This is a genomic window from Caballeronia novacaledonica, assembly GCF_900258035.1.
Taxonomy (GTDB): domain Bacteria; phylum Pseudomonadota; class Gammaproteobacteria; order Burkholderiales; family Burkholderiaceae; genus Caballeronia; species Caballeronia novacaledonica.
This window is the reverse complement of sequence record NZ_OGTP01000018.1, coordinates 1-57,671: the sequence shown is the minus strand read 5'-3', so window position 1 is coordinate 57,671 and position 57,671 is coordinate 1. Positions and strand designations below refer to the sequence as shown.

At 63.3% G+C, this 57,671-nt stretch carries 50 protein-coding genes and 1 tRNA gene (1 of these 51 running past the window's edge); 17 read left to right on the top strand and 34 right to left on the bottom strand.

From position 1 onward, the window contains the following. Positions 1-167 carry the end of an MFS transporter gene (locus NOV72_RS22650; protein ID WP_106856803.1) on the top strand. It extends 1,231 nt beyond the left edge of the window, so only the last 167 of its 1,398 coding nucleotides appear in the window; the start codon falls outside the window, past its left edge; the stop codon is at positions 165-167. 930 nt (positions 168-1,097) lie between these two features. Here NOV72_RS22650 and NOV72_RS22645 read toward each other — a convergent pair. The 4 genes from NOV72_RS22645 to NOV72_RS22630 form a co-directional block, all read right to left on the bottom strand. Then, on the bottom strand, positions 1,098-4,091 hold the full coding sequence (locus tag NOV72_RS22645; RefSeq protein WP_106856802.1) for a ribonucleoside-diphosphate reductase subunit alpha: 2,994 nt from the start codon (positions 4,089-4,091) through the stop codon (positions 1,098-1,100). A gap of 573 nt (positions 4,092-4,664) precedes the next feature. Further along, a complete protein-coding gene (ampD, locus tag NOV72_RS22640; RefSeq protein WP_106856801.1) occupies positions 4,665-5,267 on the bottom strand; it encodes a 1,6-anhydro-N-acetylmuramyl-L-alanine amidase AmpD in 603 nt (200 codons plus the stop codon). Beyond that, positions 5,264-5,596 (bottom strand): PP0621 family protein, encoded by a 333-nt coding sequence (locus NOV72_RS22635; RefSeq protein WP_106856800.1) that lies wholly within the window; start codon positions 5,594-5,596, stop codon positions 5,264-5,266. The genes ampD and NOV72_RS22635 overlap by 4 nt, the downstream gene beginning before the upstream one ends. Positions 5,597-5,623: 27 nt before the next feature. Beyond that, a complete protein-coding gene (locus NOV72_RS22630; protein WP_106856799.1) occupies positions 5,624-6,532 on the bottom strand; it encodes a cytochrome C assembly family protein in 909 nt (302 codons plus the stop codon). Positions 6,533-6,642: 110 nt separating this feature from the next. On the opposite strand from NOV72_RS22630, the gene ffh reads away from it, so the two are divergent. Next, on the top strand, positions 6,643-8,010 hold the full coding sequence (ffh, locus tag NOV72_RS22625; protein WP_106856878.1) for a signal recognition particle protein: 1,368 nt from the start codon (positions 6,643-6,645) through the stop codon (positions 8,008-8,010). Positions 8,011-8,135: 125 nt separating this feature from the next. Further along, the gene (locus NOV72_RS22620; RefSeq protein WP_106856798.1) at positions 8,136-8,687 is read left to right on the top strand and encodes a hypoxanthine-guanine phosphoribosyltransferase; all 552 of its coding nucleotides are present in this window, start codon (positions 8,136-8,138) and stop codon (positions 8,685-8,687) included. 41 nt (positions 8,688-8,728) lie between these two features. Here the strand turns inward: NOV72_RS22620 and NOV72_RS22615 are convergent, their stop codons facing one another. Then, positions 8,729-9,328: a MarC family protein gene (locus tag NOV72_RS22615; protein ID WP_106856797.1), complete on the bottom strand. Its 600-nt coding sequence runs from the start codon at positions 9,326-9,328 to the stop codon at positions 8,729-8,731. Further along, positions 9,328-11,064, bottom strand: coding sequence for a proline--tRNA ligase (locus NOV72_RS22610; protein WP_106856796.1), 1,737 nt, complete (start codon positions 11,062-11,064; stop codon positions 9,328-9,330). Before NOV72_RS22610 ends, NOV72_RS22615 begins: the two co-directional genes overlap by 1 nt. Before the next feature lie 247 nt (positions 11,065-11,311). Here NOV72_RS22610 and NOV72_RS22605 point away from each other — a divergent pair, with 247 nt between their 5' ends. Both NOV72_RS22605 and NOV72_RS22600 read left to right on the top strand, forming a co-directional pair. After that, a complete protein-coding gene (locus tag NOV72_RS22605) occupies positions 11,312-11,962 on the top strand; it encodes an RNA pyrophosphohydrolase (RefSeq protein WP_106856795.1) in 651 nt (216 codons plus the stop codon). 144 nt (positions 11,963-12,106) lie between these two features. After that, positions 12,107-12,670 (top strand): CNP1-like family protein, encoded by a 564-nt coding sequence (locus tag NOV72_RS22600; protein ID WP_106856794.1) that lies wholly within the window; start codon positions 12,107-12,109, stop codon positions 12,668-12,670. Between the two features lie 53 nt (positions 12,671-12,723). On the opposite strand, the gene proB is transcribed toward NOV72_RS22600, so the two are convergent. From proB to rplU, 4 genes are all read right to left on the bottom strand, one after another. After that, the gene (gene proB / locus NOV72_RS22595) at positions 12,724-13,842 is read right to left on the bottom strand and encodes a glutamate 5-kinase (RefSeq protein ID WP_106856793.1); all 1,119 of its coding nucleotides are present in this window, start codon (positions 13,840-13,842) and stop codon (positions 12,724-12,726) included. A 26-nt stretch (positions 13,843-13,868) separates the two neighbouring features. Next, a complete protein-coding gene (cgtA, locus tag NOV72_RS22590; protein WP_106856792.1) occupies positions 13,869-14,954 on the bottom strand; it encodes an Obg family GTPase CgtA in 1,086 nt (361 codons plus the stop codon). A gap of 145 nt (positions 14,955-15,099) precedes the next feature. After that, positions 15,100-15,360, bottom strand: a complete 261-nt coding sequence (gene rpmA / locus NOV72_RS22585) for a 50S ribosomal protein L27 (RefSeq protein WP_106856791.1) — start codon at positions 15,358-15,360, stop codon at positions 15,100-15,102. A gap of 25 nt (positions 15,361-15,385) precedes the next feature. Next, positions 15,386-15,697, bottom strand: coding sequence for a 50S ribosomal protein L21 (rplU, locus tag NOV72_RS22580; protein ID WP_106856790.1), 312 nt, complete (start codon positions 15,695-15,697; stop codon positions 15,386-15,388). Between the two features lie 235 nt (positions 15,698-15,932). Here rplU and NOV72_RS22575 point away from each other — a divergent pair, with 235 nt between their 5' ends. The 9 genes from NOV72_RS22575 (at position 15,933) to yacG (ending at position 23,700) form a co-directional block, all read left to right on the top strand. Further along, the gene (locus NOV72_RS22575; protein ID WP_106856789.1) at positions 15,933-16,925 is read left to right on the top strand and encodes a polyprenyl synthetase family protein; all 993 of its coding nucleotides are present in this window, start codon (positions 15,933-15,935) and stop codon (positions 16,923-16,925) included. 40 nt (positions 16,926-16,965) lie between these two features. Continuing rightward, positions 16,966-17,042: transfer RNA gene (locus tag NOV72_RS22570), tRNA-Pro, on the top strand. A gap of 145 nt (positions 17,043-17,187) precedes the next feature. Next, positions 17,188-18,477, top strand: coding sequence for an HlyC/CorC family transporter (locus NOV72_RS22565; protein ID WP_106856788.1), 1,290 nt, complete (start codon positions 17,188-17,190; stop codon positions 18,475-18,477). Between the two features lie 74 nt (positions 18,478-18,551). After that, positions 18,552-19,745, top strand: a complete 1,194-nt coding sequence (locus NOV72_RS22560; RefSeq protein WP_106856787.1) for a GspE/PulE family protein — start codon at positions 18,552-18,554, stop codon at positions 19,743-19,745. Next, entirely contained in the window at positions 19,742-20,947 is a 1,206-nt protein-coding gene (locus tag NOV72_RS22555; protein ID WP_425428753.1) for a type II secretion system F family protein, read from the top strand. Before NOV72_RS22560 ends, NOV72_RS22555 begins: the two co-directional genes overlap by 4 nt. A 31-nt stretch (positions 20,948-20,978) precedes the next feature. After that, on the top strand, positions 20,979-21,890 hold the full coding sequence (locus NOV72_RS22550) for a prepilin peptidase (protein WP_106856786.1): 912 nt from the start codon (positions 20,979-20,981) through the stop codon (positions 21,888-21,890). 16 nt (positions 21,891-21,906) lie between these two features. After that, positions 21,907-22,512, top strand: coding sequence for a dephospho-CoA kinase (gene coaE, locus NOV72_RS22545; RefSeq protein WP_106856785.1), 606 nt, complete (start codon positions 21,907-21,909; stop codon positions 22,510-22,512). 170 nt (positions 22,513-22,682) lie between these two features. Further along, positions 22,683-23,438, top strand: coding sequence for a cell division protein ZapD (gene zapD, locus NOV72_RS22540; protein WP_106856784.1), 756 nt, complete (start codon positions 22,683-22,685; stop codon positions 23,436-23,438). 70 nt (positions 23,439-23,508) lie between these two features. Beyond that, the gene (gene yacG, locus NOV72_RS22535) at positions 23,509-23,700 is read left to right on the top strand and encodes a DNA gyrase inhibitor YacG (protein ID WP_106856783.1); all 192 of its coding nucleotides are present in this window, start codon (positions 23,509-23,511) and stop codon (positions 23,698-23,700) included. Between the two features lie 13 nt (positions 23,701-23,713). Here the strand turns inward: yacG and NOV72_RS22530 are convergent, their stop codons facing one another. The 4 genes from NOV72_RS22530 to secA all read right to left on the bottom strand — a co-directional run bounded on the left by NOV72_RS22530 (position 23,714) and on the right by secA (position 29,210). Next, positions 23,714-24,145, bottom strand: a complete 432-nt coding sequence (locus NOV72_RS22530) for an NUDIX domain-containing protein (protein ID WP_106856782.1) — start codon at positions 24,143-24,145, stop codon at positions 23,714-23,716. Beyond that, positions 24,142-25,005 carry an ATP-binding protein gene (locus NOV72_RS22525; protein ID WP_106856781.1) on the bottom strand — a complete coding sequence of 288 codons (864 nt, stop codon included), beginning with the start codon at positions 25,003-25,005 and terminating at the stop codon, positions 24,142-24,144. Before NOV72_RS22525 ends, NOV72_RS22530 begins: the two co-directional genes overlap by 4 nt. Positions 25,006-25,007: 2 nt before the next feature. Then, positions 25,008-26,237 carry a bifunctional glutamate N-acetyltransferase/amino-acid acetyltransferase ArgJ gene (argJ, locus tag NOV72_RS22520; protein ID WP_106856780.1) on the bottom strand — a complete coding sequence of 410 codons (1,230 nt, stop codon included), beginning with the start codon at positions 26,235-26,237 and terminating at the stop codon, positions 25,008-25,010. 159 nt (positions 26,238-26,396) lie between these two features. After that, positions 26,397-29,210 (bottom strand): preprotein translocase subunit SecA, encoded by a 2,814-nt coding sequence (gene secA, locus NOV72_RS22515; RefSeq protein WP_106856779.1) that lies wholly within the window; start codon positions 29,208-29,210, stop codon positions 26,397-26,399. A 287-nt stretch (positions 29,211-29,497) separates the two neighbouring features. Between secA and NOV72_RS22510 the strand changes: the two genes are divergently transcribed. Further along, on the top strand, positions 29,498-29,983 hold the full coding sequence (locus NOV72_RS22510) for a DciA family protein (RefSeq protein ID WP_106856778.1): 486 nt from the start codon (positions 29,498-29,500) through the stop codon (positions 29,981-29,983). A 50-nt stretch (positions 29,984-30,033) separates the two neighbouring features. Here NOV72_RS22510 and lpxC read toward each other — a convergent pair whose 3' ends face one another. The 18 genes from lpxC to coq7 all read right to left on the bottom strand — a co-directional run bounded on the left by lpxC (position 30,034) and on the right by coq7 (position 50,487). Next, positions 30,034-30,951, bottom strand: a complete 918-nt coding sequence (gene lpxC / locus NOV72_RS22505; protein ID WP_106856777.1) for a UDP-3-O-acyl-N-acetylglucosamine deacetylase — start codon at positions 30,949-30,951, stop codon at positions 30,034-30,036. 263 nt (positions 30,952-31,214) lie between these two features. Then, positions 31,215-31,718: a peroxiredoxin gene (locus tag NOV72_RS22500; protein ID WP_106856776.1), complete on the bottom strand. Its 504-nt coding sequence runs from the start codon at positions 31,716-31,718 to the stop codon at positions 31,215-31,217. Positions 31,719-32,001: 283 nt separating this feature from the next. Further along, positions 32,002-33,210 carry a cell division protein FtsZ gene (gene ftsZ / locus NOV72_RS22495; protein ID WP_106856775.1) on the bottom strand — a complete coding sequence of 403 codons (1,209 nt, stop codon included), beginning with the start codon at positions 33,208-33,210 and terminating at the stop codon, positions 32,002-32,004. A gap of 110 nt (positions 33,211-33,320) precedes the next feature. Then, the gene (ftsA, locus tag NOV72_RS22490) at positions 33,321-34,553 is read right to left on the bottom strand and encodes a cell division protein FtsA (RefSeq protein ID WP_008342980.1); all 1,233 of its coding nucleotides are present in this window, start codon (positions 34,551-34,553) and stop codon (positions 33,321-33,323) included. Positions 34,554-34,579: 26 nt separating this feature from the next. After that, complete coding sequence (locus NOV72_RS22485; protein WP_106856774.1) at positions 34,580-35,332, bottom strand: cell division protein FtsQ/DivIB; 753 nt, start codon at positions 35,330-35,332, stop codon at positions 34,580-34,582. 34 nt (positions 35,333-35,366) lie between these two features. Then, entirely contained in the window at positions 35,367-36,308 is a 942-nt protein-coding gene (locus NOV72_RS22480; RefSeq protein WP_106856876.1) for a D-alanine--D-alanine ligase, read from the bottom strand. Between the two features lie 28 nt (positions 36,309-36,336). Next, the gene (murC, locus tag NOV72_RS22475) at positions 36,337-37,740 is read right to left on the bottom strand and encodes a UDP-N-acetylmuramate--L-alanine ligase (protein WP_106856773.1); all 1,404 of its coding nucleotides are present in this window, start codon (positions 37,738-37,740) and stop codon (positions 36,337-36,339) included. Next, positions 37,741-38,859, bottom strand: coding sequence for an undecaprenyldiphospho-muramoylpentapeptide beta-N-acetylglucosaminyltransferase (gene murG / locus NOV72_RS22470; protein WP_106856772.1), 1,119 nt, complete (start codon positions 38,857-38,859; stop codon positions 37,741-37,743). It lies immediately after the preceding gene. Then, positions 38,856-40,082, bottom strand: coding sequence for a putative lipid II flippase FtsW (gene ftsW / locus NOV72_RS22465; protein ID WP_425428757.1), 1,227 nt, complete (start codon positions 40,080-40,082; stop codon positions 38,856-38,858). Before ftsW ends, murG begins: the two co-directional genes overlap by 4 nt. 47 nt (positions 40,083-40,129) lie before the next feature. Continuing rightward, positions 40,130-41,641, bottom strand: coding sequence for a UDP-N-acetylmuramoyl-L-alanine--D-glutamate ligase (gene murD / locus NOV72_RS22460; protein WP_106856770.1), 1,512 nt, complete (start codon positions 41,639-41,641; stop codon positions 40,130-40,132). Between the two features lie 45 nt (positions 41,642-41,686). Then, positions 41,687-42,856 (bottom strand): phospho-N-acetylmuramoyl-pentapeptide-transferase, encoded by a 1,170-nt coding sequence (mraY, locus tag NOV72_RS22455; RefSeq protein ID WP_106856769.1) that lies wholly within the window; start codon positions 42,854-42,856, stop codon positions 41,687-41,689. Positions 42,857-42,879: 23 nt separating this feature from the next. Further along, positions 42,880-44,310, bottom strand: a complete 1,431-nt coding sequence (locus NOV72_RS22450; protein ID WP_106856768.1) for a UDP-N-acetylmuramoyl-tripeptide--D-alanyl-D-alanine ligase — start codon at positions 44,308-44,310, stop codon at positions 42,880-42,882. Next, positions 44,307-45,851 (bottom strand): UDP-N-acetylmuramoyl-L-alanyl-D-glutamate--2,6-diaminopimelate ligase, encoded by a 1,545-nt coding sequence (locus NOV72_RS22445; RefSeq protein WP_106856767.1) that lies wholly within the window; start codon positions 45,849-45,851, stop codon positions 44,307-44,309. Before NOV72_RS22445 ends, NOV72_RS22450 begins: the two co-directional genes overlap by 4 nt. Continuing rightward, a complete protein-coding gene (locus tag NOV72_RS22440; protein WP_106856766.1) occupies positions 45,848-47,704 on the bottom strand; it encodes a peptidoglycan D,D-transpeptidase FtsI family protein in 1,857 nt (618 codons plus the stop codon). The genes NOV72_RS22445 and NOV72_RS22440 overlap by 4 nt, the downstream gene beginning before the upstream one ends. Continuing rightward, the gene (gene ftsL / locus NOV72_RS22435; RefSeq protein ID WP_106856765.1) at positions 47,701-48,045 is read right to left on the bottom strand and encodes a cell division protein FtsL; all 345 of its coding nucleotides are present in this window, start codon (positions 48,043-48,045) and stop codon (positions 47,701-47,703) included. Before ftsL ends, NOV72_RS22440 begins: the two co-directional genes overlap by 4 nt. After that, positions 48,042-48,995: a 16S rRNA (cytosine(1402)-N(4))-methyltransferase RsmH gene (gene rsmH / locus NOV72_RS22430; protein ID WP_106856875.1), complete on the bottom strand. Its 954-nt coding sequence runs from the start codon at positions 48,993-48,995 to the stop codon at positions 48,042-48,044. Before rsmH ends, ftsL begins: the two co-directional genes overlap by 4 nt. Positions 48,996-49,011: 16 nt before the next feature. Continuing rightward, the gene (gene mraZ, locus NOV72_RS22425; RefSeq protein WP_035510172.1) at positions 49,012-49,440 is read right to left on the bottom strand and encodes a division/cell wall cluster transcriptional repressor MraZ; all 429 of its coding nucleotides are present in this window, start codon (positions 49,438-49,440) and stop codon (positions 49,012-49,014) included. Positions 49,441-49,830: 390 nt separating this feature from the next. Next, positions 49,831-50,487 (bottom strand): 2-polyprenyl-3-methyl-6-methoxy-1,4-benzoquinone monooxygenase, encoded by a 657-nt coding sequence (gene coq7 / locus NOV72_RS22420; protein ID WP_106856764.1) that lies wholly within the window; start codon positions 50,485-50,487, stop codon positions 49,831-49,833. Positions 50,488-50,932: 445 nt separating this feature from the next. Between coq7 and NOV72_RS22415 the strand changes: the two genes are divergently transcribed. Beyond that, positions 50,933-52,117: a porin gene (locus tag NOV72_RS22415; RefSeq protein ID WP_106856763.1), complete on the top strand. Its 1,185-nt coding sequence runs from the start codon at positions 50,933-50,935 to the stop codon at positions 52,115-52,117. A gap of 142 nt (positions 52,118-52,259) precedes the next feature. Here the strand turns inward: NOV72_RS22415 and NOV72_RS22410 are convergent, their stop codons facing one another. Further along, positions 52,260-53,933, bottom strand: a complete 1,674-nt coding sequence (locus NOV72_RS22410) for a long-chain fatty acid--CoA ligase (protein ID WP_106856762.1) — start codon at positions 53,931-53,933, stop codon at positions 52,260-52,262. A gap of 119 nt (positions 53,934-54,052) precedes the next feature. Further along, positions 54,053-56,143, bottom strand: a complete 2,091-nt coding sequence (locus tag NOV72_RS22405) for a molybdopterin-containing oxidoreductase family protein (RefSeq protein WP_106856761.1) — start codon at positions 56,141-56,143, stop codon at positions 54,053-54,055. Between the two features lie 161 nt (positions 56,144-56,304). Between NOV72_RS22405 and NOV72_RS22400 the strand changes: the two genes are divergently transcribed. Beyond that, on the top strand, positions 56,305-57,495 hold the full coding sequence (locus NOV72_RS22400; protein ID WP_106856760.1) for a M20 aminoacylase family protein: 1,191 nt from the start codon (positions 56,305-56,307) through the stop codon (positions 57,493-57,495). Positions 57,496-57,671 lie beyond the last annotated feature (176 nt).

The following is a 57,671-nucleotide window of genomic DNA, read 5'->3' as shown; positions in this document are numbered from 1 at the left end:
TCACGCTCGAACTCTCGCAATATCTGAACGGTCATGCGAGCGTGCAATGGTCGGACTTCTGGCCTGCGTTTGTCGTCGTCGGGATGTTCTCTTTTCTTTCGATGCCGATTACCGCGCGGCTCGCGCACGATGCGGGGACGGAGATTTCGCGTGGCACGCGGGGGTGAGGTTGGGTTCCTCTGCTTGCTGCTGCCGTTATCTTGCCGTTTGTTCAGTAGCCGCCTCCCCGGCGGAGGGGGCCGCGGCGCAGGCGATTGGCTGAATGGCCCCCGGAGTTTTGATGCCTTCGCCGGATCCCGTTTTCGCGTCGGTCTATTAGCGTTGCCCCTGTGCGGGGCGGCAGTCACTTTCTTTGCTGCTGCAAAGAAAGTAACCAAAGAAAGCAGCTTCTCCCATCCAAAGTGCCTCACACCGGCCGCGGCACAGGCGATTGGCCGAATGGCCCGGCAATAGCGAGTGCCCTCGCAAGCAGAACACGGCTTGGCTCGCGCACGGTCTGTCACCTCTCGCCGCACAACAAACTGGTCCAGCACGAAATGGCTCCAGCCCGCTTCGCGGCCGACGGGTCAATCGGGTCTGCGCGTGCCTCTTTACTGACACCGCCATCTCGAAGCACTGCATAGGTACAACGTGGGTTTCCCTCGCATACTCGGCGGCAGCGCGTAGCGCTGTGCCGGAACTTTTTCGTGCTGAACCAGCGGCTTAAAATCTCTCGGGCGGCAGACCGTGCGCGATCCAAGCCCGGTGATTGTGATGAGGGCACTCTTTAGGCGAGTGCCACTTCGAAGGAGAAAATTGGCCAAGTTGCGTGTGACCGCGGGCCTCAAAAGCTGCTTTCTTTGGTTACTTTCTTTGCAGCAGCAAAGAAAGTGACTGCCGCCCCGCACAGGGGCAACGCTAATAAACCAATAACAAAACGGGATCCGGCGAAAGCATCAAAACTCCGAGCGTCATTCAGCCAATTGCCTGTGCCACAGCCGGCGTGAGCCACTTAGGATGGGCAAAGCTGCTTACTTTCTTTGCAGCAGCAAAGAAAAACGGACCGGCCCCGCCTCCCCCGCGAAGGGGAAAACCGGAACCGGTCCGCCGCGACCGACTTACTGGCAAGCCTCGCATTCGTCGAAGCCCGGATCGCCCGGACGCATCATGCAGACAGGGCCATCGGCTTCCGGAGCCGCCTCGACGGCCGCCGCATTGAAGCCCCCGGCGTTGGAAGAAGCGCCTCCACTCACGCCGCCACCGAAGCCGCCAGCCGCGCCCGATCCGCCTTCACCGGAAGAAGGCACCGCGTTCAACGCGCCGTGCGCGACCGTCGACTTCTCGACGTGCGTCGCCGCCATCGTGCGGAGATAGTACGTGGTCTTGAGGCCGCGAATCCACGCGAGTTTGTAGACCTCGTCGAGCTTCTTGCCCGACGCGCCCGCCATGTAGATGTTCAGCGACTGCGCCTGATCGATCCACTTCTGACGGCGCGATGCCGCTTCCACCAGCCACTTCGGATCGACTTCGAACGCCGTCGCGTAGATCGCGCGGAGATCGGCCGGAATGCGGTCGATGCGCGAAAGCGTGCCGTCGAAATACTTCAGATCCGACACCATCACCTCGTCCCACAGGCCGCGCGCCTTCAGATCGCGCACGAGATAGTCGTTCACGACCGTGAATTCGCCCGACAGATTCGACTTCACGTACAGGTTCTGGAACGTCGGCTCGATACACGCCGACACGCCGATGATGTTCGAGATCGTTGCGGTCGGCGCAATCGCCACGCAGTTCGAGTTGCGCATGCCGTGCGTCGAGATGCGCGAGCGCAGCGTGTCCCAATCCATCGATTCCGACGAATCCACTTCCACGTAGCCGCCGCGCGCGTCCGCCAGCAGCTTCAGCGAATCCTGCGGAAGAATGCCGCGATCCCACAGCGAGCCGCGATACGTCGCGTAACGGCCGCGCTCTTCCGCGAGTTCCGTCGACGCGTAGTACGCGTAGTAGCACACGGCTTCCATCGAACGATCCGCGAACTCGACCGCCTCGCCCGACGCATACGGCGTGCGCAGCAAATGCAGGCAGTCCTGGAAGCCCATGATGCCCATGCCGACCGGGCGATGCTTCAGGTTCGAGTTACGCGCCTTCGGCACCGCGTAATAATTGATGTCGATGACGTTGTCGAGCATGCGCATCGCGACGCTGATGGTGCGCTTCAGCTTCGCGTGATCCAGCGCGTAGCTGCCGTCGGCCTGCTTCACCATGTGCGCGACGAGGTTCACGGAGCCGAGGTTGCAGACGGCGATTTCCGTCTCGCTCGTGTTCAGCGTGATTTCCGTGCACAGGTTCGACGAATGCACGACGCCGACGTGCTGCTGCGGCGAGCGCACGTTGCACGGATCCTTGAACGTGATCCACGGATGCCCCGTTTCGAAGAGCATGCCGAGCATCTTGCGCCACAGTTGCGCGGCCGGCAGCTTCTTGAACAGCTTGATCTCGCCGCGCGCGGCTTTCTCTTCGTAAGCGACGTAGGCCTTCTCGAAGTCCGCGCCGAACAGATCGTGCAGGTCCGGACAGGTCGAGGGCGAGAACAGCGTCCAGTCGCCGCCTTCGACGACGCGCTTCATGAACAGATCGGGAATCCAGTTCGCCGTGTTCATGTCGTGCGTGCGGCGACGGTCATCGCCCGTGTTCTTGCGCAGCTCGAGGAATTCCTCGATGTCGAGGTGCCACGACTCCAGGTACGCGCACACCGCGCCCTTGCGCTTGCCGCCCTGATTCACCGCGACGGCCGTGTCGTTCACGACTTTGAGGAACGGCACGACGCCCTGCGACTTGCCGTTCGTGCCCTTGATATGCGAGCCGAGCGCGCGCACGCGCGTCCAGTCGTTGCCGAGGCCGCCCGCGAACTTCGAGAGCAGCGCGTTTTCCTTCAGCGCCTCGTAGATGCCGTCGAGATCGTCGGCGACGGTCGTCAGATAGCACGACGACAACTGCGAGCGATGCGTGCCCGAGTTGAAGAGCGTCGGCGTGGACGACATGAAGTCGAACGACGACAGCACGTTGTAGAACTCGATCGCACGCGCTTCGCGGTCGATTTCGTTGAGCGACAGGCCCATCGCGACACGCATGAAGAATGCCTGCGGCAGTTCGATGCGCGTGCCGTCGACGTGCAGGAAGTAGCGGTCATAAAGCGTCTGCAGGCCGAGGTAGCCGAATTGCAGATCGCGGTTCGCGTCGAGCGCGGCGCCGAGGCGCTTCAGATCGAATTGCTGGAGTTTGTCGTCGAGCAGGCCGGCTTCGACGCCGCGCTTGATGAACAGCGGGAAGTATTCGGCGTAACGCTCGCCCATTTCGGCCTGCGTCACTTCGTCTTCGAGAATTTCGCGGCGGATCGTGTGCAGCAGGATGCGCGCCGTGACCTGGCTGTACGCCGGGTCCTTTTCGATCATCGTGCGCGCGGCGAGGATGGCCGAGTCGTAGACCTGCGACATCGGCACGCCGTCGTACAGGTTCTTCACCGTTTCCGCGACGATCGGCTCGGCCGACACCGCGTCACCGAGATTCGCGCAAGCCGAGACGATCAGCGCCTTCAGCGCTTCCATATCGAGCGGACGCGTGACGCCGTTGTCCGTCACGTTGATCGCGCCTTCGTGCGACTGTGCGTTCGGCGCATCCGCGCGCTCCTGCGAACGCTGCTGCGTGCGCTTCTCGCGATACAGCACGTACGCGCGCGCGACGTTGTGCTCGCCGCCGCGCATCAACGCGAGCTCGACCTGATCCTGAATGTCTTCGATATGGAACGTGCCGCCATGCGGACGGCTGCGCACGAGCGCGCGCACCACGGCTTGCGTCAGTTGCTCGACGAGTTCGCGCACGCGCGCCGAAGCCGCGCCCTGGCCGCCGTTGACGGCGATGAACGCCTTCGTCACCGCGATCGCGATTTTCGTCGGCTCGAACGACACCACGCTTCCGTTGCGACGGATGACCTTGTAGTCGGCAAACGTCGTGTTCGGCGCGAGCGCTTGTGCTGCGCCCGTGGCCTGCGCACCGGCCATAGGCTGTGCGGATGCGCCTTCGAATGAAGTCGTGGCGTTGTCGGTGGTTTGCATGTGCAAAACTCCTGGTGTTCGAATGGTGCGGATGATCCGCGGATTTATCACTTATGCCGCGTGCGTCACGAGATCGTCATGAAGGTCACGCGGTGTTTTGGCGGTAATGCCAGGCTGTGAGTACAGCAGGCTGAAAACACGAATCGCGGCGCTTACGGCCCGCATTGTTCCTGGCGTCTCATGCGGTGCCCGCGTTGGCGCGCGGTGTCGGTCGACGCAATTCGCGCTTGCTTGCATGCCTTCTTCACGGTGCTGCTCGCTGGCGCCCGATGCGCCCGGCGCTCCTCTCCTCGCAAAGAGAAACCGCCTCGCGCATCGCCCCGGGCCAGCCAAACTTCTCTACGCCGGAAAGCTGGCGGCGCCGGCTCGTGGGAGCGGGCGCCGCTTCAACAACACAAGATATAGTGCAAAGTACGTCTTTCGGCACCAAGTATAGTGGACATCCGCGCAGTCTCAAAAAGGTTTATTTGCCTCGGGTCCGGCGTTGCGGGGTTGACTTTTGCTACCGCAAAGCACGGCAAGGCCTCGCGCGCGGCACTGCTGCGCCGCAACGAGAAAGACCTTACGCGGCGCTCAGATGTTGGACTGAAACGGAAAGAAAGAAGGCGGCAGCGCGCTCTCATGACGCAGGCGCGGCCAGTCGAAGCGCGGGCCGGGATCCGTCTTGCGGCCGGGCGCGATGTCGGAATGTCCGGCCAACGCGTCGATCGGATAGCGCTTCACGACGATGCGCACGAGCGCGGCGAGCGCGTCGTATTGCGCGTCTTCGAACGGCATGCGATCGCTGCCTTCGAGTTCGATGCCGATCGAAAAATCATTGCAGCGCTCGCGTCCGCAGAACGCGGAAACGCCCGCGTGCCACGCGCGTTCGTCGCAGGAGACGAACTGTTGGATCGCGCCGTCGCGACGAATCACGAAGTGCGACGACACGCGCATGCCGCGCAGGTGATCGAAGTACGGATGCGCTTCGTGATCGAGCTTGTTGAGGAAGAAATCGGCGATCGAGTTCGTCGTGAAATCGTCCGGCGGCAGGCTGATGTTGTGCACGACGATGAGCGTCGGCACCGCATTGCCGGGACGCGCCTCGAAGTTCGGCGACGGCAGCCGCGTCGCGCTCGTCAGCCAGCCTTGTGCGTCGATGTGCGGATCGCCTTTCCTGACGACGTGCATGTTCATCGCGCGTCGCGGCCAGTCGGACGGCTCGCGTAATGGCGCGCGTGATCGGCGCAGCAAAAGCGCTCGCCCGAGACGACGATCGACTCGCTGCGCGGCGTGTGCACGCCGCATTGCGCGCACCGGATAAGCGGATCGGCGAGTTGCGGCGTTTCGTTGGCCGCGCCGTTGCCGTTGCCATAACGCGCGCGATGCGCGCCGTTCGCGCCGCCCGCGGTCGCGCCGCCGGCCTGCGCTTCGCCCTGTTGCGCGCGCTCGTTCGCGCGGCGCAGCTTCTTCAGGAGCCACTGGCACACGAAGAAGAGGACGATCAGAAAGAAGAAATTTCGCATCGATTCAATGCCGGTAAATTCAGACGCTCAGACGACCGCGCGATGCAACAGCACTTCGAACACGAAGCGGCTGCCGACATACGCGAGCAGCAGCGCGGCGAACGAGGCCAGCACCCACCGCAATGCGGCGCGTCCGCGCCAGCCCGAGATGCGGCGCGCGGTGAGCAGCGCGCCGAACATCACCCAGGAGACGAAGGCGAACACGGTCTTGTGATCGAAGCGCAGTGCGCGATCGACCAGTTGTTCGTTGAACGCGATGCCCGAGACGAGCGTCAGCGTGAGCAGCACGAAGCCGGCCGCGATCAGGCGGAACAGCAGCTTTTCGAGCGTGAGCAGCGGCGGCAGCGTGTCGAGCCAGCTCGTCAGCCAGCCGTTGCCCGTATGACGCGTCGCCATGCCGCGCATGCGCTGCAGGCGGCGTTCGAGCATCAGCATGAGCACGGCGTGCAGCGCGGCGATCGCGAAGAGTCCGTACGCGACGTTCGCGATCAGGAAGTGCAGCTTGAACATCGGCGCGGCGGAATACGACAGCACGCGCACGCCGCCGAAGACGAGCGGCAGCAGCGACGCGATGCACGCGAGCGGCAGCACGAGCAGCCGCAGGCCGTCGAGCGGAAAGAAGAAACTCTCGATCCAGTAGATGCCCGCACCGAGCCAGAACATCGCGGAGAGCGCGAACGCGAAGCCGAAGACCATTGCGTTCTGGGGGAAGATCGTGGTGTGCAGCAGAAGGCCGTGCACGAGCAGCGCTACTAATAATAGAGCGCGACCCGGTCCGCCCATGCCCGGCGACATTTTCGGCGCCGCCGCCGGAGCCATGCCCGACGGCACACCAGCCAGCGCCGGCTCCACGGCCGTGTGGCGATGCGCGCGCCAGCCCGCCACGGCGAGTCCGCCGTAGAGAAGCGCAGTGAGGGCATACAGTACAATATCCATGTTCGAAGTTTACACTAGGCCCTTGAATCGCGACGTTTTCCCCCTTGCGGCAACGCGGGGCGCCGAATCGTTTTGCGCTGAAAAAGGGCCGCATTCTCTACCTTTTCCCCATGCTCGATAACCTCACTCAACGGATGGCGCGCGTCGTCAAGACGCTGCGCGGCGAGGCCCGGCTCACCGAGGCCAACACGCAAGAGATGCTCCGCGAAGTGCGGCTCGCGCTGCTCGAGGCGGACGTGGCGCTGCCCGTCGTGCGCGAGTTCATCGCGAAGGTGAAGGAAAAGGCGCTCGGCGAAGAAGTCGTGTCGAGCCTCTCGCCGGGTCAGGCGCTCGTCGGTGTCGTGCAGAAGGAATTGACGGCCGTGATCGGCGGCGATTACGAAGGCAAAGCCGCCGAACTGAATCTCGCCGTCGCGCCGCCCGCCGTCATCCTGATGGCCGGTTTGCAGGGCGCGGGCAAGACCACGACCACGGGTAAGCTCGCCAAGCTGCTGCGCGAGAAGAGCAAGAAGAAGGTGCTCACCGTTTCCGTCGACGTGTATCGCCCCGCCGCCATCCGTCAGTTGCAGACCGTCACCGAGCAGGTCGGCGCGGACTTCTTCCCGTCGGAACCGGATCAGAAGCCCGCCGACATCGCGCGCGCGGCAATCGACTGGGCGAAGCGCCATTACCACGACGTCGTGATCGTCGATACGGCGGGCCGCCTCGGTATCGACGAAGCGATGATGAACGAGATCAGCGAGCTGCACGCGCTGCTCAAGCCCGCTGAAACGCTCTTCGTCGTCGACGCCATGCTCGGCCAGGACGCGGTCAACACCGCGAAGGCGTTCAACGACGCGCTGCCGCTCACCGGCGTCGTGCTCACCAAGCTCGACGGCGATTCGCGCGGCGGCGCGGCGCTCTCCGTGCGGCACGTCACCGGCAAGCCGATCAAGTTCGTCGGCGTCGCGGAAAAGCTCGACGGGCTCGAAGTCTTCCATCCGGATCGCATGGCGAACCGGATTCTCGGCATGGGCGACATTCTCGCGCTCGTCGAGGAAGCGCAGCGCGGCGTCGACCAGCAAGCCGCGCAGAAGCTCGCCGACAAGGTCAAGAAAGGCGGCGACTTCGACCTGAACGACTTCAAGGCGCAACTGTCGCAGATGAAGAAGATGGGCGGCCTCTCGTCGCTCATGGACAAACTGCCCGCGCAGTTCCAGCAAGCCGCGCAAGGCGCGGACATGAACAACGCGGAAAAGCAGATGCGCCGCATGGAAGGCATCATCAATTCCATGACGCTTCAGGAGCGCGCGAAGCCCGAGCTCATCAAGGCCGCGCGCAAGCGCCGCATTGCCGCGGGCGCGGGCGTGCACGTTCAGGAAGTGAACCGCATGCTCAATCAGTACGAGCAGATGCGCGGCATGATGAAGAAGCTGAAGGGCGGCAATCTGCAGAAGATGATGCGCGGCATGAAGGGCATGATGCCCGGCATGCGCTGAAGCGCAGTTTTGACGAACCCGTGTTCTCTTCGGGCGTCCGACTCGAAAGAAGCGCGGGTTTATCATATGGCGCACGCCGCCGTTTTTTTCCACACTAAGAAGTCTGCCTCTCCCCCGCTTTCCCTATGAATCGCGAAGAAGCCCTCCATATTTTCAGCCACTCCGAAGAGATCGTGACGGCTGACGAAGTCAACGCGTCGATCGGCAAGATGGCCGCGGCCATCAAGACGGTGACGCAAGACGACTTCCCGCTCGTGCTTTCGGTCATGGGGGGCGCGGCCGTGTTCACCGGCATGCTGCTGCCGCATCTCGACTTCCCGCTCGAGTTCGATTACATCCACCTGACGCGCTATCGCAACGCCATCAAGGGCGGCAGCGAGATGCAATGGCGCGTGGCGCCGGCGGAATCGGTGAAGGATCGCGTGGTGCTCGTGCTCGACGACATCCTCGACGAAGGCGAAACCATGGCCGCGATCCGCGACCGCATCATGGCGATGGGCGCGAAGACGTTCCTGTCCGCGGTCCTGTGCGAAAAGATCATCCCGAAGGCGAAGCCGCTGCGTCCGGACTTTTGTGGATTCGAAGTGCCGGATCGTTACGTCTTCGGATGCGGGATGGATGCGAAGGGTTACTGGCGGAATTTGCCGACAATTCGCGCATTGACGGAAGGCGCGTGATCGACGCCTGTCAAAAGAAAAAGCGGCCGAGGCCGCTTTTTTCATAGCTGATGCACGAAAGTGCGTATTCCCGTCAGAATCATCTCGACGGAAATGGCAACGAGCACGAGCCCCATCAACCGCTCGAACGCCGTGACCGCCCGCTCGCCGAGCCACTGCTGAATCTTCTCCGCGAGGATCAGCACGATCGCGCAGACGATCATCGTGACCGAAAGCGCGCCGATCCATTCGAGCATCTTGCCGGGCGCCTGCGAGGTCAGCAGCATGACCGTCGCGAGCGCGGACGGTCCCGCCAGCGCCGGAATCGCGAGCGGCACGATCAGCGGTTCGCCGCCGCGCGAATCGCCGCCCATCGGGCCGTCGGGATGCGGAAAGATCATCCGCAGCGCGATGAGAAACAGCACGATCCCGCCACCGATGCGCAGCGACAAATCCGTGAGGTTCATCGCGCGCAGAAAGCGGTCGCCCGCCAGCATGAAAATCAGCAGGATGACGAACGCGATCGCGACTTCCCGCAGGATCACGACGCGGCGCCGCTCCTTGGCGACGCCGCGCAGCGCGTTGATGAAGATCGGAATGTTGCCGAGCGGATCGGTGATGAGCAGCAGAAGGATCGTCGCCGACAGGAAGTTGTATTGCATTACTTCCCGAGCGCGGCCCGCACTTTGCCCGCGACGACGTTCGCCGCTTCATCGACCGGCAGCAGCGTGGCTTCGGTATCGCGGCGGCCCTGATATTCGAGCTTGCCTTCCTTCAGCCCGCGATCGCCGATCACGATGCGATGCGGCACGCCGATCAGTTCCCAGTCCGCGAACATCACGCCCGGACGTTCGCCGCGATCGTCGAGGATCACGTCGACGCCCGCTTCCTGAAGCGTCGCGTAGAGCTTGTCGGCCTGCTCGCGCACGGCGTCGCTGCGGTCGTAGCCCATCGGGCAGATCACGACTTCGAACGGTGCGATGGCTTCAGGCCAGATGATGCCCTTGTCGTCGAAATTCTGTTCGATCGCGGCGCCCAGCACGCGCGTCACGCCGATGCCGTAGCAGCCCATCTGCATCGGCGCGGGCTTGCCGTTTTCGTCAAGGAACGTCGCGCCCATCGAATCGGAGTACTTCGTGCCGAGCTGGAACACGTGGCCCACTTCGATGCCGCGGCAGATTTCGAGCGTGCCCTTGCCGTCCGGCGACGGATCGCCCGCGACCACGTTGCGGATGTCCGCCACTTCCGGCTCGGGCAGATCGCGGCCCCAGTTCACGCCGGTCGTGTGGTAATCGACCTCGTTCGTGCCGACGACGAAGTCGCTCATGTTCGCGACCGTGCGATCCGCGATCACGCGCACCGGCTTCTTCGTGCCGATAGGGCCGAGATAGCCCGGCGGCGTGCCGAACCATTCGACGATCTCGGCTTCCGTCGCGAAGCGATAGCCCGCAAGGCCAAGCAGCTTGCCCGTCTTGATGTCGTTGAGCGAATGATCGCCGCGCAGCATCAGGAGCCAGATGGTCGGCTCGGCGCCTTCGTTGTCGGTTGCGAGAATGATCGACTTGATGGTCTTTTCGAGCGGAATGTTCAGAAGCTGCGCGACCGCTTCGCACTTGGCGGCGCCGGGCGTCGGCGTCTTCTTCAGCTCTTCCGTGGGCGCGGCGCGTTGCGCGACGAGCGGCAGCGCATCCGCGGCTTCGACGTTCGCCGCGAAGTCCGAGGTCGGGCAATAGGCGATGTCGTCCTCGCCCGTGTCCGCGATCACGTGGAATTCGTGCGAACCGCTGCCGCCGATCGAACCGTTGTCCGCCGCCACCGCGCGGAACTCCAGCCCGATGCGCGTGAAGATGCGCACGTAGGCTTCGTACATCTTGCGATACGACTCGGCGAGACCGTCGAGGTCTTTATCGAAGGAATAGGCGTCCTTCATGATGAACTCGCGGCCGCGCATCACGCCGAAGCGCGGGCGGATCTCGTCGCGGAACTTGGTTTGAATCTGATAGAAGTTCACCGGCAACTGGCGATAGCTCTTGATCTCGCGGCGCGCGATGTCGGTGACGACTTCCTCGTGCGTCGGGCCCATCACGAAATCGCGATCGTGACGATCCTTGAAGCGCAGCAGTTCGGGACCGTATTGCACCCAGCGGCCCGACTCCTGCCAGAGTTCGGCGGGCTGCACGGCGGGCATCAGCAGTTCGAGCGCGCCCGCGCGGTTCATCTCTTCACGCACGATGGCTTCGACCTTGCGCACCGAGCGCAGTCCGATCGGCATGTAATCGTAGATGCCGCCCGCGACACGGCGGATCATGCCGGCGCGCATCATCAGCTTGTGGCTGACGATCTCGGCGTCGGCGGGAGCTTCTTTCAGGGTGCCGATGAAGAAACGGGATGCTTTCATTCAAATTTTCCAAAAGCGGCGCGCGCTTCGGAGCCGTTGCGGCGCCGGAGCAGGCGAAACGAGGGTGAAAGACGGAAACGGACGACGGCTTTGCAAGGAAGAAGATTTTGCCGTCTTTCTGCATGGACTGGCAAAGCGCCTTGCACCCGGCTCGGGAAACGTGCCCCGAATTCGGGTTCGTGCCGGTGCGCGGGGTCCGTTAACTGTTTATAATCAAAGCAATTTTAAAGGATTTGAAGGTGGCTGTATGCTGGATCGTGAAGGCTTTCGCCCGAACGTCGGCATCATCCTCTTGAACGCGCGCAACGAAGTGTTTTGGGGCAAGCGGCTGCGTGAACATTCCTGGCAGTTTCCGCAAGGGGGCATCAAATACGGTGAGACCCCTGTGCAAGCGATGTATCGGGAGTTACACGAAGAAACCGGCCTGCTACCGGAGCATGTGAAAGTTGTCGGTCGCACGCGCGACTGGCTGCGTTATGAGGTGCCGGACAAGTTCATCAAGCGCGAGGTGCGCGGACATTATCGCGGTCAGAAACAAATCTGGTTTCTGCTGCGCATGGTGGGACGCGATTGCGACATCTGCCTGCGTGCGACGGACCATCCGGAATTCGATGCCTGGCGCTGGAACGAGTATTGGGTGCCGCTGGATGCGGTCATCGAGTTCAAGCGCGACGTTTATCAAATGGCTCTCACCGAGCTGTCCCGCTTCCTGCGGCGAACCAACTCCCGCGGCGAACGCGGCGAGCGAGCCGCGCATCATGGGCCGCGCTATCCACGCGTGCTCCAGACGATGACGATCGAAGCACCTGCTGTCACTGCCTCAGGCGCGGCGGTTCAGGCAGAATGCACGGTCGGCGAAGAAGTGCATGTGATCGTGCAGCGTTCATCGTACGACTGATCGCTGCGCTTCATCGCCCACTTTGAAACTCATCAAGACTTCGATCGATGGCACGGCGAACTGTTCGCCGTGCCATCTCGCTTTGTTCCGCCGGGCGGGCGCCTCGCGTCCCGCGCGCATGTTTCCGGGAAGACCCAATTGAAAGTGAATGCCTCACTCGCGGTAATCGCGGCATCCGCGGCAGCGCTTGCCGTGCTCGCCGGCTGCTCCAGCAACAAAGGTCCGTCCACGCAGGACGACGGCGTCTTCACCTATCTGCTCGACCGCAAATCGACCTGGGCCGAGGAGAAGATCGACACGATGCCGCCTCTGCCGCAAGCGTCGAATCTGATCGCGTTCAACGTATCGCAGAACACGCCGCTCACTTTCGCCGTCGACAAGACGACGCTCACGGTCGGCAAGGACGGCGTCGTGCGTTATGTGGTCGTCGCGACGAGTCCGGCGGGCGCGCGAAACGTCAACTATGAAGGCATTCGTTGCGACACCTACGAATGGCGCCGCTACGCGAGCATCAACGACGATCAGAACGGCTGGGATCAGGGTTCCGCGTTCGACTTCAAGCGCATCGAGAACGGCGAGCTGAACGCGTATCAGGCGGCGCTGTATCAGGATTACTTCTGCACGAGCAAGCTGCCTGTCGGCGATGCGAAGCAGATCGTCAACAACATGCAGTACACGCGCACGCAAAGCTCGATCAATCTGCGCTGATTTCACCGCGCGCCAACGTGCAAACGCCCGCTGGATCAGCGGGCGTTTTCGTATCAGACGAGCACCAGATTGTCGCGATGGATCAGTTCGGGCTCCAGCATATAACCGAGCACGGTTTCGATCTCGCCGCTCGGCCGCCGATGAATCAGCCGCGCCTCCGAACTGCTGTAATTCGTGATGCCGCGCGCGACTTCCTGCCCTCGATCGTCGATGCAGGCGATCACCTCGCCGCGATCGAACGCGCCTTTCACGTCGATCACGCCGATCGGCAAAAGGCTCTTGCCGTCGGCGGTGAGCTTCTGCACCGCGCCGCCGTCGATCACGACGTGGCCGCGCACCTGCAAGTGATCCGCCATCCACTGCTTGCGCGCCGCCATGCGCGCCGTGCGCGCGATGAGTTGCGTGCCGATCATCTCGCCCGATGCGAGGCGCGTGAGCACATCGGATTCACGACCGCTCGCGATCACCGTGTTCGCGCCGCTGTGCGCCGCGCGTTTCGCCGCGAGAATCTTGGTCAGCATGCCGCCGCGTCCGAGACTCGACCCCGCCCCGCCGGCCATCTGCTCCAGCTCGGGCGTGCCGGCATCGGCCTGCTCGACGAGCGTCGCGTTCGGATCCTTGCGCGGATCGGCGGTGAAGAGACCGCGCTGATCAGTGAGGATGACGAGCGCATCGCCTTCGATCAGATTCGCGACGAGCGCGCCGAGCGTGTCGTTGTCGCCGAACTTGATTTCGTCGGTGATGACCGTGTCGTTTTCGTTGATGATCGGCACCGCGCCCAGGCGCAGCAGCGTAAGCAGCGTCGAGCGCGCGTTCAGATAGCGTTCGCGATCGGCGAGATCGGCATGCGTGAGCAGAATCTGCGCGGTGCGAATGCCGTGCGCGCCGAAGCTGCTTTCATAGACCTGCGCGAGGCCCATCTGCCCGACGGCGGCCGCAGCCTGCAACTCGTCGATTTCACGCGGCCGTTTGGTCCAGCCGAGCCGGTGAATGCCTTCCGCGATCGCGCCCGAACTCACGAGCACGACTTCCTTGCCCTGCTCGCGCAGCGCCGCGATCTGCGACGCCCAGCGAGAAATGGCCGCGTGGTCGAGTCCGCGCCCGTCGTTGGTGACGAGGCTGGACCCTACCTTCACTACGATTCGCTTCGCAGCGGCGATGACCGAACGCATCGTGCGCTTTCTCCTCGTGGTTGCTCTTATTCCTTCGCTGCGTCGTCGCGAAAACGCACGTCGGCGGCGAGATCTTCCGCTTCCGCCGCGCGCGATGCGTCCGAATGCTGCGAAATGTAGTCGTAGATCGCGTACGTGAGCGCCTCGCAGCCTTGGCCCGTCAGCGCCGAAATCTCATAGACCGGACCGTCCCACTCGAAGCGTTCGACGAAATCGGCGATGCGCGCTTCGCGCTCGTCTTCCGGCACCATGTCGAGCTTGTTCAGCACGAGCCAGCGCGGCTTCTCGTAGAGCGCCTCGTCGTACTTGCGCAGTTCGTTGACGATGGCGTTCGCTTCGGCGACGGGATCGACGTTTTCATCGAACGGAGCCATGTCGACGAGATGCAGCAGGACACCCGTGCGCTGCAAATGGCGCAGGAAGCGATGCCCGAGCCCCGCGCCTTCCGCCGCACCTTCGATCAGACCGGGAATGTCCGCGATCACGAAGCTCTTGCTCGGCCCGACGCGCACCACGCCGAGGTTCGGCGCGAGCGTCGTGAACGGATAGTCCGCGATCTTCGGCCGCGCGTTCGACACCGACGAAATGAAGGTGGATTTCCCCGCGTTCGGCATGCCGAGCAGACCGACGTCGGCCAGCACTTTCAGTTCGAGCTTGAGCATACGGCGCTCGCCCGGCTTGCCGTCGGTTTTCTGACGCGGCGCGCGGTTCGTGCTCGACTTGAAATGCAGGTTGCCGAGGCCGCCCGCGCCGCCTTGCGCGATCAGCACTTGCTGATTGTGCTCGGTCAGGTCGGCGATGATCTCGCCCGTTTCCTGATCCGAAATGATGGTGCCGACCGGCATGCGCAACGTGATGTCGTCGCCGCCCTTGCCGTAGCAATCCGCGCCGCGGCCGTTTTCGCCGTTGCGCGCCTGATGCTTCTTGGAGAACCGATAGTCGATCAGCGTGTTGATATTGCGATCGCCGACTGCGTAGACGCTGCCGCCGCGGCCGCCGTCGCCGCCGTCCGGTCCGCCGAACGGGACGAACTTTTCGCGGCGCATCGACGCGCTGCCATCTCCTCCGTCGCCGGCGATGACTTCAATCCTCGCTTCGTCAATGAACTTCATGCGTTGCTCCGTCCCGTGTATTCGCTCTATTTTGCCGTGACCTGTGTACGCCGGTCACGGACAACGATAATTCCATGTGCCAAATGAAAAAGGCCCCGCGAACTTCGCGGGGCCTTTTTTCGGTCCTGAAGCCCGTGCGTAAAATTTACGCTGCCGGGACGACGACGACCGTGTGCTTCTTCGCAGCGCCCTTGGTCACGAACTTGACGTGGCCGTCGGTCAGTGCGAACAGGGTGTGATCCTTGCCGATGCCGACGTTCTCACCCGGATGCATGCGCGTGCCGCGCTGGCGAACGATGATGCTGCCCGCGTTGATTGCCTGGCCGCCGTACACCTTCACGCCGAGGCGTTTCGACTCGGAGTCGCGGCCGTTGCGGGAAGACCCGCCTGCTTTTTTGTGTGCCATTTGCTTAGCTCCTTAACCGATGCGCTTACGCGTTGATCGCGTCGATGCGCAGTTCGGTGTAGTTCTGGCGATGGCCAGCGTGCTTTTGGTAGTGCTTCCGGCGACGCATCTTGAAGATGGTCACTTTGGCGTGACGACCGTGAGACACGACGGTAGCTTTGACGGAAGCCCCACCCACCAGCGGCGTACCGAACTTAATCGATTCGCCTTCGCCTACTGCGAGAACCTGGTCGAGCGTGATTTCAGCGTCAATGTCTGCCGGTATCTGTTCTACTTTCAATTTTTCGCCGACAGCAACCTTATACTGCTTGCCGCCGGTTTTTATGACCGCGTACATTGAGAACCTCACTCAGAATTCTTTTTCCACGCACCACGCGGGGAAAACACGCGATTATACATAGAGTTACGCTCGGCGTCAAAGTGCGTTGACCTTTGCGGCGCGAGCGCGCGTCCGGCCCCGGTCCGCGGCGAAACAGCACCGAATTTCACCGGCAGGTCACGAATCCGCACCCGGAAACCCGTCGCCTGTCGGATTCGCCTTATAATCCGCCGGATTACCTTTACTGCCGATCATGTCGTCCACCGCCACTTCCTCCCCCAACGCCGCCGCGCTGCTCGCCCCGATCGCCGAGGACATGCAGCAGGTCAATCGCGTCATCCGGCAGCGCCTGGCATCAGAAGTGATGCTCATCAACCAGATTTCGGAGTACATCATCGGCGCGGGCGGCAAACGGCTGCGTCCGGCGCTGCTGCTCCTGGTTTCGGGCGCGCTGGGCGACACGACCGGACATCGGCACGAACTGGCCGCCGTGGTGGAGTTCATCCATACGGCGACGCTGCTCCATGACGATGTCGTCGACGAATCCGATCTGCGGCGCGGCCGCAAGACGGCGAACGCGCTGTTCGGCAACGCGGCGAGCGTGCTGGTCGGCGACTTCCTGTATTCGCGCTCGTTCGAGATGATGGTGAGCGTCGGCAAGATGCGCGTGATGGAAATTCTCTCCGTCGCGACCAACATCATTTCCGAAGGCGAAGTCCTGCAGTTGCTCAACATGCACGATCCGGACGTCGACGAAGCGCGCTACATGCAGGTGATCCGCTACAAGACGGCGAAGCTGTTCGAAGCGGCGGCGCAACTCGGCGCGGTGCTTTCGGGCGCGGATGCGCGTACCGAAGCGGCGGCGGCGGAGTTCGGCCGGCGCATCGGCACGGCGTTTCAGATCATGGACGACTGGCTCGACTACACCGGCACGCCGGAATCGATGGGCAAGAACGCCGGCGACGATCTGCGCGAAGGCAAGCCCACGTTGCCGCTCATCTTTTTGATGGAGCACGGCACGCCGGAGCAGGCGGCGCTCGCGCGCGAGGCGATCGAGCAAGGCGGCACGGATCGTTTCGAGACGATCTTCGACGCCATCACCACGTCCGGCGCGCTCGATCACACTTTGGAATGCGCGCGCAAGGAAGCCCAGGCGGCGGCGCATGCAATTTCCTCATTTCCCTCTTCCATCTACAAAGAGAGCCTGCTAGAATTATGTTCTTACTCGACGTCGAGACAGTCTTGAACGAGACTGAAACGGCGTAAGAGTCCAAGTTGGTCGAATTCGGGGTGTAGCTTAGCCTGGTAGAGCGCTACGTTCGGGACGTAGAGGCCGGAGGTTCGAATCCTCTCACCCCGACCAGAATTGCAAAAAACCCGCATGGTCCGCCATGCGGGTTTTTTCTTTCCGGCAAGCGAAACCGCTTACATTGGCCGAACGGCCAAGGCAGCCTTTCCCGCCCCGTCTGCTATATTGCCTCCCATCTCCGCCCCTACTCGATCACCGCGTGGACAACCTTCCCTTATGGGCGCAAATTTGCGCCATTTTTCTGCTTCTGTTTCTTTCCGGCTTCTTCTCGATTTCCGAAACATCGATGATGGCGCTCAATCGCCATCGGCTGAAATATCTGGCTAGTCAAGGATCGCTACGCGCTCGCACCACGCAAGGGCTGCTCGCCAAGACCGACCAGCTTCTTTCCGTCATCCTGATCGGCAACAACCTGATCAACACGATCATCCCGGTGCTCACGACGTCCATCGCACTGCGCACCTTCGGTCATAACAATCTCGTCCTGTCGATCACGACGGGCGTCATCGCGTTTCTCATCATCGTGTTCGCGGAAATCGCGCCGAAGATCGTCGGCGCGACGTATCCCGAGAAAGTGGCGCTGCCCGCGAGTCTCGTGCTCGCGCCGCTCATGCGCATCGGGCGGCCGCTGATCTGGTTCGTCAATCTGTTCGCCAACGCGATTCTCGCCGCGCTCCACATCAACACGAAAAACAAGCGCGATCAGCGGATTTCGCCCGAGGAACTGCGCACCATCGTGCTGGAAACCGGCAGCTTCATGCCGACCAAGCACCGCAGCATCCTGCTCAATCTGTTCGATCTGGAAAACATCACCGTCGACGACGTGATGATCCCGCGCCGGCGCATCGAAGCGCTCGATTTCGACGCGCCCTTCGAGCAAATCCTGCATCAGCTCGAGACCTGCTATCACAACAAGCTCGTCGTCTTTCAGGGCGATATCGACCGGGTGCTCGGCATCCTGCATGTGCGCAAGACGCTGTCGGCGCTGCATAACCAGGAACTCGAACGCGAAACGCTGCGCGAACTGCTCACCGAGCCTTACTTCGTGCCGGCCGGCACGCCGGTGTTCCAGCAACTGCAGTTCTTTCAGGAAAGCGGCCACCGTATCGCGATCGTGGTCGACGAGTACGGCGAGTTGCAGGGCCTCATGACGCCCGAGGACATCATCGAGGAGCTGATCGGCGAGTTCACGACGACCATTCCGCGCGGCGCCGGCTCGCGCGGCGGCTGGGACGAGAATGGCGAGTGCATCGTCGCGGGCAGCATGCCGCTGCGCGAACTGAACCGCTGGTTGCATCTGACGCTGCCGACGGACGGCCCCAAGACGCTCAACGGCCTGATTCTCGAAACGCTCGAGGACATTCCGGACGGCGACGTGTCGGTGCGCATCGCGGACGTGACCTTCGAAGTCATGCGCAGCGACGATCAGGCGATTCGCACCGTCAAGATTTTTCGGCCGCTCGCGCCCGTGAAACGCGCGCTGCGTTAGCCATTCGGACGACTGTGCGCCGGCGATCGCGGGCGGGATGATCGGTTCATCTCGACTCCGACGTCCCGACGCCCATGATTTCCCCTTCCCGCGACGCATTCCATACGAGCGCGCGCCCGGACAGCGCGTCCGATCACGACACGCCCGCCGTCTCGCTGCTCACCGACACATTGCGCGAAGCCGCCGAGCGCGGCGCATCCGATATTCACGTCGAGCCATCGGAGCACGACTGGCGCATCAGATTGCGCGTCGATGGCGCGCTGCACGCGTTGAAGCGCCCGCCGCCGCACTTGCGCGACGCGTTCGTCTCGCGCATCAAGGTGCTGGCGCGCATGGACATCGCCGAGCGGCGCGTGCCGCAAGATGGCCGGCTGCGCCTGAGTCTGCCGGGCGGGCGGATCGGCGACTATCGCGTCAACTCGCTGCCGACGCTCTTCGGCGAAAAGCTCGTGTTGCGCCGGCTCGACGCGCTGCCGCCCGATCTGTCGCTCGCCGCGCTCGGCCTCGACGATGCGCAAAGCCGCGCGGTCGAATCGGCGATTCGCGCGCCGCACGGTCTCGTCCTCGTGACCGGACCGACCGGCAGCGGCAAGACGCTGTCGCTCTATTGTTTTCTCCAGATGCTCAACGCCGAAGCGCGCAACGTGTGCTCGGTCGAAGATCCCGTCGAGATTCAGCTTGCGGGCATCAATCAGGTGAGCGTGCGCGAAAAGGCGGGGCTGACCTTCGCCGTGGCGCTGCGCGCGTTCATGCGTCAGGACCCGGACGTCATCATGGTCGGCGAGATCCGCGACGCCGAAACCGCTGACGTCGCCGTGAAGGCCGCGCAAACCGGACACCTCGTGCTCTCGACATTGCACACGAACGATGCGCCCGCCGCGATCGCGCGGCTGATCGACATCGGCGTGGCGCCTTACAACCTGGCGTCCGCGCTCAGGCTCGTCACCGCGCAACGGCTCGTGCGCAAGCTGTGCGCGTTCTGCCGCGCGCCATCGGCGCTGCCGCTCGCGGACGGGTTTCATCCGTTCGAAGCGCGTGGCTGTCCGGCGTGTCATGGCATCGGCTATCGCGGGCGCGTGGGCGTGCATCAGGTGATGCCGGTGTCGGACGAGCTGCGTGAGCTGATCGTCTCGCGCGCGGCAACGCATGCCGTCTCGCGTGCGGCGCAGGCGCAAGGCATGCCCTCGCTGCGCGATGCGGCCTTCGCGCGCGTACGCGAGGGCGTGACGAGCGTCGCCGAAGCGGCCGACGCGACGGAGATCGAATGATGAGTCACGCACTCGAATTGCGCTTCGCGTGGCGTGGCATGGACGCCGAAGGCCGGCCGAAGCAGGGAAAGATCATCGCCACCGACACGCTGTCGGCGCGCAACTCGCTGCGTCGGGAAGGCGTGATCGTCACAACGCTCGACATGCTAGGCGCCGCGCCGCCGCCCAAGGCAAAAGCCGCCGATGTGACCGTCTTCACGCGCCAACTTGCCGGGCTGCTGCGCGCGGGCCTGCCGCTCGCCGGCGCGCTCGAATTGCTCGCCGGTAGCACGACGGGCGGCGGACTGCCCCGCATCGTGCGGGCGCTGGCCCGCGACATCATCCGCGGCGCGTCGTTTTCGGCAGCGCTCGCGCAGCATCCCGCCGTGTTCGGCGCGTTGTACTGCCAATTGGTTTCGGTCGGCGAAGTTGCGGGCGCATTGCCCGCCGTGCTCGCCCGGCTCGCCGACGATCGCGAGCGCGCCGCGTCGCAACGTGCCAGGTTGCGCGCCGCCCTCACCTATCCGGTCATGGTGCTGCTGCTTTCGCTCGCGATTACCGCTGGTTTGCTTATCGGCGTCGTGCCGACCTTCAAGACGATCTTCGATGGCTTCGGCGCCGCGCTGCCCGCGCCGACGCGCTTCGTGCTCGCGCTGTCGGACGGCGTCGCGCGTGCTGGCGTGCCGTTCGTCGTCGCGTGCGCGTGCGCGGTGATCGTCATGTCGCGCTGGATGAAGCGTTCGCCCGGCGCGCGCGAAACCGCCGACCGCGTGGCGCTGCGCCTGCCGCTCGCAGGCAATTTGCTGCGCTCCCTCGCCGTCGCGCGATGGAGCCGCGCGCTCGGCACGCTGCTCTCGGCGGGCACGCCGCTGTCGGATGCCTTCGACTCGCTCACGCACGCGACAGGCAATCGCGTATTCGACCGCGCCACGGTCGACATCGCCGCGCGCCTGCGCAACGGCGAGCGTCTCGCGGTCGCGATGCGCGCCGCCGGCTGCTTCCCGCAAGACGTCGTGCAGCCGATCGCGGTCGCCGAGGAATCGGGTTCGCTCGATGCAATGCTCCTCGATCTCGCCACGCTCGCGGATCGCCAGGTGGACGAGCGCATCGGCGCGTTCGCGAGCCTCTGCGAGCCGATCGTCATCGCGGTGCTGGGCGCGCTCGTGGGCGGACTGGTCATCGCGATGTATCTTCCTATCATTCAGCTCGGCAACGTGGTGTAGCATCGCGGGCCAAAGCCACCGTTCGTCCATCATGCAGCCTTCGTTCGATCCGTCCGCCGCGCAGTTCGCGAGCCGCTATCTGGCGGCCTTCGCCGCGCTTCCCGTCGCCGTGCAGTACGGGTTCGCCGTCGTGTTCGGGCTCGTGATCGGCAGCTTTCTCACCGTCGTCGTGCATCGTCTGCCTGTGATGCTCGAACGCGCGTGGCGCGCGGAAGTCGACGCGGCCATTCCGGAAACGCCGAAGCCGGCCGCCGACCCTTACCCCGAACGCTTCAATCTCGCCGTGCCGCGCAGCGCGTGTCCGCATTGCAAGCACGTGCTGCGGGCGTGGGAAAATATTCCCGTCATCAGCTATCTCGCGCTGCGCGGGCGCTGCTCGGCGTGCGGCGCGCCCGTGAGCCCGCGCTATCCGTTGACCGAACTCGCGAGCGGCGCGCTTGCGGCGCTGTCGCTCTACGCCTACGGTCCCACGTGGGCCGCGTTCGCCGCGTTCGGACTCTGCGCGACGTTGCTGACGGCCGGTCTCATCGACTACGACACGCGCTATCTTCCCGATGTGCTGACGCTGCCGCTGTTGTGGGCGGGGCTCATCGTGAATTTCGGCGAAGGCGGATTCGCGACGCTGCACGACGCCGTCACGGGCGCAATCGCAGGCTATCTCTTCCTGTGGTGCGTGTACTGGCTCTTCAAGCTCGTGCGCGGCGTGGAAGGCATGGGCTACGGCGATTTCAAGCTGCTCGCCGCGATCGGCGCGTGGCTCGGCTGGTCCGCGCTTGCGCAGGTGATCCTGATTGCGGCTGTCGCGGGCGCGGCGTTCGGCATCGTCGCGACGTGGCGCAAGCGCATGCGTTTCGAGGAGCCGTTACCGTTCGGGCCGTTTCTCGCGGCGGGCGGAGCGATCACGCTCTTCGTCGGCACGCCGCTCTATGCATTGTTGGGTTGATCGGAGGGCGCAACGGATGTTCAGCATCGGTCTCACCGGCGGCATCGGCAGCGGCAAGAGCACGGTCGCGGATCTTTTCGCGGCGCGCGGCGCGCCGCTCATCGACACGGATCTGATTGCGCACCAGATCACCGCGCAAGGCGGCGTCGCGATGCCGCTCATCGCGAGCGAATTCGGCGACGATTTCATCGCTGCAAACGGCTCGCTCGACCGCGCGAAGATGCGCGCGCTCGTCTTCGCCGACGACACCGCGAAAGCGCGCCTCGAACGCATCGTGCATCCGTTGATTCGCGCCGAGACGGAGCGCCAGCGGCTGGCGGCGCAAGGCGCGTATCACATCGTCGTCGTGCCGCTGCTGGTGGAAGCGGGCGAATGGGCGGAGCGCGTGTCGCGCGTGCTCGTCGTGGATTGCCCGGTCGAGACGCAGATCGCGCGCGTCATGCGGCGCAATGGCTTCACGCGCGAACAGGTGCTTGCGATCATCGCCAAGCAGGCGTCCCGCGAAGCGCGGCTCGCCGCAGCGGACGACATCGTCGTCAACGACGAAACGGTCACGCGCGATGCGCTCGCGCAGCAGGTCGACTCGCTGCACGCGCGGTATCTGTCGCTGGCGACCGCGTAAAACGACTCGATCGCCTGGGTTGGCGAAATCGTCGAAAAGTTCCCAAATTTGCGCCGAAACAAGCCGTTTGACGCGCGAATATGGCCCGATTTGCTAGGGTGAGAATGCGGCATTAGAATGTGCTCACTTCCGCTTCAGGAAGCAACCGACTTACGCCGAGGCGAGCGCGCTTGATCCTTTACGAGTATCCCTTCAACGAGCGAATCCGGACGCTGCTGCGCCTCGAAGACCTGTTCGAGCGCTTCACGTTCTTTCTGACTCAGGAAGACGCGCGAGAACATCACGTCGCGCTCACGACGCTCTTTGAGATCGCCGAAGTCGCTGGCCGCACGGATCTCAAGGCCGACCTCATGAAGGAACTGGAGCGGCAGCGTCAGACGCTCGCGCCGTTCCGTGGCAATCCGGGAATCGAACAGGAAGCGCTCGAAGCGGTGCTCGGCGAAATCGAGCAGACGCTGGGCGGCCTCACCGACATGCACGGCAAGACCGGTCAGCATCTCGCCGACAACGAGTGGCTCGCGAGCATCCGCAGCCGCACGATCATCCCCGGCGGAACGTGCAAGTTCGATCTTCCGTCGTATTACGCCTGGCAGCAGTTGCCGGTGGAAGATCGGCGCCAGGACATCGCGAAGTGGGTCATGCCGATGCTCGCGTTACGCGACGCGGCGGCCATCGTGCTGCGGCTCGCGCGCGAATCGGGTCAGGCATCGAAAGTGATGGCAATGCAGGGCAGCTATCAGCAGATGTTGTCCGGTCGAACCTATCAACTGATGCAGGTGCGCGTGTCGCCCGATACTCGCGTGATTCCCGAAGCGAGCGCGAACAAATACATGCTGTGGGTACGCTTCACGGTGCAGGACGGCGATCTGAAGCCGCGCGCCGTCGATGTGGACATCCCGTTTCATCTGACGCTTTGCAGCCTTTGAATCGAATCGGCCTGCCCCATATTGATCAGATGTTGATCGGAGCCGGCGCGATTCGCCACGTCTTACCGTCATGACCACTGTCGTCAAATGCCCGACCTGCGGCAAGAATGTCCGCTGGGTTCCGGAAAACCGCTTCCGCCCATTCTGCTCCGATCGCTGCAAGCAGATCGATCTGGGCGCGTGGGCGGCCGAGAAGTACAAGATTTCGGGCAACTCTCAGGAAACGCCGCCGGACGACGATTCCCACGGCGGTCTGAACTAACGTTCCGCTTCGCTTATTCGCGCTCTTCCTCTTCGAGCCATTCGAGGATCGGAATGGCCGCGGGCAATAGCGGAGCCACGTCGACAGGAAGCGTCTGCCAGGCGATCGCCTGACCTTCGCGCCCGAGCGGCGTCCCCTTCCATTCCGTCACCTTGCAGAAAAAAAGACGCACGTACGCATGCGGATAATCGTGTTCGAGCGTGCGCCAGAGCTGACACGCGGTGACGTCGATGCCCAGTTCCTCGTGCAATTCGCGCCCGAGCGCCGCCTCGATGCTCTCGCCCGGTTCCAGCTTGCCGCCGGGAAATTCCCAGTAACCTTCGTACGGTTTGCCGGCGGGCCGCTGCGCGAGCAGATAGCGTCCGTCGTGCTGCACCATCACGCCGACGGCCACTTCCGTCACCTTGCGGCCATCGGGCGCGATGTCGGTCTGCGATTGCGTCATTGCTTGCGTCCCGACCAGTCGCGTGCGAACTGCCACGCCACGCGTCCCGACCGCGACCCGCGTTCCAGCGCCCACACGAGCGCATCGCCGCGCGCGCTTGCGACTTCCGCATCGTCGCAGCCGAAATGCTTCAGCCAATGCCCGACGATCGACAGATAGTCGTCCTGCTTGAACGGATAGAAACTGACCCACAGGCCGAAGCGTTCGGACAGCGAGATTTTTTCCTCGACCACTTCGCCGGGGTGAATCTCGCCATCGGACGTGTGCTTGTACGTCTCGTTGTCGCTCATGTATTCAGGCAACAAATGACGGCGGTTCGACGTCGCGTAGATCAGCACGTTGTCCGATTGCGCCGCGACCGAACCGTCGAGCGCGACCTTCAGCGCCTTGTAGCCCGATTCGCCTTCCTCGAAAGAAAGGTCGTCGCAGAACACGATGAAGCGCTCGGGCCGCGCCGAAATCAGATCGACGATATCGCCGAGGTCGTGCAGATCGTCCTTGTCGACTTCGATGAGACGCAGGCCGTCCTTCGAATATGCGTTCAGACACGCCTTGATCAGCGACGACTTGCCCGTGCCGCGCGCCCCCGTCAGCAGAACATTGTTCGCGGGCAGCTTGCTCACGAACTGCTGCGTGTTCTGCTGAATCAGACCTTTTTGACGGTCGATGTTCTGAAGGTCGTCGAGCGAAATTTGCGAGATCGCCGGCACGGGTTGCAGGAAACCGCGCCCCTGACGCTTGCGCCAGCGAAACGCCACCGCGGAGTTCCAATCGATATCGGGCGCCGCCGGCGGCAACATGCCTTCGATGCGCGCCAGCACGGCCTCGGCGCGCGTGAGAAACCGTTCGAGTTTGTCCATGCTTACGAGCGATAGTCGGCGTTGATGCTCACGTAGTCGTGCGAGAGGTCGCAGGTCCAGATCGTCGCGGTCGCGTTGCCGCGTCCGAGCAGCACGCGAATCGCGATTTCGCTCTTTTTCATCACGCGCTGGCCGTCTTCTTCCTTGTATTCGGGATTGCGTCCGCCCGACTTCGCGACGAGAACGTCATCGAGATAAAGATCGATCTTGCCGACGTCGAGATCCGTCACGCCCGCGTAGCCGATCGCCGCGAGAATGCGGCCGAGGTTCGGGTCGGAAGCGTAGAACGCGGTTTTCACCAGCGGCGAATGGCCGATCGCGTACGCGATCTGGCGGCATTCCGCCGCGTCCTTGCCGCCTTCCACCGTGATCGTCATGAACTTCGTCGCGCCTTCGCCGTCGCGCACGATGAGTTGCGCGAGTTCCTGCGCCACTTCGGTGACCGCGTCGCGCAGTGCGGCGTACGCGGGCGAATCCGTCGACGTGATCGCGGGCAGGCTCGATTTGCCTGACGCGATCAGGATGAACGAGTCGTTGGTCGACGTATCGCCGTCGATGGTGATGCAGTTGAACGAGCGATCCGCGACATGCTTCACGAGCTGGTCGAGCACCGGCTGCGCGACGTTGGCATCGAAGGCGAGGAAGCCGAGCATCGTTGCCATGTTCGGCTTGATCATGCCCGCGCCCTTGCTGATGCCCGACAGCGTGACGACGTGACCGTCGATCGTCACCTGACGCGACGACGCCTTGGCGAGCGTGTCCGTCGTCATGATGGCTTGCGCGGCGTCGAACCAGTGCGCGGGTTTCTGATTTGCCAGCGCGGCCGGCAGACCGGCCTTCAGGCGATCGACCGGCAGCGGCTCGAGAATCACGCCGGTCGAGAACGGCAGGATCTGTTGCGCGTCGACGCTCAAGAGGCGCGCGAGTTCCGCACACGTTTCGCGAGCGTGCGCCATGCCGGGCTCGCCCGTGCCGGCGTTCGCGTTGCCGGTGTTCACGACGAGCGCGCGAATGCCCTTTCCTGCCGCGAGATGCTCACGGCAAACCGTAACGGGCGCGGCGCAGAATCGATTCTGGGTGAACACGCCCGCGACGCTCGCGCCTTCATCGACGCGAATGACGAGCACATCCTTGCGATTGGGCTTGCGGATATTCGCCTCGGCCCAGCCAAGCGTGACGCCGGCGACGGGATGAAGCGCTGCGGGATCGATCGAGGGGAAGTTGACGGCCATGTTCGCGTCTCGCTGAAGGTGGCGAGTGCCGGCTATCGAACCGGCACGCTTGGGAAGACTGACGCCGCCTCGCTAAGCGAAACGGGCGCCGTGAAAAATCGAGACCTGCAAAGACAAACGACGCATCGCTGCGTCGCCTGTTCCTCGGTCACGAGCCGATTAAGCCAGCTTGCCGTGACAGTTTTTGTACTTCTTGCCGCTGCCGCACGGACACGGATCGTTGCGGCCGACCTTCGGCACGTCGTCCGAGGGATGCGTGGCGACGCTGACATCGTCGCCGGCGGCCATCGCCTGGCTGACCATCTGCGCGGTGGCGCTCGCCGCGGCTGCGGCGGGCGTCGGTTCGGCGGCCGGCGCGTTGAAGTCCGCGTGCGTGAACGACACGTTCTCGAGATGGCTGCCCTTTTCTTCGTACTGCTCGGCGGCTTCTTCGAGTTGTTCCGGCGACTGGATCTGCACATTCATCACGACGCGCGTGACTTCCTGCTTGACGGCATCGAGCATTGCGGCGAAGAGTTCGAACGCCTCGCGCTTGTATTCCTGCTTCGGGTTCTTCTGCGCATAGCCGCGCAGATGGATGCCCTGACGCAAGTGATCGAGCGCGGCGAGGTGCTCGCGCCAGCGGCTGTCGAGCGTCTGCAGCATGATCGAGCGTTCGAACGCGCTGAACGACTCGCGGCCGACCATCGCGACCTTCGCTTCGTACGCTTCGTCGGCGGCGGCGAGCACGGCTTCGCAGATCTCTTCGGCGTCGATCGAATTCGACTCGTTGATCATTTCCTGCACGGCGAGGTCGAGCGACCATTCGTTGCGCAGCACTTCTTCCAGTTCCGGCGCTTCCCACTGCTCTTCGATACTGCCCGCCGGCACGAACGTGCGCACCACGTCGCCGATCACGCTCTGGCGCATGGCGGCGATGGTTTCCTGCACGTCGTTCGCTTCGAGCAACTCGTTGCGCTGCTGGTAGATCACCTTGCGCTGATCGTTGGCGACGTCGTCGTATTCGAGCAGTTGCTTGCGGATATCGAAATTGCGCGCTTCGACCTTGCGTTGCGCGCCTTCGATCGAGCGCGTCACCATGCCCGCTTCGATCGGCTCGCCTTCCGGCATCTTCAGGCGATCCATGATCGCGCGCACGCGGTCGCCCGCGAAAATGCGCAGAAGCGGATCATCCAGCGACAGATAGAAGCGCGACGAACCCGGATCGCCCTGACGGCCCGCGCGGCCACGCAACTGGTTGTCGATACGGCGCGACTCGTGACGCTCGGTGCCGATGATATGCAGACCGCCCGCAGCCTTCACGTGATCGTGCAGCGTCTGCCATTCGTCGTGCAGCTTCTGGATGCGCGCGGCTTTCTCGTTCTCGGGGATCGAGAGATCCGCGTCGATGAACGACGCCTGTTTCTCGACGTTGCCGCCGAGCACGATGTCCGTGCCGCGGCCGGCCATGTTCGTCGCGATCGTGACGGCGCCCGGACGGCCCGCTTCCGCGACGATCGCCGCTTCGCGCGCGTGCTGCTTCGCGTTGAGCACTTCGTGCTTCACGCCCGCCTGACCGAGCAGGCCGGACAGCAATTCGGACGCTTCGATCGACGTCGTGCCGACGAGCGTCGGCTGACCGCGCTCGACGCAATCGCGGATGTCGCGAATCACCGCGTCATAGCGTTCCTTCGACGTCTTGTAGATCTGATCCTGCTTGTCGACGCGCTTCGGCGGACGATTGGTCGGAATCACGACCGTTTCGAGGCCGTAAATCTCGTTGAATTCGTACGCTTCCGTGTCCGCGGTGCCGGTCATGCCGGACAGCTTCGCGTACATGCGGAAATAGTTCTGCAGCGTGATGGATGCGAGCGTCTGGTTCTCGGCCTGAATCTGGACGTGTTCCTTCGCTTCGACGGCCTGATGCAGCCCGTCCGACCAGCGGCGGCCCGTCATCATGCGGCCCGTGAATTCGTCGACGATCACGACTTCGCCGTTCTGCACCACGTAATGCTGATCGCGCAGGAAGAGCGTATGCGCGCGCAATGCGGCATAGATGTGGTGCATCAGCGTGATGTTCTGCGGCGCGTAGAGGCTTTCGCCTTCGCCGATCAGGCCCCACTCGGCGAGCAGGCGCTCGGCCTTTTCGTGGCCCGATTCCGTCAGGAACACCTGGCGCGCCTTTTCGTCGAGCGTGTAATCGCCCGGCTTCTCGACGCCCGTGCCGTCCGCCTTCTCCTCGCCGATCTGCTGTTCGAGCAGCGGCGGCAGCGCATTCATGCGCACGTAGAGGTCGGTGTGATCTTCCGCCTGACCGGAAATGATGAGCGGCGTACGTGCTTCGTCGATCAGGATCGAGTCCACTTCGTCGACGATCGCGAAATTGAGCGGCCGCTGCACGCGCGCGGTGGTCTCGTAGACCATGTTGTCGCGCAGGTAGTCGAAGCCGAACTCGTTGTTCGTGCCGTAGGTGATGTCCGCCGCGTACGCTTCCTGCTTCTGCGAGTGCTCCATCTGCGACAGATTCACGCCGCACGAGAGCCCGAGGAAGTTGTAGAGACGCGCCATCCATTCGGCGTCGCGCTGCGCGAGGTAATCGTTCACCGTGACGACGTGCACGCCGCGGCCCGACAGCGCGTTCAGATACGCGGCGAGCGTCGCGACGAGCGTCTTGCCCTCGCCGGTGCGCATTTCGGCGATCTTGCCGTAGTGAAGGACCATGCCGCCGATGAGCTGGACGTCGAAGTGGCGCATTTTCAGGACGCGCTTGCTCGCTTCGCGGCAGACCGCGAACGCCTCGGGCAGGATCACGTCGAGCGATTCGCCGCCCGCGACCCGCTGGCGGAACTCGTCGGTCTTGGCGCGCAGCTGGTCGTCCGAGTATTTCTCGACGGTCGGCTCGAGGGCATTGATCGCCGCAACGGTCTTTTGATACTGCTTGACCAGCCGCTGATTGCGGCTGCCAAAAATCTTCTGAAGGAAACCGGTCGTCATCGGATCAGTGTCTGCGTCGCGGCTTCGGACGGGCGCATGTGCAAGCTGCGTCCGGGCTCGGAGAACCTCGGCGACTTAAGTCCATAAGGTGAATTTCGAGTCGAGAATTTTAGCACGCGAGTTTGTCGGACCTTGCGTTGCCGTACCGGCGCGCGCGTCGGACCGGCGCGACAGTCAACGGGTTGAAAGCTTTCCGGTAAGCATCGCCCGAAAAGGCTCTCGCCCGGGAAGAACAGGATGCCTCGCGTACAATCGAAGCGTTCCATCGGGCGTTCGCCTTATCAAAAATGAGCCGCTTTTCTACAAATTCAAGGTCGCGTTTCGATCCACGCAAGCCGCAAGCCGTCGCCGACGTACTTGATCGCACCGATGCGTTTCGCGCGTTGCGTGCGGGCGTCGAGCAAGTGGCGGCGCTGCAGCGCGATTTGAGTGCGCTCTTGCCGGATTATCTGGCGTCGAACGTGGAACCGGGATTCATCAAGGACGGCGTGCTCGCACTCTTTGCCGCGCATAACGCGCTGGCCGCGCGTCTGCGGCATCTGGAGCCGCGCCTGCTTTCGGATCTTCAGCAGCGCGGCTGGGCCGTCAATGCGCTGAAAATCCGCGTGCGTCCGCAATCGATGAAAGAGCCCGCGCCGCCGAAGCAGGCGCGCATGTCGCCGGCGGGCGCTTCGGCGCTGCAGGAGCTGGCCGAAACGCTCGAGCCTTCACCGTTGCAGGAAGCACTCGCGCGGATGGCTTCCCGTCACCAGGGCCGCACGCAAAAAAAATGAGCGGCGCTTTCGCTGCCGCTCATTTCTGACTGCTGGCTTATTGCTCGAAATCAGGCAAATGCCGTCTGCGTATCGAAACCGAAACCGCGCGGTGCCTTCTGCGTGTCCTCGAACGTGACGATTTCATAGGCGTCTTCGTTTGCGAGCAGTTCGCGCAGCAACATATTGTTCATGGCGTGACCGCCCTTGTACGCCTTGTACGATGCCAGCAACGGATGGCCGACCACGTACAGGTCGCCGATCGCGTCGAGCATCTTGTGCTTCACGAACTCGTCGTCGTAACGCAGGCCGTCGTTATTCAGAATGCGGTATTCGTCCAGCACGATCGCGTTGTCCATGCTGCCGCCGCGTGCGAGTCCCAGTTCGCGCATCATCTCGACTTCGTGCGCGAAGCCGAACGTGCGGGCGCGGGCGATTTCGCGGACGTAGGACGTCGTGGCGAAGTCGACTTCCAGCGCCTGACCGGTCTTGTCGACGGCCGGATGGCGGAAATCGATCGTAAAGCTCAACTTGAAGCCGAAATACGGTTCGAGGCGCGCGAACTTGTCGCCATCGCGCACTTCGACCGGCTTCGTCACCTTGATGAATTGCTTCGCCGCGTTCTGTTCTTCGATACCCGCCGACTGGATGAGGAACACGAACGATGCCGCGCTGCCGTCCATGATCGGGATTTCCTCGGCGGTCACGTCGACATAAAGGTTGTCGATGCCGAGACCCGCGCACGCCGACATCAAGTGCTCGATGGTCGACACGCGCGCGCCGTCCTTCTGCAAGACGGACGCGAGACGTGTGTCGCCGATAGCCATGGCGGACGCGGGAATGTCGACCGGCTCGGGCAGGTCGATGCGCGAAAATACGATGCCCGTGCCAATAGGTGCGGGGCGCAGGCTCAGATTCACCTTGCGACCGGAATGAAGCCCGATCCCCACGGTTTTGACGACGGTCTTGATTGTTCGCTGCTTCAACATGATGTTCTTTCCGATTTGTGTTCCCTATAAAGAGAATCAATCGTGCGTTAAATTCCAATAGCTCGAATTATACTCCATTCACTGCGCGCCGTCCTGATCCGGGAGGTATCAACTGTTTCCCTGTGTTACGTCGCGGCGGCCAGATTACGTAGTAGAACGGGCCGATGCCCGGAATGGAGGCATTTCCGGTCATCGGCCCCAAGCTGCGGCTCAGTGCGAGGGCGCGTTGAGCGTTGCGCGCAGGCAACGCGGCGCCGCTGCACTCAGCGCAACGTCGCCAGGATGCTTTGAGCGTCGCTGACTTCGAACTTGCCGGGCGCTTCGACTGACAGCGTCTTGACCACGCCGTCGTCGATCACCATCGCATAGCGCTGGGAACGAATTCCCATGCCACGCTCGGACAAATCCTGATCCAGTCCGAGTGCCTGAGTGAAACGCGCACTGCCGTCCGCAATCATCTTCACCTTGCCCGAGGCTCGAAGATCGCGTCCCCACGCGCTCATGACGAACGCGTCGTTGACGGAAACGCACCAGATTTCGTCGATTCCCGCAGCGGACAGATCCGCCGCGGCTTCGACGTAGCCAGGCACGTGTCTGGCGGAGCATGTCGGCGTAAACGCGCCCGGCAATCCGAAGATCACCACGCGCTTGCCGGCGCTCCGCTCGCGCACCGGGAACGCATTCGGTCCCACGGCACAGCCCTCGGTGGCCTCCTCGATGAACTCGAAGAGACGCACGTCGGGCAACGCATCACCCACTTTGATCATGCTCGGTCCTTCCCTCGTCAGTGCTCGCGGACATCCTCGCGATTGCATCGTCCCGCGACCTTGCCGAACGTCGTTGCGGCAATGTCGGCTTCAATCTGCCTTCCTCGACGTCAGGGGCAGATTCGTGGGGGTCGGCTGGCCACGGCCCGGCGTCCATTGTGCATCCAGGACGCGGCCTTGGACAGTCGCCCCACGCGAAGCCTGCATCATCCGCACGAAACGTTCAGCGCGTGCACACGGTGAGCTGAATCTTCATACCGACTCAGCGATAACGTGCGCCCGCTCAGTCCGCCTGCTTGCGCAGGAACGCCGGAATGTCATACGTATCGACGCCTTTTTCCTGCAGCGCCTGCACGTGCGATGCCGCGGTTTCGCGCGTCGAACGCCACACGGCCGGGGTGTCGAGCTGACCGTAATCCGTCGTCGATTGTCCGTGCTGCGCGCCGTACGTGTTGTGCGAAGCCTGATGGCCGTGCGAGATCGGCTGGTTGTCGGTGCCCGTGCGCAGGAGGGTCATCGGCGCTTGCTGCTGCTTTTTCGCCGCGCGGCCCAGACCCGTTGCCACCACCGTCACGCGCAGTGCGTCGCCCATCGCGTCGTCGTACACGGCGCCGAAGATCACCGTTGCGTCGTCGGCTGCGTAGCTCTTGATGGTGTTCATCACTTCACGCGTTTCCGACAGACGCAGCGAACGGCTCGACGTGATGTTCACCAGCACGCCACGCGCACCCGACAGATCCACGCCTTCCAGCAGCGGGCTTGCGACAGCCTGCTCGGCGGCGAGACGCGCGCGATCGACGCCGGCGACCGTCGCCGTGCCCATCATCGCTTTGCCCTGCTCGCCCATCACCGTCTTCACGTCTTCGAAGTCGACGTTCACGAGACCATCGACATTGATTATTTCCGCGATACCGGCCACTGCGTTGTTCAGCACGTCGTCCGCGCACTGGAAGCACTTGTCCATCTCGGCGTCATCGCCCATCACCTCGAACAGCTTGTCGTTCAGCACGACGATCAGCGAGTCGACGTGATCCTCCAGTTGCTGCGAGCCGGCTTCCGCCACGCGCATGCGGCGGCCGCCTTCGAACTCGAACGGCTTGCTCACCACGCCGACGGTCAGAATGCCCATTTCCTTCGCGATCTGCGCGACCACCGGCGCCGCGCCCGTGCCCGTGCCGCCGCCCATGCCCGCGGTGATGAACACCATGTGCGCGCCGCGCAGTGCATCGGCGATGCGCTCGCGCGCGTCTTCCGCCGCTTCCTTGCCCTTCTCCGGCTTCGCACCCGCGCCGAGACCGGTCATGCCCAGTTGCAGAACCGCCGGCGCGCGGGAACGCGCGAGCGCCTGTGCGTCGGTGTTCATGACGATGAAGTCGACGCCCTGCACACCACGGTTGATCATGTGCTGAACCGCGTTGCCGCCAGCACCACCAACGCCCACGACCTTGATGATCGTTCCGTTGGTTTCCGTTTCCAGCATTTCGAAATCCATGTTGCCTCCGTCAAGAATGAAGATCGGCGTTATTCGGCGAAAGATCGGGCAACCTTTCGTCGCGCGCCAGCCGCCGGTACCAGCGCGTAATTCTTTTTGTTGCTTGTTGTTTAGAAGTTCCCGAGGAACCAGTCCTTCATCCGCGAGAACACTTGTCCCATCGAACCGTTCTGCACCGCGACCTTGCGGCCGCGCATGCGTTGCGAGCGTCCTTCGGCGAGCAGGCCCATTGCCGTGGAATAGCGCGGATTGCGCACCACGTCGGCGAGACCGCCCGCGTATTCCGGCACGCCGATGCGCACCGGCTTCAGGAAGATGTCTTCGCCGAGCTCGACCATGCCGGGCATCATCGCCGCGCCGCCGGTCAGCACGACGCCGCTCGACAGCAGCTCTTCGTAGCCCGACTCGCGCACGACCTGCTGCACCAGCGAGAACAGCTCTTCGACGCGCGGTTCCACGACCGCCGCCAGCGCCTGACGCGACAGCGTGCGCGGACCGCGCTCGCCCAGGCCCGGCACTTCGATCATTTCGTCCGGATCGGCGAGCGCCTGCTTCGCGATGCCGTAGCTCACCTTGATGTCTTCCGCGTCGGGCGTCGGCGTGCGCAGCGCCATCGCGACGTCGCTCGTGATCTGGTCGCCGGCGATCGGAATCACGGCCGTATGACGGATCGCGCCTTCGCTGAAGATGGCGATATCGGTCGTGCCGCCGCCGATATCGACGAGCACCACGCCGAGTTCCTTCTCGTCCTCGGTCAGCACCGCGAGCGACGACGCGAGCGGCTGCAGAATCAGGTCGTTCACTTCGAGCCCGCAGCGGCGCACGCACTTCACGATGTTCTGCGCCGCGCTCACCGCGCCCGTCACGATGTGCACCTTCACTTCGAGGCGGATGCCGCTCATGCCGATCGGCTCGCGCACGTCTTCCTGGCCGTCGATGATGAATTCCTGCGTCAGGATGTGCAGCACCTGCTGATCGGTAGGAATGTTGATCGCCTTGGCCGTCTCGATCACGCGGGCGACGTCCGCCTGCGTGACTTCCTTGTCCTTGATCGCGACCATGCCGCTCGAATTGAAGCTGCGGATATGGCTTCCGGCGATGCCGGTGAATACGTTCGTGATCTTGCAATCGGCCATCAGCTCGGCTTCTTCGAGCGCGCGCTGGATGGATTGCACCGTGGCCTCGATATTAACCACGACGCCCTTCTTCAACCCCTTCGAGTCGCTCTGACCGAGTCCGATCACCTCGTAGTGGCCTTCGCCCTTCAGTTCGGCGACGATCGCGACCACCTTCGACGTTCCGATGTCGAGGGAAACCAGCAGGTCTTTGTAGTCTTTGCTCATAGCGTGCTCATGCCCGTGATGTCTGCTTACTTCTTGGCCTTGTCGGTGTCGTTGATGAAGCGCATGTTCGCGGCTCGTATGGCGAAGCCGTTCGGGTACCGCAAATCCGCATATTCGATGTCTTTCCCCCATCGTCCCGTGACGGACGTCCACGATGCGACAAAACGCTTGCAACGATCGCTCAGCGTGTCCTGATTGCGCTCGCGGCCGAGTTCGATCTGCGTGCCGTTCGAGAGCTTGACCGTCCACGCGAAGCGCGGCGACAACGTCACTTCCTCCGGCTTCGCGTCCAGCGGCGCGAACCACTTCTCGAAATCGTGATACCGCGCGACCACTTCCTTCGCCGTGCCCTCGGGGCCGTCGAACGCGGGCAGATCGTCGTCGAGTTCGCCCTGATTCGCCGTGAAGAGATCGCCGTCGACGCTCACCAGTTGATCGTTGCCCCACGTGCCGAGCGGCTTGTATTCCTCCAGCGTCACCGCGAGCGCATTCGGCCACACGCGCCGCACGCTCGCGTGGCGCACCCACGGCACCTGCTCGAACGCGGCGCGCGCCGCATCGAGATCGACGGTGAAAAAGTTGCCCTTCAGATGACCGACCACGCTCGCGCGCACGACCGGCGAACTGACGTGCGCCGTGTCTCCGTCGATCTGAATCTCGTGCAGGCGAAACTCGGGACGCTGGATCGCCCAGTAACCCGCGGCGCCCAGAAGCAGCAGCACGAGCACGACGTGCAGCGCATTGGCGGCGAGGTTAAGTTGGCGAACGTTGTTCCACATGGTTTCGCTTGTTCGTGTCGTGTGTGTGATCGACCTAATTCTTCAGCGTGAGCGACAGCACCTTCACGACGAGATCCTTGTAGCTGATGCCGACCGCGCGCGCGGCCTTCGGCGGCAGCGAGTGATCGGTCATGCCGGGCGCCGTGTTCACTTCGAGGAAATACGGGTTGCCGTCCGAGTCGAGCATGAAGTCGGCGCGGCCCCAGTCGGTGCAGCCGAGGATTTCGAACGCGCGCTTGGTCAGTTGCTTCATGCGCGTTTCTTCGGCGTCGGTCAGGCCGCACGGAATCAGGTACTGCGTGTCGTCGGCGACGTACTTCGCGTGATAGTCGTAGAACTCGCCCGCCGGCACGATCTTGATGACCGGCAAGTCGAGATCGCCCGCGATGCAGCACGTGAATTCGCCGCCGCCCTCGATACTTTTCTCGACGATCACGATCTTGTCGAAGTTCGCCGCTTCGGCGAGCGCGGGCACGAGCGTTTCCGCGCTCTTCACCTTGATGACCGCGACGCTCGATCCTTCGCTCGCCGGCTTCACGAACAGCGGCAGCCCGAGTTTCGCGATGATGTCCTGCGCGCGCGCCGCGTAGTCTTCGCCGCGAAAGACGGTTTCGAACGGCGGCGTCGGAATGCCGGTCTGCTGCCACACGAGCTTCGTGCGCAGTTTGTCCATGCCGAGCGCCGAACCGAGCACGCCGCTGCCCGTGTAACGAATGCCGTAGAAGTCCAACGCGCCTTGCAGTTGTCCGTTTTCGCCGTAGCCGCCATGCAGCGCGATGAACGCGCGCACGAAGCCCTCGGCCTTCAGATCCGAAAGCGGATGCCGGGCCGGATCGAACGGATGTGCGTCGATGCCTGCGTCACGCAGACCTTCGAGCACGAGGCGCCCGGAATTGAGCGAAACCTCGCGCTCGGCGGAGTTTCCACCGAGCAGCACCGCGACTTTGCCGAAGGCTTTTGGATCGATTTGATTCACCTGGTTGCTCATGTTCTTGATACCGCTCTTACTGTGACTGGCCATTTGCCACGTTGGCCAGCTTTCCGCACACGCCGCCGATGGAACCCGCGCCCATCGTGATCACCACGTCGCCGTTGCGCGCGAGGGTCGTGACCGCGTCGGGCACTTCGTCGATCGTCTCGACGAACACCGGCTCCACCTTGCCCGCCACGCGAATCGCGCGTGCCAGCGCACGGCCGTCCGCCGCGACGATGGGCGCTTCGCCTGCCGCGTAGACGTCGGTGAGCACGAGCGCATCGACGGTGGACAGCACTCTCACGAAATCCTCGAAGCAGTCGCGCGTGCGCGTATAGCGATGCGGCTGGAACGCGAGCACGAGACGGCGATCCGGAAACGCGCCGCGCGCCGCCGCGATCGTCGCCGCCATTTCGACCGGGTGATGACCGTAGTCGTCGATCAGCGTGTACGCGCCTTCGCCGCTGCTCGCGTTCACTTCGCCGTAACGCTGGAAGCGCCGGCCCACGCCGTTGAATTCGGCGAGCGCACGCTGGATATCGGCATCTGCGACTTCGAGTTCAGTCGCGATTGCAATTGCCGCGAGCGCGTTCTGCACGTTGTGCGTGCCCGGCAGGTTCAGCACGATGTCGAGCGACGGCGCGTCTTCGCGCAGCGTCGTGAAATGCATGCGGCCGTCGCGCGCCTCGACGTTCACCGCGCGCACTTGCGCCTCGGCGCCCAGGCCGTAGCGGATGATCGGCTTCGACACGAACGGCAGGATTTCGCGCACGTTCGGATCGTCGACGCACAGCACCGCGATGCCATAGAACGGCAGCCGATGCGTGAACTCGATGAACGCCTGCTTGAGCCGCGCGAAGTCGTGGCCGTAGGTGTCCATGTGATCGGCGTCGATGTTCGTGATGACTTCGATCACCGGGAAAAGATTCAGGAACGATGCGTCGGATTCGTCGGCTTCCGCGACGATGAAATCGCCCGTGCCGAGACGCGCGTTCGCGCCCGCGCTGTTCAGGCGCCCGCCGATCACGAAGGTCGGATCGAGTCCGCCCGCGGCAAGCACGCTCGCGACGAGCGAAGTCGTCGTGGTCTTGCCGTGCGTGCCGGCGATCGCGATGCCCTGCTTCAGGCGCATCAGCTCCGCGAGCATGACGGCGCGGGGCACGATGGGCACGCGGCGATGACGCGCCGCGAGCACTTCGGGATTGTCGGAACGCACAGCCGTCGATACGACGACCGCATTCGCGCCTTCGATGTTCTGCTCGTCATGGCCGATCTCGACGCGCGCGCCGAGCGCCCGCAGCCGCTCGGTCACGGCGTTGTTCGAGAGGTCCGAACCGCTCACGTGATAGCCGAGGTTGAGCAGCACCTCGGCGATGCCGCTCATGCCTGCGCCGCCGATCCCGACGAAGTGAATATGCTTGACGATATGTTTCATTTAATGTGCCTCCCGAGCTTGCGCGTTCACACGCGCGCCGGCCACGTCGGCGCATATGCTCGCGACCTTTTCGGTCGCGTCCGGTTTCGCGAGTGCGCGCGAACGCTCGGCCATTTGCTCGAGCGATGCGCGCGTCTGTGCGCGTAGCCATTCGGCGAGCTTTTGCGCCGACAAATCGCGTTGTTGTATCAGTTCAGCCGCGCCGTTCTTCGCGAGAAAGGCGCCGTTGGTCGTCTGGTGATCGTCGACGGCGAACGGGAACGGCACGAAGAGCGCAGCCACGCCGACCGCCGCGATCTCCGAGACCGTCATCGCGCCCGAGCGGCAGATGACGAGATCCGCCGATGCGTACGCGCCCGCCATGTCTTCGATGAACGGCACGAGTTGCAGGTCTTCGCCGCGCGTGAGACCCGCCGCCGCGTAGTTTGCCTCCAATGCTTCGATATGCTTCGCGCCCGCCTGATGAACGATGCGCGGACGCTCGTCCGGCGAAAGCATCGCGAGCGCCTTCGGCACCGTTTCGTTCAATGCGGCCGCGCCCAGACTGCCGCCGACGACGAGCACGTTCAGGCGTCCGGAACGCGCGGCGTAGCGTACTTTGGGTGGCAACGCGCTCGTTAGTTCCGCACGGATCGGATTGCCGGTCCATTCGGCATTCGGCAGAGCATTGGGGAACGCGACGAGCACACGCTTCGCGAGATGCGCGAGCACCTTGTTCGCGAGTCCGGCGATCGAATTCTGTTCGTGCAGCACGAGCGGGCAGCCCGCGAGCTTCGTCATGATGCCCGCCGGAAACGTGATGTAGCCGCCCATGCCGAGCACGACGTCCGGCTTCACGCGACGCAGCGCGGCGAGGCTCTGCGAGCACGCGCGCAGCAGATTGACCGGCAACATCAGCTTCGTCCTGATGCCCTTTCCGCGCACGCCGCCGAAGCGCACGTATTCCATCGGAATGCCGTGTTTCGGCACGAGCGTCGCTTCCATGCCGTTCGCGTTGCCGAGCCACACCACGCGCCAGCCGTGCGCCTGCATCCAGTGCGCGACCGCGAGCCCCGGGAACACGTGGCCCCCGGTGCCGCCCGCCATCACCATCAAGGTGCGGTCGCGTTGCGCGGTCATACTTTTCCTCCGCGCATGAGCACCCGGTTTTCGTAATCCACGCGCAGCAAGACAGCCAGTGCGACGCAGTTCAGCAGAATGCCCGAGCCGCCGTAGCTGACGAGCGGCAGCGTGAGACCCTTGGTCGGCAGCAGGCCGAGATTCACGCCCATGTTGATGAACGTCTGCGCGCCGAACCAGATGCCGACGCCCTTCGCCATCAGACCGGCGAACGTGCGATCGAGCGCGAGCGCCTGACGGCCGATCTCGAACGCGCGGCGCACGATCCAGTAGAACAGCAGGATCACGCAGATCACGCCGACGAAACCGAGCTCCTCGCCGATCACCGCGAGAATGAAGTCGGTATGCGCTTCCGGCAGGTAGTTGAGCTTTTCGACGCTGCCGCCAAGCCCGACGCCGAACCACTCGCCGCGTCCGAACGCGATCAGCGAGTGCGTCAACTGATAGGCCTTGCCTTGCGCGTAACGGTCGTCCCACGGATCGAGGTAAGCGAAGATCCGCTCGCGACGCCACGGCGATGCCCACACGAGCAGCGTGAACGTGCCGACCGCCGTCGCCACCAGCCCGCCGAACAGCTTGCCGTTGACGCCGCCGAGGAACAGCACGCCCATCGCGATGGCCGCGATCACCATGAACGCGCCCATATCGGGTTCGAGCAGCAGCAACGCGCCGACCGCGCCGACCGCGACCGCCATCGGCAGAAAGCCCTTGCCGAAGCTGTGCATGAATTCCTGTTTGCGCACGGTGTAGTTCGCGGCGTAGATCGTCACCGCGAGCTTCATGATCTCCGACGGCTGCATGTTCGTGATGCCGAGCGGAATCCAGCGGCGCGCGCCGTTCACGCCCTTGCCGACGTGCGGAATCAGCACGATGACGAGCAGCACCAGCGCGAAGAGGAACAGCTTCGGCGCGTACTTCTCCCACGTCTTGACCGGAATCTTGAACGCGATGATCGCGCCGACGAGCGCCGTCGTGATCGAGATCAGGTGGCGCACGAGGAAGTGATAGTCGCGGTAGCTCGCGTACTTCGGCGAATCGGGCATCGCGATCGACGCCGAGTACACCATCACGATGCCCAGACCGAGCAGCGCGATCATCACCCACAGCAGCGAATAGTCGTAGTCGAGCATGCGCGAGCGCGCGGGGCGCACGCCGTTCACCGCGCTCGAAATGCCGCCACGCGTACCGGCGTTCGAGCGGCCCGCGAGCGAGTCGCTCGGCATCGCGCTGCGCTGGCCCGTGAGTTTCGATCCGAAGCGGTCCGACCAGCTCATAGCATCACTCCCCGCGCGGCGGCGATTTCTTCGACCGCGCCGCGAAACACGTCGGCGCGGTGTGCGTAGTTTTTGAACATGTCGAGGCTCGCGCACGCGGGCGAAAGCAGCACGGCGTCGCCGGCTTCCGCGATGCGCGCGGCGGCGTTCGTCGCGGCTTCGAGCGTGGCGTGATCTTCGAGCACGACGCCCGTCGATACGAGCGTTTCGCGGATGCGCGGCGCGTCGCGGCCGATCAGCATGACCGCGCGCGCCCAGCGTGCGACGGGCGCTTCGAGCGGCGAAAAGTCCTGGCCCTTGCCGTCGCCGCCGGCGATCAGCACGATGCGTTGCGCGAGGCCATCGAGCGCCGCGACCGTTGCGCCGACGTTGGTGCCCTTGCTGTCATCGACGTAATCGACGCCGTCGATCTGCGCGATCACTTCCACGCGATGCGGCTCGCCGCGATATTCGCGCAGGCCGTGCAACAGCGCGGCGAGCGGCAGATCGATCGCACGCGCGAGCGCGAGCGCCGCGAGCGCGTTCGCCGCGTTGTGAAGGCCGCGAATACGCAGCGCGTCAACAGGCATCAGCCGCTTCGAAACGACGTTCGGTTCGCTGACTTCCTGCTTGCGTCGACGCGACGGCGCGGGTTCGTCGGCGGCGTCGCGATCGATGCCGATGCTCAGCCACGCCACGCCGTTTTCGCGCAGCAAACCGTAATCGCCGACATGACACGGCTCGTTCAGCCCGAACGTCACGACGCGGTCCTGCGCGATGTTTTTCGCGAGCGCCATCGTGCGCACGTCGTCACGGTTCAGCACGCGCGTCGTGCGCAAACCGAAGATGCGGCCTTTCGCGGCGGCATAGGCGTCGAGGCCGCCGTGCCAGTCGAGATGATCCTGCGTGATATTGAGCACCGCGGCCGCATCCGGGGCGAAGGTATGCGCGGTTTCCAACTGGAAGCTCGACAGTTCGAGCACCCAGACATCCGGGAGCGCGGTTTGATCGATGGCCTCGGTGAGCTTGTCGAGCATCGACGGGCTGATGTTGCCCGCGACCGCGACCGACTTGCCCGCGCGTTCGCACAACAAGCCGGTGAGCGCGGTGGTCGTGGTCTTGCCGTTCGTGCCGGTGATCGCGACGACCTTCGGCGCGTAACCGTTTTCGCGCAGTCCGCCGAGCGCCTGCGCGAAGAGTTCGAGTTCGCCCCACACGGGAATGCCGCGTTCGTTCGCCGCGGCGATCAACGGCGCGAGATCCGGCGCGAGCGGCGAAAGCCCCGGGCTGATCGCGACGAGTTCGATGCCGCCATCGAGCAATGCGGGCGTGAACGCGCCGCCGATGAAGTCCGCATCGATCTTGTGGATCGCGAGCTCGGAAAGATTCGGCGGCGTTTCGCGCGTGTCGGCGATCTTCAGGCGGCAACCGTGCCTGGCGCACCAGCGCGCCATCGCCAGACCGGATTCACCGAGTCCCAGCACGAGCACCATCGGACTTTGCCGACCGACAAACTTCTCGCCAAACATCGCTTTACCTTTCCCAAAGACCTGAAACCGCGAAATCCAAAAAAATCAACGCAACTTGAGCGTCGACAAACCGAACAGACACAGCATCAACGTGATGATCCAGAAACGCACGACCACTTGCGTTTCGGTCCAGCCGGACAGTTCGTAGTGGTGATGCAGCGGCGCCATCTTGAAGAAGCGCCGGCCTTCGCCGTAGCGGCGCTTCGTGAACTTGAACCAGAAGACCTGCAGCATCACGGAAAGCGTTTCCGCGACGAAGATCCCGCCCATGATGAAGAGCACGATCTCCTGACGGACGATCACCGCGACCGTGCCGAGCGCGCCGCCGAGCGCGAGGGCGCCGACATCGCCCATGAAGACTTGCGCGGGGTGCGCGTTGTACCAGAGAAACGCGAGACCCGCGCCGCCCATTGCGGAACAAAAGATCAGAAGTTCGCCCGCGCCGGGAATGTGCGGGAACAACAGATATTTCGAGTAGACCGAGCTGCCCATCACGTAGGCGAACGCGCCGAGCGACGCGCCCACGAGCACGACGGGCATGATGACGAGACCGTCGAGGCCGTCGGTGAGATTCACGGCGTTGCTCGCGCCGACGATCACGAAGTACGTCAGCGCGATAAAGCCCCACACGCCCAGCGGATAGCTGATCGCCTTGACGAACGGCAGCATCAGGTCGGCGCGCGCGGGCAGGCCCATCGAGAGGCCGCTGCGAACCCACGCCATGAAGAGATCGAACACGCGCGCGTTGTTCGCCTCCGAGACGCTGAACGCGAGATACACGGCCGCAAAAATGCCGATCACCGATTGCCAGAAATACTTTTCGCGCGAGGACATGCCGCGCGGATCCTTGTGCACAACCTTGCGATAGTCATCCACCCAGCCGATCACGCCGTAGCCGAAGGTGACGAGCATCACGATCCACACGAAGCGGTTCGTGAGATCGGCCCAGAGCAGCGTCGACACCGCGATGCCGATGAGAATCAGCACGCCGCCCATCGTCGGCGTGCCGGACTTGACGAGGTGCGTTTGCGGGCCGTCTTTGCGCACGGCCTGGCCGACCTTGAGCGCGGTCAGCTTGCGAATGACCCACGGGCCGCAAACGAGGCCGATCAAAAGCGCCGTCGCCGTGGCTCCCACGGCGCGGAACGTGATGTAGGTAAACACGCGCATGAAGCTGGCGTCATTCTGAAGCCATTGCGCGAGTGCGAGTAGCATACGGGTCCTTCTCTTTCAGTGAATCAATGTGTCGCGGGCGCATTGCCCGCGGCGGGTTGTTGTGGCGTCGTCAAGGCGTCCACCACGCGCTCCATCTTCATGAAGCGCGAGCCTTTCGCGAGATACGTCGCATTGCTGCCGTACCCTGCGCTTTCGAGCGCCGCGATCATTTCGGCGATGTCGCTGAAATGTCTGGCGGTCTGCTTCGATGCTTGAGCGTTGAATGCGTTCACCGAATCGACGCTGGCGCCACCGAGCGCGAAGAGCGCGTCGATGCCGCGCTCTGCCGCATACGCGCCCACTTCCCGATGAAACGCCGGGCCTTCCTCGCCGACTTCGCCCATGTCGCCCATCACGAGCACGCGAGGCGTTGGCTGCGATGCGAGCACGTCGATCGCGGCGCGCATCGAATCGGGATTCGAGTTGTACGTGTCGTCGATGACGGTCGCGCCCGCGAGCGCGCCGAGAACCGCGCGCTTCACTTGCAGGCGGCCCTTCACCGGCTGGAACGATTCGAGGCCGCGCCTGATCGCGTCGAGCGAGACGCCTGCGGCGAGCGCGGCTGCGGTTGCGGCCATCGCGTTGCGCGCGTTGTGTTCGCCGAGCACGTTCAAGGAGACGTCGAGCGCGCCTTGCGGCGTCTGCATGCGCACCGTCGTGCCTTCGAGCGTGCCGGTGACGGCGGCTTTCGACGCGTCGTCCGTCAGCGCAAAGTCGATGATCGCGTTGCCCGTCGCGGCCGTGCGCCAGAAGACGGCGTATTGGTCGTCGGCGGGGAAAACGGCGGTGCCGGTTTCTCCGAGCGCGTGAATCACCGATGCATGTTCGAGCGCGACCGCTTCGACGGTCGCCATGAACTCCTGGTGCTCGCGCTGCGCGTTGTTGACGACAGCGACATCCGGCGCGGCCATCTTGCCGAGCACTTCCGTTTCGCCCGGGTGATTCATGCCGAGCTCGACCACCGCGAGCTTGTGCGACGCGTTCAGACGGAACAACGTGAGCGGCAAGCCGATGTCGTTGTTGAAGTTGCCAGCGGTCGCAAGACGCGATTGCTCGCCGACCGCAGCCGTGAAAATCGACGCGATCATCTCCTTCACGGTCGTCTTGCCGTTGCTGCCCGTCACGGCGACGAGCGGCATCGTGAAGCGCTTGCGCCAGCCGTGCGCCAGCGCACCGAGCGCCGCGCGCGTGTCCTTTACCTTGATGACAGGAAGCGGCCAGGCATCGACATTGCCCGGCTCGCGCGACACGAGCGCCGCAGCCGCACCGCTCTTCGCCACCTGATCGAGGAAATCATGCGCGTCGAAGCGATCGCCCCGCACCGCGACGAACAGGTCACCGGCCTGAACGCCGCGGCTGTCCGTGACGACGCGTTCGATGGCCACGTTTTCATCGCCCTTCAGGACGGCGCCGGGAATCATCGCGGCGGCTTCGCGCAAAGTGAACATCGTCATTCGCCACCTCCGCGCTGTTGCGTGGCGCGTGCGGCAAGTGCGAGCCGCGCGTGATCCTGATCCGAGAAAGCGCGTTTCTTGCCCATGATTTCCTGCGTGGCTTCGTGCCCTTTTCCGGCGAGTACGACGACATCCTCGCGCGCCGCCGAGCGGATCGCCTGCAGAATCGCGCTCGCGCGGTCTTCGATACGGCGCGCCTTGGCGGCGTCGGTCATGCCGGCCGCGATCTGGTCGATGATGGCTTGCGGATCTTCGCTGCGCGGGTTGTCGCTCGTGATGACGACCTGATCCGCGAGGCGTTCCGCGATTTCGCCCATCAGCGGACGCTTGGTCGCGTCGCGATCGCCGCCACAGCCGAACATGCAGACGAGCTCGCCGCCGCGCGCCTGCGCGATCGGCCGCAGCGCGCTGAGAGTTTTGTCGAGTGCGTCGGGCGTGTGCGCGTAGTCGATCACGACGAGCGGTTCATCGGTCTGAACGCGTCCGCCGAGCCGCTCCATGCGGCCGTTGACGGATTCGAGCTTTTCGATACGCGCGATGGCGGAATCGAACGGCACGCCGACTTCGAGTAGCACGCCGAGCACGGAAAGCAGATTGCTCACGTTGAACGTGCCGAGCGTACTGACTTCGATATCGGCTTCGCCCCAGTCGGACGACAAATGAAACGCGGTGCCCGTGGCCGTTGCGCGGACTTGCGTCGCGAGCAGCATCGCGTCGGCGCTCGGCGTGGCATCGGCGGGCATTTCGACGCCGTAGGCAATCGTGCGCACTTTGCCGCGCAGCGATTCGATCAGCCGCTGGCCCGCCGCATCGTCGCGATTGACGATTGCCGTCTTCAGCGACGGCCACGCGAACAGACGCGCTTTCGCGGCTTCGTAGGCGTCGAATGTGACGTGATAATCGAGATGATCCTGCGTGAGATTCGTGAAAATGGCGACGTCGAAATCGACGCCATTCACGCGGCCCTGATGCAGCGCATGCGACGACACTTCCATCGCCACACCTTCCGCGCCTTGTGCTTTCAGTTGCGCGAGATTGCGCTGCAACTGCGGCGCGTCGGGCGTGGTGAAGCCGCTATGCGCGAGCTTGCCCGGCATGCCGATGCCGAGCGTGCCGACGATCGCGCACGGACGGCCGAGCGCCGTCAACGCCGTGGCGATCCACTGGCTGCACGAGGTCTTCCCGTTCGTGCCCGTCACGCCGACGGTCAACATCGACGCCGTGGGCTCGCCGTACCACGCGGACGCGATCGGGCCCGCGAGCTCGTTCAGCGCCTTCACGGCGAGCGTCTTCGATGCGTCGGGCTTGCCCGCGAACTTCTCCGGCTGATAGAGCGCCGCAGCCGCGCGCGCGGCGAGCGCGGCGTCGAGATACGGGCGGTTGTCCGCGCCGTCGACGGCATAGGCGAGAAACACGTCGCCGCTTTTCAGCGAGCGCGTGTCGGCGTGCAATTGCGCCTCGGGCTGCACGTGTTCGCGCAGCCATTGAACGGCATGTGATACGTCCTTTTGCATCTTGCTCTGTCGGGCTTGCGCGCTCATCGCACGACTCCCGGGTGCGTCTTCATATTGCTCGACACCGCGACTTTCTTCGCGGTGTTCGCGTTGTTTCTGTTCGCCGGCTGCTGGGCGGGCGGCTGCGTGGCGGAATTCGAATCGTCCGTGACGACCATTTGCTTGACCGGCATGTCGGGCGGCACGTTGAGCGCGCGCAGCGTATCGCCGACGATGCCCGAGAACACCGGACCCGACACCTGGCCGCCGAAGTGGCTGCCGACCGTCGGCTCGTCGACCGACACCGCCACCACGATGCGCGGATTCGGCATCGGCGCCATGCCGACGAACGATGCACGGTACTTCGAATGATCGTAGCCGTGCCCGCCGTGCTTGTACGCCGTGCCCGACTTGCCGCCGACGCGATAACCCGGCACGGCCGCATCCGGCGACGTGCCGCCCTTCGCCGTCACGGTTTCGAGCATCGCGCGCACCTGACGCGCGGTCGTCGGCGCGAAGACCTGCTGACCGACCGGCGGCTGGTCGCCGGGTGTGCGGAAAATCGAGACCGGCAAAATGGTGCCGTCATTGGCGATCGCCGTGTACGCGCGCGCAAGCTGGAACAGCGACGCCGACAAGCCGTATCCGTACGACATCGTCGCCTGCTCGATGCGCCGCCAGCTCTTCCACGGCCGCAGGCGCCCCGTCACGGCGCCCGGAAAACCGACCTTCGGCGCCTGACCGAGCCCGATGCTCGTGTACATGTTCCACATTTCTTCAGGGCGCAATTGCATCGCAATTTTGGTCGCGCCGATATTGCTCGACTTCTGAATCACGCCGCCGACCGTGAGCGTGCCGAATCCGGAATCGTCCGTGATGCGCGCGCCGTCGAGCACGAACACGCCGCCGCCCGTTTCCACGAGCGTGTTCGGCGTCACCCGATGCAGATCGAGCGCGAGCGAAACGGTGAACGGCTTCATGATCGAGCCCGGCTCGAAGGTGTCCGTGAGAATGCGGTTGCGCAACTGCTCGCCCGTCATGCGCGAGCGGTCGTTCGGGTTGTAGGTGGGATAGTTGACGAGCGCGAGCACCTCGCCCGTTTTCACGTCGATCACGATCGCCGCGCCCGCCTTCGCCTTCGACTTCTCGACGGCCGCCTTCAGGTTCGTGTACGCGATGTACTGAATCTTGCTGTCGATCGAGAGTTCGACGTCCGTGCCATTGTGCGGCACGACCTGCTCGTCGACGTCCTCGACGATGTGGCCCATTCGGTCCTTGATGACGCGGCGCATGCCCGGCGTACCGGCGAGGACGTGCTGGTCGCCGAGTTCGACGCCTTCCTGGCCCTTGTCTTCAATATTAGTAAAGCCGATCAGGTGCGCGGTGATTTCGCCTTCCGGATAGAAGCGCTTGTATTCGCCGCGCGAATAAATGCCGGGAATGTCGAGCGCGGCGACCTTCTGCGCGACTTCGAGCGGCACCTGACGTTTCACATAGACGAAGGTCTTGTCCATCGAGAGCTTCGCGCGCAGCTCTTTTTCCGGCATTTCGAGCAGTTTGGACAATTGCGCGAACTTGTCCGCGCCGAGATCGTTCGGCACGGCTTCCGGAATCGCCCAGATGGCCTTCACCGGCAGGCTCGTGGCGAGCACGAGGCCGTTGCGGTCGCGGATCTGACCGCGCGTCGCCGGCATTTCGAGCGTGCGCTGATAGCGGCTCTCGCCCTGCTTCTTAAAAAACGCGTTGCCCGGACCCTGAATCCAGAACGCACGTCCGGCGAGCGCGACGAACGCCATGAAGAGCAGGAAAACGACGAACTTCGAGCGCCACATTGGCAAGCGCACGGCGAGGAGCGGGTTCGGCGTATGAGCGACGTCTTTCTGCTTCGCGGATTTTTTCATCGCTTGGCTCCGCGGGCAGGCGGCGCCGACGCCGGCAGCGGCGGCGGCATGGGTGCGTCGGCGGCTTTGTTGGCGGCCGTGTCGTAGGTGAGATATTGCGTGCGGCCAGTCGTCACGGACTGCATTTTCAGTGAGTTAGTGGCCAACTGCTCGATGCGCGACGTTTTCGAAAGCGCGCTCTGCTGATACTGCAACTGCGCGTAATCCTGCTGAAGCTGGCGCTCCTGCGACTGCGCCCGCTGCAGGTCGATGAATATCTCCCGCTGCTGGTTCGTGGAGCTGACGACCGACAGCGCGCACGCGAGCACGATGATCAGCAGGAAGATATTGAGGCGGTTCATGGCGCGATCCGCTCCGCGATACGCATCACCGCGGACCGCGCGCGCGGGTTGTCGGCGACTTCGGCGTCACTCGGAAACACGCGGCCGACCACGCGCAGCGGCGGGCTGGGAAGATCGACCGCGCGGATCGGCAAGCGACGGTCCACCGCCGGCGCGCTTGCGTGCGCCTGCATGAACCGCTTGACGATCCGGTCTTCGAGTGAATGAAAGCTGATCACGACCAGCCGCCCCCCTTGCTCCAACAGTGCCAGTGCCGATTCGAGTACTACCTGCAGCTCCGCAAGCTCTTGATTGACGTGAATCCGTATAGCTTGAAAGGTGCGAGTTGCCGGGTCCTTGCCCTTTTCACGGGTTTTGACGACGTGACCCACGATTTCGGCAAGCTCGCTCGTGCTGTCGAGAGGCCCAAGACGGTCGGACTCTGCCCGGCGAGCAACAAGCGCCTTTGCAATCTGAAAAGCAAACCGTTCTTCCCCATAATCTCTGATGACCTCCGTGATTTCCTGCACCGTGGCCCGTGCGAGCCACTCGGCCGCCGACTCGCCGCGAGTCGGATCCATCCTCATGTCGAGCGGACCTGCTGCGCGGAAGCTGAAGCCGCGCTCCGGGTCGTCCACCTGCGGCGACGACACGCCAAGGTCCAGCAACACGCCCGACACCCGCCCGATCCCACGCTCCTTCGCCGCGTCGCGCAACGCCGCGAAGCTGTCGTGCACGATCGAAAAACGTGAGTCTTGAATCTGTTGCGCCGTGGCGATTGCAAGAGGATCCTTGTCGAAGGCGATGAGCTGCCCCGCTTCCGCCAACCGCTGCAAGATCGCCCGACTGTGACCGCCGCGTCCGAACGTGCCATCTATATAGATGCCGTCCGGGCGCGTGATCAGCCCATCCACCGCTTCTGTCAACAGCACTGTCCGGTGCTGCAGCTCGTTTCCCGACGACTTCGCCATGTTCTTCAGCGCCACGTCAGAAAGTGAAATTCTTCAGCGCGTCGGGCATGCCCTGCGCCATTGCCGCTGCTTCCTTCGCCGCATAAGTCTGCGAATCCCACAGCTCGAAATGCGCGCCCATGCCGAGCAAAGTCACTTCTTTTTCCAGCGACGCGGCAGCACGCAGCTCGGGCGAGACCAGCACGCGCCCGGCGCTGTCGAGTTCGACATCCATTGCATTACCGAGAAAGATGCGCCGCCACCACATGGCTTCCATCGGAAGCGCGGCAACCTTGGCGCGAAAGACTTCCCACTCCGGGCGAGGAAAGAGCAACAGGCATCCATCCGGGCTCTTCGTGAGCGTCACCCGGCCTTCTGCCTGCCCTTGCAGCGCTTCCCGATAGCGCGACGGAACCGACATCCGTCCTTTCGCATCGAGCGTCAGCGCCGACGCCCCTTGGAACACTCACCCTCTCCCCGTTTCGGCCGCCCACCCCGACGCCCGCCCCACCCCAGTTTTGCTCGAAAATGGCTCCTGAATCACACAAAAGACCACTTTCTCACACTGTCTCCCACTTTAGAGGAACGCATTTCCTCGGTCAAGACGCGTAACTTTTTTTCGAGTGCTTTTTATTCGCTAGAACAAGGACTTAGCGCGGGAGCTTGAAGTGACGGCGAAAGAGAAAACCGTTATGAATTAGAGAGCTAGTGCGGGATGTGAAGGTAGTACGTGAAATGAGCAGGCGAAATGAGGGAAATGTAACGGTTCTCTCAGCCGTTTAGTGGTCTGCTGGTGGGTTCCGGCGGAGGGCGCCTCGGCCGATCTTTCGTACGATCGATCGAGGCGTTCAGTCCGCTAGATGTAATAGGCCGTGCGAGTCATCACCTTGGAGGCTGCACGCATGAGTGCGCGAACGGGAAACGGCACTTCGCTCCCACCCGCGCCGATCGCGGCGGCGGCGTGCGCGCTTTCATCGAGACGCATCTGTTCGACGATCGCGCGCGATGCGTGATCGTTCGCGGGCAGCGTCTTCATGTGGCCATCGAGATGTTGCTCGACCTGGCGCTCGGTTTCGGCCATGAAGCCGAGGCTCGCGCGATCGCCGAAGCGGCCCGCGACGAAACCGATCGCGAGCGCGCCCGCATACCAGAGCGGGTTCAGCAGGCTCGGCCGCGACTCGAGATCCTTCAGCCGCGTCGATGTCCACGCGAGATGATCTTCCTCCTCGCGCGCCGCTCGTTCGAAGCTCGCCTTGAGCTCGGGTGAATTCGTGGCGAGCTTTTGCGCCTGATAAAGCGCCTGCGCGCAGACTTCGCCGACATGGTTCACGCGCATCAAGCCAGCAGAATGCGCGCGCTCCTTCTCCGTGAGTTGCGATTCCTCCGGGAAGATGTCGCCTTGCGAGTCCGCGCCGGGAATCGTCGATTCGGGAATCGGCCGCGACATGCGACTCACGCCGGTCATGGAGCGCAAGCCTCGGTCGAACTCGCTGATGACTTCATCGAGCGTCATGTTGTCACCTCCTTCATGGTCCGTGGGCTGATTGGATATTTCGACCAACGGCTGAGCCAGCATGCGGACGAAAACGCGGATTTTAGCGCACACATCGACGGGCGGCGAGGCTGCGCGGACTTGGCAATCCCGGTCCGACGAAAGCCCGTGAAATGCCCGCTTCGCCCCCCCTGCGATTGCACCGAAATCGCCCTTGCCCAAGCACCGATTTTGGTAATTAGGGCAAACACGAGTCGCAAAAATCCTGCAAAACCAACATTTTAGCGCGTGTTGCATAAATGTCACATTCGTCCGGCGGATCACGCCCTTTTCCTTTGTCGGCCAAAGTCTCTTTGTTACATTACGACTCAACTTCATTTAGAAGCCCGGCAGGGACCGTCAACACACTGGCGCTAGAACAGTGACCTTGCCAAAAAGTCGCAAACACTCCCTGGAGATCTATTCAATGAAAAAGTCGCTTCTCGCTCTCGCCGCATTGGGCGCATTCGCAGGCGCCGCACATGCGCAGAGCAGCGTGACGCTGTACGGCATCATCGACGCAGGCTTCGCCTACAACAACAACAGCAACGGCCAGAAGCTGTATGCAATGAACAGCGGCAACCTGCAGGGTAGCCGTTGGGGCCTGCGCGGCACGGAAGACCTCGGTGGCGGTCTGAAGGCCATCTTCGTGTTGGAAAACGGCTTCAACGTGTTCAACGGTCAACTGGGCCAAGGCGGCGACATGTTCGGCCGTCAGGCATATGTCGGTCTGTCGACGGCGCAATTCGGCACGGTCACCCTGGGTCGCCAGTACGACTCCGTGGTTGACTACACCGGCGCATTCGAAGTCGGTAGCCAGTGGGCGTCGTACTTCGGCGCACACCCGGGCGACCTGGACAACATGAACAACTCGAATCGCGTGAACAACGCGATCAAGTTCACGAGCGCGAACTACGCCGGCTTCACCTTCGGCGGCTTGTATAGCCTCGGCGGCCAGGCTGGCCAGTTCAACCGCAACCAGATCTGGTCGGTTGGCCTCGGCTACTCGCAAGGCCCCCTGCAATTGGGCGCGGGCTACTTGAACGTCAAGGATCCGAACTACTCGTTCTTCGGCAACAACGCGAGCTCGAAGACGCCGACGACGACCCCTGGCTCGACCTCGAACTTCGGCTCGAGCCGCGTGATCAACGGCTACGCTTCGGCGAAGACGCAGCAAGTGATCTCGGCTGGCGGTGCTTACACGTTCGGCGCGGCGACCATCGGCGCAACGTATAGCAACACGCAGTTCAAGGATCTCGGTTCGGAGCCGGGCACCGGCCTGACGCCGACGGGCGGCTTCACCGGCGGTACGGGCAAGTTCCACAACGCCGAAATCAACTTCAAGTATCAGCTGACCCCGGCTCTCCTGCTGGGCGTGGCGTATGACTACACGAAGGGCTACGGTCTGGGCGACGCCAAGTACCACCAAGGTATGCTCGGCGTGGACTACTTCCTGTCCAAGCGCACCGACGTGTACGTCGACGGCGTGTACCAGCACGCAACCGGCACGGACTCGACGAACCGCGCAGCCGTCGCGAACATCAACGGCCTGTCGCCGTCGTCGACGTCGAACCAGGTTGCCGCTGTTGTCGGTATCCGTCACAAGTTCTAATAAGGTCGTAACAAAGCGGTATCCACTGAAAGGCGCCTTCGGGCGCCTTTTTTTCGTTTCAGCGCGGGCGTCGCGTGCGCTCGACAAAAAAGCCATCGCGTCTCACGACACGATGGCTTTTTCACGCCAGGCGATGCGAACGCTACGCGCGGCCGTCGCGCAATTCGCGTCGCAGGATCTTGCCGACATTGCTCTTCGGCAACTCATTGCGGAATTCGATCGTGCGCGGGCGCTTGTAGCCGGTGAGCCTCTCCTTGCAGTAAGCGATGACGTCGGCTTCCGTCAGGCTCAGATCCTTGCGCACGATGAAGAGCTTCACCGCCTCGCCGGATGCCTGATCCTTGACTCCGACGGCGGCGACTTCGAACACGCCCGGCAACATCGCGACGACATCCTCGATTTCGTTCGGATACACGTTGAAGCCCGACACGAGAATCATGTCCTTCTTGCGATCGACGATCTTCACATAGCCGCGCTCGTCCAGCACGCCGACGTCGCCCGAGCGAAAGAAGCCGTCGTGAGTCATCACCTTCGCCGTTTCGTCGGGACGGTTCCAGTAGCCCGCCATCACTTGCGGCCCGCGAATGCAGATTTCGCCGGGTTGGCCGAGCGGCACTTCCCGGTTGTCGTCGTCGCGAATGGAGACTTCCGTCGACGGAAGCGGCAAGCCGATCGTGCCCGTATATTCAGTGGCGGTCACCGGATTGCAGGTCACGCAGGGCGAAGTCTCCGACAATCCATAACCCTCGATGATCGGCACGCCGGTCGCGGCGAACCAGCGCTTGGCGACGGCTTCCTGAACCGCCATGCCGCCGCCGTTCGCCGCGATGAGCTTGGAGAAGTCGAGCTTGCCGAAATCGGGATGATTCAGCAACGCGTTGTAGAGCGTGTTGACCGCCGGGAACGTGTTGATGGAAACGCCCTTCAATTCCTTGATGGTCCCGGCGATGTCGCGCGGATTCGGAATCAGCACGCCGAGGCCGCCGGTCCGGATGGTCAGCATCCCGCACACCGTCAACGCGAAGATGTGATAAAGCGGCAGCGCGACCACGCAAACGAACGGATCGATGTCGGGGCGGCTTTTGCGAGCCGGATCGAGCCAGACTTCGGATTGCAGCGTATTCGCGATGATATTGCGATGCGTGAGCGTCGCGCCCTTCGCGACGCCCGTCGTGCCGCCCGTGTACTGCAGGAACGCGACGTCGTCGGGGGTTTGGGTGACGGGCTGGAGCGTGATGCGGCCGCCCTGGTCGAGCGCATCGTTGAAACGGATGCTTCCCGGCAGGCTCCACTCGGGCACCATCTTTTTCACGCGACGCACGACGAAGTTGACCAGCAGCCCCTTCAAGCCCATGAGATCGCCCATCGACGCGACGACCACATGTTTGATGGCGGTGTTCTTGATGACGGCCTGAAGCGTGCCGGCGAAGTTCTCCAGAATGACGATCGCTTCCGCGCCGCTGTCCTTGAGCTGATGCTCAAGCTCGCGCGGCGTGTAAAGCGGATTGACGTTCACGACGATGTAGCCCGCGCGCAGCACCGCCGCGATCGCAACGGGATACTGCAGGACGTTCGGCATCATCAGCGCGACGCGTGCGCCAGGCTTCATGCCCCGCTTCTGGAACCACGCGGCCAGCTTTCTCGACATGGCGTCGAGCTCGGTGTACGTGATCGACTGACCCATGCACACGAACGCGCGACGATCCCGATTCTTGCGGAAACTGTCCTCGAGCAACTCGGAAACCGACCGATACACGGAGGCATCGATGGACGCAGGCACGCCGGCCGGGTAAGACTTAAGCCAGGGTTTCTCCATTCGGCGTCTCCTTTATATGATTTTAGAATGGTCGTGCGAAAGCGAAATCCTAGCTTTTCGGCAAGCCTCCGACAACTGGGTTAGACGCCATACACCAGACCCGTTCGAGTCTGCTCGTGTCATGCACATCGATCCATCTGCTCCACTTCGACGAGGCAGTCGTAAAACGTCGCCGAGCCTCCGAGGTCGGTCAGCGCCTGACTCGTCACCTGATTCGCGTTGCAGCCATCCGGCGACAGCTTCTTCCACCAGATCGACAAGCCGACGACGACGCCCTCTCGCGCGCGGTCCGTCACGCGAGCGCGGGCCTGCATCGAACCGCGATCGTTGAAAATGCGTACCAGCGCGCCATCGGCGATGCCTCGCGCTTCGGCATCGGCAGGATGAATATCGAGATGAGGTTCGCGTTCCGACGCGCGCAGACTCTCGATATTCACGAAGCTGCTGTTCAGGAAATTGCGGGCGGGCGGCGAGATCATCGCGAGCGGATAACGCGTGGCCAGTTCCGGCGAGCCGTCCGCGGACTCGTACGGAGGCAGATAATCCGGCAGCGGATCGAGGCCCTCGCGCTTCAGGCGCTCGCTGTAGAACTCACATTTCCCGGATGGCGTGCGGAACGCGCCGTCAGCCAGTGGAGCCTCGGCGATGTCCAGCTTCAGCCAGCCGGACGCCTTCAGTTTGTCCCAGCTCTGGCCTTCGAGCGTCTTGTCGTCCCAGCGGAAGGCCTTCGAGGCGATCTGCTCGTCGGTCTCGAACAGCGCCGGTTCGGTGAGGTTCATGGCACGCGCGAGGCCCCGGAATATCTCCGTATTCGGACGCGCCTCACCGACGGGTCGAATCGCCGGCAGATTCGCCATCACGTAGGTGTGTCCGTACGACTTGTGGACGTCCAGATGCTCGAGTTGGGTCGTCGCGGGGAAAATCAGGTCGGCGTAATCGGCGGTGTCGGTCTGAAAGTGTTCGAGCACGATCGTGAACAAATCCTCGCGCGCGAAGCCCGCCTCGACCTTCGCCGAATCGGGCGCGACCGCGACAGGATTCGAGTTGTAGACGATCAGCGCTTCGATCTTTGGCCCGAACTGCGCGTCGCCAGGATGCAGCAGCGCGTCGCCGATCGCGTTCATGTTGATGGCACGCGGCATTTTCGAAGGCCAGCCGGGAAGCAAATCGGGGCGTTCGAGCGCGCTGCCGTCGGTTGGCGTCCATCCCGACGACGAGAGCAGCAAGCCTCCGGCGCGTTCGCGCCACGCGCCTGTCAACGAGGGCAAGCAGGCGATCGCACGAACCGCGTTGCCGCCACCGCGCACGCGCTGCATGCCGTAGTTGAGCCGGATCGCGGCCTTCTTGGTCGATCCGAACGCGCGAGCGAGTTCAACGACGACGTTTTCCTCGATGCCACAAATCTGCGCAACGCGTGAAGGCGGATACTGCGACGCGCGCGCCGCGAGTTCTTCGAAGCCTATCGTATGGGCGCTCACATATTCGTCGTCGATGAAGTTTTCGCGGATCAAGACGTCGATCATGCCGAGCGCCAGCGCGGCATCGGTGCCCGGGCGCAGCGCGATGTGCTGATGGCACTTTTCCGCTGTGAGCGACTTGTACGGATCGATCGCGATCAGCCTGGCGCCGCGTCGCTTGGCTTCCTGCGCGCGCGTCCAGAAATGCAGGCTCGACGCGATCGGGTTGGCGCCCCAGATCAGAATGACCTCGCTTTCTTCGTAGAACTCCGCATGCATGCCGAGGCTCGCGCCGTACGTGTAGCGCAGACCGGCCGCGCCCGCGGCGGCGCAAATCGTACGCTCCAGGCGCGACGCACCCAGTACGTTGAAAAATCGCGCGGCGATGCTTTCGCCCTGAACGAGACCCATCGTTCCCGCGTAGCTGTACGGCACGATGGATTCGGGCGCACGCCGGGCGATCGGCGTCAGGCGTTCAGCAGCGAGTTTCAACGCTTCGTCCCAGCCGATCGGCTCGAAGCGGCCCTCGCCCTTCTTGCCGGTTCGCCGCAGCGGAGTCAAAAGACGATCCTTGTGATGCGTGCGCTCGGCGTACCGCGTGACCTTCGTGCAGAGGACGCCTTGCGTCGGCGGATGATCGGGATCGCCGCTGATCTTGACCGCTCTACCGTCTTCGACCGTTACGCGCATCGCGCAGGTATCGGGGCAATCGTGCGGGCATACGGCTCGGGCGAACTCGGCTGGAGCGTTCATCGAAAAGTCCGGTAAATCAGAATAAAAAGCGGCAGATGATGGAATTCTATTACGGTCGCTATGCGATCGACCGTCCGGTGCCGCAAATAGTGGCGGCGTAGAATGGAACGACTAGCGCATGCAATTCGCGCAATCCGAATTCAAACGTGAGAGCAGTTCAAATGAATCTGATCCCGGAAATCGAAGCATCGCACGATGAAATCAAAACGCTCCGACGAACGATCCATGCCCATCCCGAATTGCGCTATGAAGAGGTGGGCACCGCAAAACTGGTGGCCGAGAGCCTCGAACGTTGGGGAATCGAAGTGCATCGGGGACTGGGCAAGACGGGCGTCGTCGGCGTGCTGAAGCGTGGCGGCGGCGGCGCATCCATCGGACTGCGCGCGGATATGGATGCACTGCCGATTCAGGAACTCAATACGTTCGAACATCGGTCGACGAACAATGGCCGCATGCATGCCTGCGGTCACGATGGTCACACTGCCATGCTGCTCGGCGCCGCGAAGCATCTGGCTCAGCACGGCAAGTTCGACGGGACGGTCGTTTTCATTTTTCAACCGGCCGAGGAAGGCGGTGCGGGCGCAAAGGCCATGATCGATGATGGTCTTTTCACGCGATTTCCCGTCGATGCCGTGTTCGGCATCCACAATTGGCCGGGCATGCCCGCCGGACATTTCGGGGTGATCGAAGGTCCGATCATGGCTTCCAGCAACGAGTTTCGCATCACGGTGCGCGGAACCGGTTCGCACGCGGCTTTACCGCATAACGGACACGATCCGGTTTTTACGGCGGTCCAGATTGCGAATGGGCTTCAGAGCATCATCACGCGAAGCAAGAAGCCGATCGATACGGCGGTGCTTTCCATCACGCAGATTCATGCCGGGGAAGCGGCGAATGTGGTACCCGATCAGGCCTGGCTCGGCGGCACCGTGCGCACCTTCACGGTTTCGACGCTCGATCTGATCGAGGAGCGGATGCGCAAAATCGTCGAAGCGACTGCTGCGGCGTACGATTGCGAGGTGGAGTTGCGCTTCGCCAGAAAGTATCCGCCGACGATCAACGCAGTTGAAGAGACGCGCTTCGCGGCGGAAGTGATGGCGGAAGTCGTAGGGGAAGAGAAAGTCGACACTGCCGTCGAACCAACGATGGGTGCGGAAGATTTCTCGTTCATGCTCCTCGAAAAACCCGGATGTTACGCGTTCCTGGGTAATGGCGATGGTGGACATCGCGAGCAGGGGCACGGTGCCGGGCCGTGCATGTTGCACAACGCCAGCTATGACTTCAACGATGACCTGTTGTCTGTTGGATCGTCGTACTGGGTGCGTTTAGCGGAGCGATTCCTGGCTCGATAGCGGTCGCCGCTTTTCTCCTTGGACCTTCGTGCTGCCAGATTTTGCCGCTCCAACGCAAAAACCCCACCTTTGCGGGGTGGGGTTTTTGTTCGAAGCATAAGGAGCCTGACGATTACCTACTTTCACACGGGAATCCGCACTATCATCGGCGTGGAGTCGTTTCACGGTCCTGTTCG

Bases quoted from the DNA above. Each gene is read 5' to 3' on its own strand.
- NOV72_RS22645 (WP_106856802.1), bottom strand. From the start codon at position 4,091: ATGCAAACCACCGACAACGCCACGACTTCATTCGAAGGCGCATCCGCA.
- ampD (WP_106856801.1), bottom strand. From the start codon at position 5,267: ATGAACATGCACGTCGTCAGGAAAGGCGATCCGCACATCGACGCACAA.
- NOV72_RS22635 (WP_106856800.1), bottom strand. From the start codon at position 5,596: ATGCGAAATTTCTTCTTTCTGATCGTCCTCTTCTTCGTGTGCCAGTGG.
- NOV72_RS22630 (WP_106856799.1), bottom strand. From the start codon at position 6,532: ATGGATATTGTACTGTATGCCCTCACTGCGCTTCTCTACGGCGGACTC.
- ffh (WP_106856878.1), top strand. From the start codon at position 6,643: ATGCTCGATAACCTCACTCAACGGATGGCGCGCGTCGTCAAGACGCTG.
- NOV72_RS22620 (WP_106856798.1), top strand. From the start codon at position 8,136: ATGAATCGCGAAGAAGCCCTCCATATTTTCAGCCACTCCGAAGAGATC.
- NOV72_RS22615 (WP_106856797.1), bottom strand. From the start codon at position 9,328: ATGCAATACAACTTCCTGTCGGCGACGATCCTTCTGCTGCTCATCACC.
- NOV72_RS22610 (WP_106856796.1), bottom strand. From the start codon at position 11,064: ATGAAAGCATCCCGTTTCTTCATCGGCACCCTGAAAGAAGCTCCCGCC.
- NOV72_RS22605 (WP_106856795.1), top strand. From the start codon at position 11,312: ATGCTGGATCGTGAAGGCTTTCGCCCGAACGTCGGCATCATCCTCTTG.
- proB (WP_106856793.1), bottom strand. From the start codon at position 13,842: ATGCGTTCGGTCATCGCCGCTGCGAAGCGAATCGTAGTGAAGGTAGGG.
- cgtA (WP_106856792.1), bottom strand. From the start codon at position 14,954: ATGAAGTTCATTGACGAAGCGAGGATTGAAGTCATCGCCGGCGACGGA.
- rpmA (WP_106856791.1), bottom strand. From the start codon at position 15,360: ATGGCACACAAAAAAGCAGGCGGGTCTTCCCGCAACGGCCGCGACTCC.
- rplU (WP_106856790.1), bottom strand. From the start codon at position 15,697: ATGTACGCGGTCATAAAAACCGGCGGCAAGCAGTATAAGGTTGCTGTC.
- NOV72_RS22575 (WP_106856789.1), top strand. From the start codon at position 15,933: ATGTCGTCCACCGCCACTTCCTCCCCCAACGCCGCCGCGCTGCTCGCC.
- NOV72_RS22560 (WP_106856787.1), top strand. From the start codon at position 18,552: ATGATTTCCCCTTCCCGCGACGCATTCCATACGAGCGCGCGCCCGGAC.
- NOV72_RS22555 (WP_425428753.1), top strand. From the start codon at position 19,742: ATGATGAGTCACGCACTCGAATTGCGCTTCGCGTGGCGTGGCATGGAC.
- NOV72_RS22550 (WP_106856786.1), top strand. From the start codon at position 20,979: ATGCAGCCTTCGTTCGATCCGTCCGCCGCGCAGTTCGCGAGCCGCTAT.
- coaE (WP_106856785.1), top strand. From the start codon at position 21,907: ATGTTCAGCATCGGTCTCACCGGCGGCATCGGCAGCGGCAAGAGCACG.
- yacG (WP_106856783.1), top strand. From the start codon at position 23,509: ATGACCACTGTCGTCAAATGCCCGACCTGCGGCAAGAATGTCCGCTGG.
- NOV72_RS22530 (WP_106856782.1), bottom strand. From the start codon at position 24,145: ATGACGCAATCGCAGACCGACATCGCGCCCGATGGCCGCAAGGTGACG.
- NOV72_RS22525 (WP_106856781.1), bottom strand. From the start codon at position 25,005: ATGGACAAACTCGAACGGTTTCTCACGCGCGCCGAGGCCGTGCTGGCG.
- argJ (WP_106856780.1), bottom strand. From the start codon at position 26,237: ATGGCCGTCAACTTCCCCTCGATCGATCCCGCAGCGCTTCATCCCGTC.
- secA (WP_106856779.1), bottom strand. From the start codon at position 29,210: ATGACGACCGGTTTCCTTCAGAAGATTTTTGGCAGCCGCAATCAGCGG.
- NOV72_RS22510 (WP_106856778.1), top strand. From the start codon at position 29,498: ATGAGCCGCTTTTCTACAAATTCAAGGTCGCGTTTCGATCCACGCAAG.
- lpxC (WP_106856777.1), bottom strand. From the start codon at position 30,951: ATGTTGAAGCAGCGAACAATCAAGACCGTCGTCAAAACCGTGGGGATC.
- NOV72_RS22500 (WP_106856776.1), bottom strand. From the start codon at position 31,718: ATGATCAAAGTGGGTGATGCGTTGCCCGACGTGCGTCTCTTCGAGTTC.
- ftsZ (WP_106856775.1), bottom strand. From the start codon at position 33,210: ATGGATTTCGAAATGCTGGAAACGGAAACCAACGGAACGATCATCAAG.
- ftsA (WP_008342980.1), bottom strand. From the start codon at position 34,553: ATGAGCAAAGACTACAAAGACCTGCTGGTTTCCCTCGACATCGGAACG.
- NOV72_RS22485 (WP_106856774.1), bottom strand. From the start codon at position 35,332: ATGTGGAACAACGTTCGCCAACTTAACCTCGCCGCCAATGCGCTGCAC.
- murC (WP_106856773.1), bottom strand. From the start codon at position 37,740: ATGAAACATATCGTCAAGCATATTCACTTCGTCGGGATCGGCGGCGCA.
- murG (WP_106856772.1), bottom strand. From the start codon at position 38,859: ATGACCGCGCAACGCGACCGCACCTTGATGGTGATGGCGGGCGGCACC.
- ftsW (WP_425428757.1), bottom strand. From the start codon at position 40,082: ATGCCGAGCGACTCGCTCGCGGGCCGCTCGAACGCCGGTACGCGTGGC.
- murD (WP_106856770.1), bottom strand. From the start codon at position 41,641: ATGTTTGGCGAGAAGTTTGTCGGTCGGCAAAGTCCGATGGTGCTCGTG.
- mraY (WP_106856769.1), bottom strand. From the start codon at position 42,856: ATGCTACTCGCACTCGCGCAATGGCTTCAGAATGACGCCAGCTTCATG.
- NOV72_RS22450 (WP_106856768.1), bottom strand. From the start codon at position 44,310: ATGACGATGTTCACTTTGCGCGAAGCCGCCGCGATGATTCCCGGCGCC.
- NOV72_RS22445 (WP_106856767.1), bottom strand. From the start codon at position 45,851: ATGAGCGCGCAAGCCCGACAGAGCAAGATGCAAAAGGACGTATCACAT.
- NOV72_RS22440 (WP_106856766.1), bottom strand. From the start codon at position 47,704: ATGAAAAAATCCGCGAAGCAGAAAGACGTCGCTCATACGCCGAACCCG.
- ftsL (WP_106856765.1), bottom strand. From the start codon at position 48,045: ATGAACCGCCTCAATATCTTCCTGCTGATCATCGTGCTCGCGTGCGCG.
- rsmH (WP_106856875.1), bottom strand. From the start codon at position 48,995: ATGGCGAAGTCGTCGGGAAACGAGCTGCAGCACCGGACAGTGCTGTTG.
- coq7 (WP_106856764.1), bottom strand. From the start codon at position 50,487: ATGACGCTCGATGAAGTCATCAGCGAGTTCGACCGAGGCTTGCGCTCC.
- NOV72_RS22415 (WP_106856763.1), top strand. From the start codon at position 50,933: ATGAAAAAGTCGCTTCTCGCTCTCGCCGCATTGGGCGCATTCGCAGGC.
- NOV72_RS22410 (WP_106856762.1), bottom strand. From the start codon at position 53,933: ATGGAGAAACCCTGGCTTAAGTCTTACCCGGCCGGCGTGCCTGCGTCC.
- NOV72_RS22405 (WP_106856761.1), bottom strand. From the start codon at position 56,143: ATGAACGCTCCAGCCGAGTTCGCCCGAGCCGTATGCCCGCACGATTGC.
- NOV72_RS22400 (WP_106856760.1), top strand. From the start codon at position 56,305: ATGAATCTGATCCCGGAAATCGAAGCATCGCACGATGAAATCAAAACG.